The sequence below is a fragment of the Pseudomonas sp. MEJ086 genome, assembly GCF_030209025.1.
GTDB classification, from domain to species: Bacteria; Pseudomonadota; Gammaproteobacteria; order Pseudomonadales; family Pseudomonadaceae; genus Aquipseudomonas; species Aquipseudomonas fulva_A.
Genome location: NZ_JARVSV010000032.1, coordinates 1 through 48,819 on the forward strand (window position 1 = coordinate 1; position 48,819 = coordinate 48,819).

General features: G+C 63.1%; 39 protein-coding genes and 1 other RNA gene. 17 read left to right on the forward strand and 23 right to left on the reverse strand.

Going from position 1 to position 48,819, the window contains the following annotated elements; genetic code table 11:
- Nucleotides 1–206 precede the first annotated feature (206 nt).
- Both aroQ and QRN22_RS20495 read left to right on the forward strand, forming a co-directional pair.
- Nucleotides 207–647, forward strand: a complete 441-nt coding sequence (aroQ, locus tag QRN22_RS20490) for a type II 3-dehydroquinate dehydratase (RefSeq protein ID WP_042553232.1) — start codon at nucleotides 207–209, stop codon at nucleotides 645–647.
- Nucleotides 648–654: 7 nt separating this feature from the next.
- On the forward strand, nucleotides 655–1,512 hold the full coding sequence (locus QRN22_RS20495) for a shikimate dehydrogenase (protein WP_042553231.1): 858 nt from the start codon (nucleotides 655–657) through the stop codon (nucleotides 1,510–1,512).
- 38 nt (nucleotides 1,513–1,550) lie between these two features.
- On the opposite strand, the gene QRN22_RS20500 is transcribed toward QRN22_RS20495, so the two are convergent.
- Nucleotides 1,551–2,222, reverse strand: a complete 672-nt coding sequence (locus QRN22_RS20500) for a TetR/AcrR family transcriptional regulator (protein ID WP_042553230.1) — start codon at nucleotides 2,220–2,222, stop codon at nucleotides 1,551–1,553.
- Between the two features lie 88 nt (nucleotides 2,223–2,310).
- Nucleotides 2,311–4,218, reverse strand: coding sequence for a 3-dehydroshikimate dehydratase QuiC (quiC, locus tag QRN22_RS20505; protein ID WP_042553229.1), 1,908 nt, complete (start codon nucleotides 4,216–4,218; stop codon nucleotides 2,311–2,313).
- A 586-nt stretch (nucleotides 4,219–4,804) separates the two neighbouring features.
- On the opposite strand from quiC, the gene QRN22_RS20510 reads away from it, so the two are divergent.
- Nucleotides 4,805–6,181, forward strand: a complete 1,377-nt coding sequence (locus QRN22_RS20510) for an MFS transporter (protein WP_042553228.1) — start codon at nucleotides 4,805–4,807, stop codon at nucleotides 6,179–6,181.
- An 84-nt stretch (nucleotides 6,182–6,265) separates the two neighbouring features.
- Here the strand turns inward: QRN22_RS20510 and QRN22_RS20515 are convergent, their stop codons facing one another.
- From QRN22_RS20515 to QRN22_RS20530, 4 genes are all read right to left on the reverse strand, one after another.
- Nucleotides 6,266–7,147: a DMT family transporter gene (locus QRN22_RS20515; RefSeq protein WP_042553227.1), complete on the reverse strand. Its 882-nt coding sequence runs from the start codon at nucleotides 7,145–7,147 to the stop codon at nucleotides 6,266–6,268.
- Between the two features lie 106 nt (nucleotides 7,148–7,253).
- On the reverse strand, nucleotides 7,254–8,087 hold the full coding sequence (locus tag QRN22_RS20520; protein WP_042553226.1) for a sugar phosphate isomerase/epimerase family protein: 834 nt from the start codon (nucleotides 8,085–8,087) through the stop codon (nucleotides 7,254–7,256).
- A gap of 41 nt (nucleotides 8,088–8,128) precedes the next feature.
- Nucleotides 8,129–9,178: a Gfo/Idh/MocA family protein gene (locus tag QRN22_RS20525; protein WP_082045753.1), complete on the reverse strand. Its 1,050-nt coding sequence runs from the start codon at nucleotides 9,176–9,178 to the stop codon at nucleotides 8,129–8,131.
- Between the two features lie 128 nt (nucleotides 9,179–9,306).
- Nucleotides 9,307–10,080 (reverse strand): IclR family transcriptional regulator, encoded by a 774-nt coding sequence (locus QRN22_RS20530; RefSeq protein ID WP_042553225.1) that lies wholly within the window; start codon nucleotides 10,078–10,080, stop codon nucleotides 9,307–9,309.
- Between the two features lie 331 nt (nucleotides 10,081–10,411).
- On the opposite strand from QRN22_RS20530, the gene QRN22_RS20535 reads away from it, so the two are divergent.
- The 5 genes from QRN22_RS20535 (at nucleotide 10,412) to QRN22_RS20555 (ending at nucleotide 15,125) form a co-directional block, all read left to right on the forward strand.
- Nucleotides 10,412–10,597, forward strand: coding sequence for a hypothetical protein (locus QRN22_RS20535; protein WP_156152682.1), 186 nt, complete (start codon nucleotides 10,412–10,414; stop codon nucleotides 10,595–10,597).
- Nucleotides 10,598–10,647: 50 nt separating this feature from the next.
- Nucleotides 10,648–11,115: a tripartite tricarboxylate transporter TctB family protein gene (locus tag QRN22_RS20540; protein WP_042553223.1), complete on the forward strand. Its 468-nt coding sequence runs from the start codon at nucleotides 10,648–10,650 to the stop codon at nucleotides 11,113–11,115.
- 12 nt (nucleotides 11,116–11,127) lie between these two features.
- Nucleotides 11,128–12,642, forward strand: coding sequence for a tripartite tricarboxylate transporter permease (locus QRN22_RS20545; RefSeq protein WP_042553222.1), 1,515 nt, complete (start codon nucleotides 11,128–11,130; stop codon nucleotides 12,640–12,642).
- A 62-nt stretch (nucleotides 12,643–12,704) separates the two neighbouring features.
- Nucleotides 12,705–13,706: a tripartite tricarboxylate transporter substrate binding protein gene (locus tag QRN22_RS20550; RefSeq protein WP_042553221.1), complete on the forward strand. Its 1,002-nt coding sequence runs from the start codon at nucleotides 12,705–12,707 to the stop codon at nucleotides 13,704–13,706.
- Between the two features lie 138 nt (nucleotides 13,707–13,844).
- A complete protein-coding gene (locus QRN22_RS20555; RefSeq protein WP_042553220.1) occupies nucleotides 13,845–15,125 on the forward strand; it encodes an OprD family porin in 1,281 nt (426 codons plus the stop codon).
- A gap of 184 nt (nucleotides 15,126–15,309) precedes the next feature.
- Here QRN22_RS20555 and ffs read toward each other — a convergent pair.
- Nucleotides 15,310–15,406, reverse strand: an RNA gene (gene ffs / locus QRN22_RS20560) — signal recognition particle sRNA small type.
- 101 nt (nucleotides 15,407–15,507) lie between these two features.
- Nucleotides 15,508–17,142 carry a methyl-accepting chemotaxis protein gene (locus QRN22_RS20565; protein ID WP_042553219.1) on the reverse strand — a complete coding sequence of 545 codons (1,635 nt, stop codon included), beginning with the start codon at nucleotides 17,140–17,142 and terminating at the stop codon, nucleotides 15,508–15,510.
- A gap of 290 nt (nucleotides 17,143–17,432) precedes the next feature.
- Here QRN22_RS20565 and QRN22_RS20570 point away from each other — a divergent pair, with 290 nt between their 5' ends.
- A complete protein-coding gene (locus QRN22_RS20570; protein WP_013791713.1) occupies nucleotides 17,433–17,711 on the forward strand; it encodes an HU family DNA-binding protein in 279 nt (92 codons plus the stop codon).
- Between the two features lie 121 nt (nucleotides 17,712–17,832).
- Nucleotides 17,833–19,542, forward strand: coding sequence for an OPT family oligopeptide transporter (locus QRN22_RS20575; protein ID WP_042553218.1), 1,710 nt, complete (start codon nucleotides 17,833–17,835; stop codon nucleotides 19,540–19,542).
- A 258-nt stretch (nucleotides 19,543–19,800) separates the two neighbouring features.
- Here the strand turns inward: QRN22_RS20575 and ligA are convergent, their stop codons facing one another.
- From ligA to smc, 3 genes are all read right to left on the reverse strand, one after another.
- On the reverse strand, nucleotides 19,801–22,167 hold the full coding sequence (gene ligA, locus QRN22_RS20580; protein WP_042553217.1) for an NAD-dependent DNA ligase LigA: 2,367 nt from the start codon (nucleotides 22,165–22,167) through the stop codon (nucleotides 19,801–19,803).
- A gap of 99 nt (nucleotides 22,168–22,266) precedes the next feature.
- Nucleotides 22,267–23,094, reverse strand: coding sequence for a cell division protein ZipA (gene zipA / locus QRN22_RS20585; RefSeq protein WP_042553216.1), 828 nt, complete (start codon nucleotides 23,092–23,094; stop codon nucleotides 22,267–22,269).
- A gap of 225 nt (nucleotides 23,095–23,319) precedes the next feature.
- On the reverse strand, nucleotides 23,320–26,808 hold the full coding sequence (smc, locus tag QRN22_RS20590) for a chromosome segregation protein SMC (RefSeq protein WP_042553215.1): 3,489 nt from the start codon (nucleotides 26,806–26,808) through the stop codon (nucleotides 23,320–23,322).
- A 283-nt stretch (nucleotides 26,809–27,091) separates the two neighbouring features.
- Here smc and QRN22_RS20595 point away from each other — a divergent pair, with 283 nt between their 5' ends.
- Nucleotides 27,092–28,321, forward strand: a complete 1,230-nt coding sequence (locus tag QRN22_RS20595; protein ID WP_042553213.1) for an MFS transporter — start codon at nucleotides 27,092–27,094, stop codon at nucleotides 28,319–28,321.
- A gap of 159 nt (nucleotides 28,322–28,480) precedes the next feature.
- On the forward strand, nucleotides 28,481–29,788 hold the full coding sequence (guaD, locus tag QRN22_RS20600; protein WP_042553212.1) for a guanine deaminase: 1,308 nt from the start codon (nucleotides 28,481–28,483) through the stop codon (nucleotides 29,786–29,788).
- 282 nt (nucleotides 29,789–30,070) lie between these two features.
- Here the strand turns inward: guaD and QRN22_RS20605 are convergent, their stop codons facing one another.
- From QRN22_RS20605 to moaA, 5 genes are all read right to left on the reverse strand, one after another.
- A complete protein-coding gene (locus QRN22_RS20605; protein ID WP_042553211.1) occupies nucleotides 30,071–30,853 on the reverse strand; it encodes an ABC transporter ATP-binding protein in 783 nt (260 codons plus the stop codon).
- Nucleotides 30,850–31,932: a FecCD family ABC transporter permease gene (locus tag QRN22_RS20610; RefSeq protein WP_052493770.1), complete on the reverse strand. Its 1,083-nt coding sequence runs from the start codon at nucleotides 31,930–31,932 to the stop codon at nucleotides 30,850–30,852. The genes QRN22_RS20605 and QRN22_RS20610 overlap by 4 nt, the downstream gene beginning before the upstream one ends.
- Nucleotides 31,925–33,070, reverse strand: a complete 1,146-nt coding sequence (locus QRN22_RS20615; RefSeq protein WP_042553210.1) for an ABC transporter substrate-binding protein — start codon at nucleotides 33,068–33,070, stop codon at nucleotides 31,925–31,927. The genes QRN22_RS20610 and QRN22_RS20615 overlap by 8 nt, the downstream gene beginning before the upstream one ends.
- 204 nt (nucleotides 33,071–33,274) lie before the next feature.
- Entirely contained in the window at nucleotides 33,275–33,724 is a 450-nt protein-coding gene (locus QRN22_RS20620) for a PA2169 family four-helix-bundle protein (protein ID WP_042553209.1), read from the reverse strand.
- Between the two features lie 278 nt (nucleotides 33,725–34,002).
- Nucleotides 34,003–34,998 (reverse strand): GTP 3',8-cyclase MoaA, encoded by a 996-nt coding sequence (gene moaA, locus QRN22_RS20625; RefSeq protein ID WP_042553208.1) that lies wholly within the window; start codon nucleotides 34,996–34,998, stop codon nucleotides 34,003–34,005.
- 373 nt (nucleotides 34,999–35,371) lie between these two features.
- Here moaA and QRN22_RS20630 point away from each other — a divergent pair, with 373 nt between their 5' ends.
- Entirely contained in the window at nucleotides 35,372–35,785 is a 414-nt protein-coding gene (locus QRN22_RS20630) for a CopD family protein (protein WP_042553207.1), read from the forward strand.
- A 45-nt stretch (nucleotides 35,786–35,830) separates the two neighbouring features.
- Here QRN22_RS20630 and QRN22_RS20635 read toward each other — a convergent pair whose 3' ends face one another.
- Nucleotides 35,831–36,289, reverse strand: coding sequence for a DUF2231 domain-containing protein (locus QRN22_RS20635; protein WP_042553206.1), 459 nt, complete (start codon nucleotides 36,287–36,289; stop codon nucleotides 35,831–35,833).
- Between the two features lie 132 nt (nucleotides 36,290–36,421).
- On the opposite strand from QRN22_RS20635, the gene coxB reads away from it, so the two are divergent.
- From coxB to QRN22_RS20650, 3 genes are read left to right on the forward strand one after another with little or no spacing between them, the layout of a single operon-like run.
- Entirely contained in the window at nucleotides 36,422–37,312 is an 891-nt protein-coding gene (gene coxB, locus QRN22_RS20640) for a cytochrome c oxidase subunit II (RefSeq protein ID WP_042553233.1), read from the forward strand.
- The gene (ctaD, locus tag QRN22_RS20645; protein WP_042553205.1) at nucleotides 37,309–39,837 is read left to right on the forward strand and encodes a cytochrome c oxidase subunit I; all 2,529 of its coding nucleotides are present in this window, start codon (nucleotides 37,309–37,311) and stop codon (nucleotides 39,835–39,837) included. The genes coxB and ctaD overlap by 4 nt, the downstream gene beginning before the upstream one ends.
- Complete coding sequence (locus tag QRN22_RS20650; protein WP_042553204.1) at nucleotides 39,837–40,190, forward strand: hypothetical protein; 354 nt, start codon at nucleotides 39,837–39,839, stop codon at nucleotides 40,188–40,190. The genes ctaD and QRN22_RS20650 overlap by 1 nt, the downstream gene beginning before the upstream one ends.
- A 153-nt stretch (nucleotides 40,191–40,343) precedes the next feature.
- On the opposite strand, the gene argR is transcribed toward QRN22_RS20650, so the two are convergent.
- The 6 genes from argR to acs all read right to left on the reverse strand — a co-directional run bounded on the left by argR (nucleotide 40,344) and on the right by acs (nucleotide 46,886).
- A complete protein-coding gene (gene argR / locus QRN22_RS20655) occupies nucleotides 40,344–41,324 on the reverse strand; it encodes a transcriptional regulator ArgR (RefSeq protein WP_042553203.1) in 981 nt (326 codons plus the stop codon).
- A 59-nt stretch (nucleotides 41,325–41,383) separates the two neighbouring features.
- On the reverse strand, nucleotides 41,384–42,148 hold the full coding sequence (locus tag QRN22_RS20660) for an ABC transporter ATP-binding protein (protein ID WP_042553202.1): 765 nt from the start codon (nucleotides 42,146–42,148) through the stop codon (nucleotides 41,384–41,386).
- Nucleotides 42,149–42,202: 54 nt separating this feature from the next.
- Nucleotides 42,203–42,901, reverse strand: a complete 699-nt coding sequence (locus QRN22_RS20665; RefSeq protein WP_042553201.1) for an ABC transporter permease — start codon at nucleotides 42,899–42,901, stop codon at nucleotides 42,203–42,205.
- A gap of 10 nt (nucleotides 42,902–42,911) precedes the next feature.
- Nucleotides 42,912–43,601, reverse strand: coding sequence for an ABC transporter permease (locus QRN22_RS20670; protein WP_179538003.1), 690 nt, complete (start codon nucleotides 43,599–43,601; stop codon nucleotides 42,912–42,914).
- Between the two features lie 169 nt (nucleotides 43,602–43,770).
- Nucleotides 43,771–44,550 (reverse strand): L-arginine-binding protein AotJ, encoded by a 780-nt coding sequence (gene aotJ, locus QRN22_RS20675; protein WP_042556019.1) that lies wholly within the window; start codon nucleotides 44,548–44,550, stop codon nucleotides 43,771–43,773.
- Nucleotides 44,551–44,924: 374 nt separating this feature from the next.
- Nucleotides 44,925–46,886: an acetate--CoA ligase gene (gene acs, locus QRN22_RS20680; RefSeq protein WP_042556018.1), complete on the reverse strand. Its 1,962-nt coding sequence runs from the start codon at nucleotides 46,884–46,886 to the stop codon at nucleotides 44,925–44,927.
- 243 nt (nucleotides 46,887–47,129) lie between these two features.
- Here acs and QRN22_RS20685 point away from each other — a divergent pair, with 243 nt between their 5' ends.
- Complete coding sequence (locus QRN22_RS20685; protein WP_042556017.1) at nucleotides 47,130–48,677, forward strand: EAL domain-containing protein; 1,548 nt, start codon at nucleotides 47,130–47,132, stop codon at nucleotides 48,675–48,677.
- Nucleotides 48,678–48,819: the final 142 nt, after the last annotated feature.

Consider the following 48,819-nt stretch of genomic DNA (forward strand, 5'->3'; position numbering starts at 1 on the left):
CAGGCCGCGCCGGAAGTGGTGCGCATTATAGGCCCCCACGAAATCAGGTCAAGGGGTTATTTGCGCTTTTCTACGCTTTTGTCCAAGGCGCGATAATCGAACGCTTTGTCCTGGTCCTTTTCGCCGCACGATTGACCAAATTAACTGGTTGGTACATTTTGAATGCAGCTTTATTCAGCTATCCGACAATAACAACAGGAAGCAGCATGGCTCCCATCGTCCTTATCCTCAACGGCCCGAACCTGAACATGCTCGGCACCCGTGAACCCGAAACCTATGGGCACGAAACTCTGGCCGACATATCCCGCCTTTGCGCCGAGACAGCCGAACCCCTCGGCCTGGCCACAGAGTTCCGCCAAACCAACCACGAAGCCGAACTCATCGACTGGATTCACAAGGCGCGCGGACGCTGCGCAGGTATCGTGATCAATCCTGCAGCCTGGACCCACACGTCGGTTGCCATCCGCGATGCATTGGTCGCCAGCGAGCTGCCGGTAATAGAGGTGCATCTCTCCAACGTGCACAAACGTGAAGCCTTCCGCCATCACTCCTTCGTATCACCGATCGCGCTCGGTGTGATCTGCGGACTGGGTAGCGGCGGCTATCGCGCAGCGCTGCAACACTTCAGCCAACTCATTAAAGGATGATGCACCCATGACCACCCATACACCGAGCATCCTCGCCGGCCTCATCGGTGCAGGCATCCAGGCATCCCGTACACCCGCCATGCATGAACACGAAGGTGATGCGCAGGGCATTCGCTACTTATATAGGCTGATCGATCTGGATCAATTGCGCCTCGACAGCAGCGCCCTCCCCGATCTGCTGAGCGCAGCCGAGCACATGAGTTTTACCGGGCTCAACATCACCTTCCCGTGCAAGCAGGCGATCATTCCCCTGCTCGACGAACTGTCCGACGAGGCCCGGGGAATTGGCGCGGTGAATACCGTTGTCTTCAAAGATGGCAAACGAATCGGCCACAACACTGACTGCCTTGGTTTTTCGGAAGGTTTCCGACGCGGCCTCGGAGACGTGGAACGCGCCCAGGTCGTACAGATGGGCGCTGGCGGCGCTGGCGCGGCAGTGGCTCACGCTCTATTGAGCGAAGGCGTCGGGCAACTGACCATTTTCGACGTGGAGCTCGAACGGGCGCAGGCGCTGGCCGACAATCTCAACAAGCACTTCGGCTCATCACGCGCTCAGGCTGGCAGCGATCTGGCCGCGGCAGTGGCAAACGCCGACGGCCTGGTCAACACCACCCCCATGGGCATGGCCAAGCTACCGGGCATGCCGATTCCCAAGGCGCTGTTGCGCCCGGCGCTGTGGGTCGCGGAGATCGTCTACTTCCCGTTGGAAACGGAGCTGCTCCGTGAAGCCAGGGCCATTGGCTGCAGGACGCTGGACGGCGGCAACATGGCAGTATTCCAGGCGGTGAAAGCATTCGAGCTGTTCAGTGGCGTTGAGGCGGACGCGCAACGCATGCTCGATCACTTCCACAGCATGAACAGTTGATGGTTGCAGGCCGGCCATCGGTGGTGGTCGGCCTGAGCTCAGCGAGTGACGTAGCGCAGCACCGCTTCGCAAATCATGCGCTTGTGGCGAAGCTTGACCTGCTCGTCCGGCAGATCGATCTGGAAGATTTCCCCGAACGTATGCCGGTTGGATACCCGATAGAAGCAGAACGAGCTGATCAGCATGTGCACGTCCAGGGTATCCAGCCCTTCGCGAAACACGCCCTCCTTCTCTCCACGCTTGAGCGTTTCGCCCAGCGTCAACAGCACCACGTTGCTCATCCGGCGGATTTCCGGTGACTGCTTGACGTACTCGCCGTAGTGGATGTTCTCGATGCTGACGATGCGTACGAAGTCCGAATTGCGATCATGGTGATCGAAGGTGAACTCGACCAACCGGCGAATCGCATCCGGTGGCGACAGCTCATCGAGATGCAGGCGTCGTTCCGTGCTGCGGATATCGCCATACAGCTTGCAGAGCACTTCGACGTATAGCTGCTCCTTGCTGCCAAAGTAGTAGTAGATCATGCGTTTGGACGTTGCGGTGCGTTCGGCGATGGCGTCGACGCGCGCACCTGACAGGCCCTGCTGTACGAACTCGGTGATGGCGGCCTGCAGGATGTTCTCCCGGGTCTTTTCCGGGTTGTTCTTGCGCGGCTTGCGGGTCGCCGTGGCCAGTTCTTCGGCCGCAGGCTCAAGGGTAACGGTCATAGAGGTACTCATCATGGCCTTTCTTATTGTTCATCCTGCACCCTGAGGGCGGGTATGGCTATAGCCGATACCCGCTGGAACATGCAGGTCAGAGCTTCGCCTGACGCACGGCACCGCTGCGCGATTTGGCCATCGCCGCTAGGCGGACGGCGACGTTGGCGGCTCCATAGCCGACATAGCCATTCTTGCGCTGAATGATTTCGAAGAAGAAGCGCTCCTCGAATGCCTCGGTGTACACGTGGAACAACTCACCACCCTGAGCGTCACGATCGTAGAGCACGTTGTAGTAGGCCAGTTCACTGAGGAACTCGTCGTCGAAATCGAAACGTGCGGCCAGATCGTCGTAGTAATTGAGCGGTATGTCCAGCAGGGGAACGCCGGCCTCCTTGGCCCGCGCCACCTCCTTGAAGATGTCTTCGCAGGAGAACGCGATGTGATGCACGCCCGAACCGCGATAGCTGGAAAGTGCATGAGCGATGGCCGTGTTGCGGTTCTCGGAAATGTTCAGCGGCAGGCGCACCGAGCTGCAACGGCTACGCAGTGCACGACTTTTCACCAGGCCGTAAGGATCGGGCAAGACCACTTCGTCATCGGCTTCGAAGTCCAGCAGACTCTTGTAGAACAGCACCCAGCTGTCCAGGTTGTCGGCTGGCAGTGCCAGTGCCATATGGTCGATGCGCTGCAGGCTACCGGTTTGCACCGCACTCGGGTCGAGCTTGAAATCGGTGTCGTAGATGCTCTGCCCCGCCTCGGCTTCGTCGACCAGATAGATCAGACTGCCATCGGGAGCACGCATCGCCGGAATTTCCCGCTCGTTCGGCCCGACCAACCCGCGATAAGGATGCCCGCGGTAATCCCGAGCGCGCTGCAGCGCCGAAGCACCATCCTTGACCTTCAGGGCCGTGGCACACAGCGATGGGCCATGAGCTTCGAAGAACCCGTGGGCGAAGGAATACGGTTCGGCATTGAGGACGATGTTGATGTCGCCCTGGCGCAGCAGACTGACGTCCTTGGAACGGTGTTCACCGGCCCTGGCGAAGCCCAGTCGCTCGAGCCACCCCGACAGCTTGGCACCCGCCGCTTCGTCGACCGCGAACTCCAGGAACTCGACGCCGTGATAGCGACTGGCTGGCGGCGTGGAGAACAGCATGTCGAGATTCGGTGCCTGTGCGTCGGCTGCCAGAAGCTGACGGGTTTTCTCCTCCAGATACAGCAGCGAGCGCAGCCCATCCACCGCGTTGGCACGCGGCGGCGCCGCGCGGAAACCGTCGTTGAAGATTTCCAGAGACAGCGGCCCGTTGTAGCCGGTGCGAATGATCGGCGCGAGAAAGCCCGGCAGGTCGAATTCACCCTGGCCGGGGAAGCAACGGAAATGGCGACTCCACTCCAGCACGTCCATCGCCAGGATCGGCGCATCGGCCATCTGCACGAAGAAGATCTTGTCGCCGGGGATATCGGCGATCGCCGCAGGGTCACCTTTCAGCGACAGGGTGTGGAAGCTGTCGAGAATGACGCCGACCGCAGGGTGGTCCGCCTGGCGCACCAGATTCCACACCTGCTGGTAGGTATTGACGTGGCGCCCCCAGGCCAGTGCCTCGTAACCGATACGCAGGCCCCGTGCACCAGCACGCTCGCCCAGCAGACGCAGATCGTCGACCAGAATGTCTTCATCGCCGAGCGAGTCGGCCGCAACGTTGCTGCAGACCAGCACCAGATCGGTACCGAGCTCCTGCATCAGATCGAACTTGCGCTCGGCGCGGTCGAGGTTGCGCTGCAGGCGATCCCGACGGCAGCCTTCGAAATCGCGAAATGGCTGGAACAGCGTAATGGCGATGCCCAGATCGGCGCACATCTTGCGAATGTCGCGCGGGCTACCCGCGTAGTACAGCAGGTCGTTCTCGAATATCTCCACACCATCGAAACCCGCGGCCGCCACGGCTTCGAGTTTTTCCGGCAGGGTTCCGCTCAGGGAGACGGTGGCAATCGAGCGATGCATACTTCAGCTCCTTGTAGATAACGATCTCTGCGGATCGCATGATGACCTCGGCCAAGCTCCAGCAAGCGTAGTCGACAAGGTCTTCGGACCATTGCCTGACAGCCGTTCAATCAGCCAGCAGCTCGATTTCTCGGGGGCTGCGGCGATTATTCGCGCGCACGCGGGAGGCGGCAATTCAAAGTGTACGAACCGGTTAGTATTCTGTGCGTTTATCGAACATAAGGCCGTTTATCGAATTGACCAAGCTCTCATTTCTCCCTGACCATGGTCCCCACTGCGGACAACTGATGCCTCGAAGGTCAGACCCACAGACGGCCTAGCACGGTCCATAACAATTTCAAGAAAACGAGTACATACCATGCTCACTTCCCAGTCCCCGAATACCCGCATACCATTCGCACGCTTTCTGACCCCAACCCGGTCAGTTGCGACTCCGCGCGCCCTACCCTGACTCGCGAAGCTCCGCTCGATCAAACCCGACAGTGATTGACCTGACGCCCCAAAAGGGCCGGTCCGCGCATGCCGGCGCTCGACTCGAACACATGCTGCTGACTCGTTCAGGGCTCTAAAAATAACGGAGACAATGATGGCTAACCCCTCACGTTCACAAGCCAAGAAAGCTACTGCCAGCGGCTGGGTCGGCTCCGCTCTGGAGTATTACGACTTTTTCATCTACGCCCAGGCAGCGGCACTGATCTTCCCGCAGATCTTCTTCCCCAACACCGACCCGAAAATGGCCATCGTCGCCTCACTGGCCACTTATGGCGTGGGTTACCTGGCGCGCCCGGTCGGTGCCTTCGTCCTGGGTCACTGGGGTGATACCCGTGGCCGCAAGAACGTGCTGCTGCTGTGCATGTTCCTGATGGGCATTTCGACCATGGCCGTAGGCCTGCTGCCGACCTACCACGACATCGGCTTCCTGGCTCCGGCCATGCTGGTGGTACTGCGTCTGATCCAGGGGTTTGCCGTTGCCGGTGAAATCTCGGGGGCCAGTTCGATGATCCTCGAACATGCGCCTTTCGGGCGACGAGGTTTCTATGCCAGCTTCACCCTGCAGGGTGTACAGGCTGGCCAGGTACTTGCCGCTGCCGTCTTCCTGCCGCTGGCTTACTTCATGCCGACCGAGGCCTTCAACGACTGGGGCTGGCGTATCCCGTTCCTGCTCAGCGCCTTTGTACTGCTGGCAGGCTTCATCATCCGCCGCGAAGTCCATGAAACCCCGGCCTTCGTCAACGAAGAGAACAAGCAGAAGATTGCCAAGTCGCCGATCTCCGAAGCGTTCAGCACCAGCTGGAGAACCATGTTCCTGGTCATGGTCATGTCGCTGATGAACGTCATCCCTGTAGTGGCTACCATTTTTGGCGCGGCTTACGCAGTGCAACCTGCCTATGGGATCGGCTTCGACAAGAGCGTGTATCTGTGGATCCCGGTGGTAGGCAACATCGTCGCGGTGCTGGTCATCCCCTTCGTCGGCAACCTCTCCGACAAGATCGGCCGCCGTCCGACCATCATGACTGGCGCACTGGGCTCGGGTCTGCTGGCCTTCGGCTACCTGTACGCCATCAGCATCAGCAACGTGCCGCTGGCATTCGTCATGTCGCTGCTCATGTGGGGCGTGGTGTATCAGGGCTACAACGCGGTATTCCCAAGCTTCTACCCGGAGCTGTTCCAGACTCGCTACCGCGTGTCGGCCATGGCCATCGCCCAGAACATCGGCACCATGCTGACCGCCATGCTGCCAGCGGTGTTCGCCCTGCTCGCACCGCCCGGTTCGGACAACATTCCGCTGCTGATCGGTAGCCTGGCATTCGGCATCACCTGCCTGTGCGCCATCGCCGCCTTCATCGCCCCGGAAACCCATCGGATCCCGATGGCCGATCTGGGCAAGCCGGGTGCCAAGCCGATGGACAAGGACGAGTACGAAGCTGCACGCAAGAACAGCTTCAACGACAACAACCACTGAGTCGACTGACCCGTGCAAAACAAGAAGGCCCGTAAGGGCCTTCTTTCATTTCATGGGTACCCGAATACCAGCGGCACCGTCCGATCAGCGCTTGCGGCGCTGTTGGTAGGCGGCGGCCAGGCCGCTCAGGCAAATGATGGCGATCCCGACCTTGGCGCTGGTCTCCGGATCATGACCAAAAATCACCAGGCCCAGCAGACCCGCGAAGACGATCTGACAGTAGCCGAACGGCGCGAGCAGTGCCGGGGCTGCGTGACGAAAGGCCTTGGTCAGCATGAGATGAGCGAACATGCCACAGGCCCCGAGCGCCAGCATCAGTGGTAAATGCCGCCATTCCGGCAATTGCCAGAAGAACGGCACCAGGCAGCTCATTATCAGGGTGTTGAGCAGACCGGTGAAAAAGTTGCTGGTGGTCGGTGTGTCGTACTGGCTGACCATGCGCGTCAGCAACTGATAGGCCGCGAAACAGGTCGCCGAACAGAGCGGCAGCAAAATCGCCGGCGTGAACAGTTCGCCCCCCGGGTGGACGATGATCAGCACGCCACAGAAGCCGACCAGCACCGCAGCCCACTGTCCACGAGTGACCCGTTCATTGAGCAGCGGCACCGAAAGCGCGGTGACCAACAGCGGAGCGAGAAAGTTGACCGCCGTCGCCTCGGCCAACGGGATGTACAGCAACCCGGTGGTGAAGAACAGGCTGCAGCCCAATAGACAGATTGCCCGCAGCGCCTGCAGGCCAGGACGCTTGCTGCGCAGCACACGCAGGCCGGATTGCGGCAGGAAGATGCCGGCCATCAGCAGTGTGTGCACGACATAGCGCGCCCAGACCACCATGATCACCGGATAGATGCCGGACATGTATTTCGACAGCGCGTCATGGCTGGCGAACAGAAAGGTCGCCAACACCACCAGGCCGATGCCCTTGAGCGGATGGTTGACGCCTGACAGCGAACTCGGGGTACTCATGCGAACTCTCGTGATTCAGCAGACATCATCATATTCGGTAGCTGACTAACTATTAGCTCAGCCTGATCTCGATCAACAGCCTGTAGCGGCGCCGCTCCAGTATGGACTACGGGTTGCCGTGCAGCCGTGCCAGCAACGCCCGCGTCTTGTCGATAGCAGCCCTGGCCCGCTGCTCGGCACTGACACCCTGCTCCAGCAAATGCCGGGTAGGAATTTCCAGACTCAAGGGAACAGTGGCCGGTAGACAGCGCAACAGCCCTGCCAAGTCACAATCACCTTCACCGGGAAAGCGTCGCTCATGGCGTGCCTGGCGCAGAATTTCCGCCATGTCATCGGGCCGCGGGCCGGCTACATCGCACAGTTGGGCATAACGCAGGCGCGATGGTTCCACTCGCTGCAGATCGTCCAGGCGCGAGGCCGAACGGTCGAAATGAAAGGCGTCTACCAGCACGCAGCCATTGGCACGCCCGGCGTGCTGCATGATGCGCACTGCCTGCTGCAGATTGGCGACGTCCGTCCAGGGCATGAACTCCAGATGGGGGTGCAGGCCGTAGGGCGCTGCACGGTCGCACAGCTCGGCGAAGTTGTCGGTCAACCGTGCTTCGTCTGGGTCGTTGCCCGCCACCAGAACCTCGCTCGCGCCGAACTCGCCACCAGCTTCGAGCACCGCCTCGAAATCGCTGCAACGAGTTTGCGGCTTCAAGCGCAGAATCTCGATATCCAGCACCCGCATATCGGTATCACGCAGGCGCTTGAGGGTCTGCCTGCGCAGCTCGAGGTCGGCGATCAGCGGGAAGTGATGTTCCTCCTCGGTCGCCGGGATCAAGCGCAGCCCGACATGGCTGTATCCGGTGCGCGCGGCCACCTCGACCATCTTCGGCGGAGACAGCTCCAGGACGGTTAGGCTGGCCAGGGAAAGGATGCGTTCGTTGCTGTTCATGGACGTTCTCTCGGCGGCGCACCGCATGATCTGAAAAGCGCTCAGAAGCGTTCGGGCGTGCAAGCACTGGCATCGCAAGCGGCCCGGCAGATGGCTTCGTAAAGCGCCAGGGTGCGACCGGCATCGGCAGCGCTCACCAACGGTGGCTCCTCACGGCGGGCAACGGCAATGAAATGCGCCAGTTGTCGACGTAGCGCCTCGTCGACGTCGAAAAGCTGATTCCGAACCTCCAACGGTTCGTGCCAGCCCGCGCCGGGAGTGGCATATGACCAATGCTTGAGCTGCGGGATGCTCAGTGCTCCAGCAGTCCCTGCGAGCAGATAGCACGGCTGATCAGGCTGCCGCGGGTAAACCGGATTTTCGCCTGCGGTGAGCTCCCAGCTCCACGGCGCAGCCACTGCATCGGAGCCGGTCAGGCTACCCAGCGCGCCATTGGCGAAGCGCAGGATCACCGCCGCGCTGTCTTCATTGGCGAAACCACGCACCGCGCTGCTGGTAATGGCCTGCACCTGCTCCACCTCACCACAGAGATGGCGCAACAGATCGAGGTCGTGGATCAGGTTGGTCAGCAGCATTCCCGCACCGGGCTCGCGGCGCCAGGCGACCTCGTAGTAGCTGTCCGGTTTCTGCAACTGCCACAGTGCCGTCACCGTGGTCAGACGCCCCAGCGCACCGTCCTGCAACAACTGGCGGGCTTTGCTGATCAACGGATTGTGGCGGCGATGATGGCCGACCAGAACCGGTACGCCGCTACGCTCGACGGCCGCCACCAACTCACGCACCTCGTCCAGATGGACGCCGACCGGTTTTTCCAGCAGCACTGGCAAACCGGCGTCAATGCAGCGCAAGGCGGTCGGCACGTGGGCCGCGTTGGGATTGGCGACGATCACCGCCTGGGCCAGACGCCTGTCGAACAGGGTTTGCAGGTCGCTGAAACAAGGTACCTCGAATTCCTCCGCCAACTGCGCCGCCTGGGGCCCAGGGTCGACGATCGCGCAGAGAACCGCCTCGGGCAGTTGGCGCAGATGATGGAGATGTTGCCGGCCCATGATACCGGCGCCGATCAGAGCAATGCGCAATGGCGGTTTCAATACGCGAGTCCTTTTCTGATTATTTTGGGCAAGCCTGACGCCCACCGAAATAATTTAGAACTCGGTTCCACAATTAATCAATCACGGTCTCATTCACCGGGCGTTAATCGAACGCTATCGCTGAATGCTCAAACGAACAGGCCTGACGCCTGGCTGGCGGCGGAAAGCTCCGCAGCGGATTCGATCAGGCAAGGGGCCAGTTCCTCCATACGCTCGGCCGGCATGCGCGCGCTCGGTCCGGCAATGCTCAGCACACCGATGACACCGCCGTGGCGAGGATGGGTGATCACCGCGGCCAAGGCACAGGTGCCGACCGAGGATGTCTCTACCACAGCGGCATAACCCCTGGCCCTGGCCTGGCGAAGGTAGGCGCGCAACTGCTGATCATCGTGGGGGGCATTGGGCCCGAACTCATCGCTCTCGGCTATCTGCTGGCTTGCCACCAGCGCCAGCGCCTCCTGGTCGCTCAAGCTCGCCAGCCAGGCGTGGCCAGAGGCCGTATAGCGCAGCGGTGCATCACGCCCCATGTCCGGGTCATAGCGCAGACCGGAGCGAGCGCCCTGAGATTTGGCGATCCAGGTCTGCCGTTCGCCCTCGATCACGCCCAGGCGCACCAGCTCGCCACTTTCCCGAGCCAGGCGGTCGAGAACCGGCTGCACGATGTCCGCGCCGTTGCTGGCCAGGTAGCGGAAACCCACGGCAACCAGCTTGGTCGACAACCGATAGCGGCTGCTGTGCGCGTCCTGGCGCACGTAGCCCAGACGGACCAGTTCGCTGAGCATGCGGTGAGTGGCGCTCTTGGGAATCTGCAACTGCTCGGCCAGCGTCTGCATCGGCACGTCACCGGCGCCCGCCAGGCTCTCCAGCAGGTTCAACGCCCTTTCTATCTGGCTACCGGCCATGGTCCTGCCTCTCGATAATTGTTGCGCGATTCTAAAAGACAATCTCGTGCATGCGGAACCACCGCAAATTCGCCTCGGGGGCTGGTAATGCCCTCATACAGGTTCAGGGGTTGGCCGAGCCGCGCAACACGGGCCATAATCGAAGCGCCGAATTTGTACTAACTGGTTCGTTCTTGTTCGGTTACCGAACGAGAACACGTCTGACGAATTGAATTACTCGGGATCACCGCACAGTATTCGATCCATGTTCATCGAGGTTCCGCACTTCAAGCCTGCGAACTTCGGAAAAAGCTCTGCAGCTGAACCTATAAATATAAAAAGGTCGCCATCCATGCCACAGCTCTACATTGCCTTTGCCCGCGCAAAGCAGATGACCCTCCGGGCCATCCGCGCCCTCGCCACTTCCGCCAACGAAGACTGGTCATCGCTCTCTCCCGCCGCTATCTGCCTGCTCGCGCCCGCCATGCCTTCACGGGCAGACGCCGTGCGGCACCGTCATGACGACGCGCGTACCTGATCGAGGTACGTCCCCAACGTGGGCAGCATGGACTGCTTCTGGAGTGACCTATGACTACATCGAAAAAAATACCGGTGGGTGAGCGCACATTCTGCGTGCTGCTGGTGATTTTCAGTATCGCCGTGCTCTATCAGGCCTACCTGATTTCCGGCTTCTCCTCGATCAGCTCGCCAGGCGCATTTCCCCTTGGCGCCAGCACGGTACTGCTGATCGCCGCCTTGCGCGTGCTCTACGAAATGCGCGGCAAACCCACCCACGGAGAAGGCTGGGTAGCGTCGGCGAAACGTTTCAGTCACGCGCATTTCCCCCGCCACATCGTCGTTTTCACCCTGCTTTGCGTGGCTTATCTGGCAGTGATCCAGTGGGCAAGCTTCTACGTCAGCACCTTCGTGTTCCTGATGCTCTCCATCGTCTACCTGCGGCGCGGCAAGGTGCTCTCGGCACTGCTCGCCAGCGGCATCTCGGTGCTGGCCATCTATCTTCTGTTCACCCTGGCGTTCAGCGTCTACCTGCCCTGAGACGAGACTTCCATGAGCGATACCTTTTCTTACCTGCTGATGGCCTGGATGGATCCCAACCTCCTGATGCTCACGGCGCTCGGCACCTTCGCCGGCATCTACATCGGCGCCATTCCCGGTCTTTCGGTGACCATGGCGGTATCCATCCTGGTGTCCTTCACCTTCTCCTGGGATGTGAACGACGCCCTGGCGCTGATCGTCGGCATCTTCATCGGTGGCGTTTACGGCGGCGCACGCAGCGCGATCCTGCTGAACATTCCCGGTGGGCCATCCTCCGTGGCCACCTCGTTCGACGGCTACCCGCTGGCGAAGCTGGGCGAGGCGGGCCGGGCGATTGGCCTGAGCACGGTGATGTCGGTAATCGGTGGGCTGGTCGGCACCGTGGTCCTGGCCTGCGCCGCGCCGATTCTGGGTGACCTGGCGCTGAAATTCGCCCCACGCGATTACTTCCTGATCGCCGCCATCGGCCTGATGCTGGTCGGCAGCCTGGCCGACGGCAGCCTCGCCAAGGGCATCTTCGCGGTCGCGCTGGGTGCGGTCATCGGCATGGTCGGCATGGACCCGGTCACCGCCGAAGGACGCTTCACCATGGGCCAGATGGAGTTGATGGGCGGCATCCACTACGTGGTGGTGATGATCGGCCTGTTCGGCGTGGCGGAGGCCCTCTTCCAGCTTCACAACCTCAGCACCCAGGCGGTGAAACAGAAGGTCGACAAGATCATCCCGTCGCTGGCGATGGTGATCAAGTTCCTGCCGCTGTCGCTGCGCACCTCGGTGATCGGCGTACTGGTTGGCGTGCTGCCGGGGGTCGGCGGCGAGATCGCTGCCCTGCTCGCCTACGACCATGCCAAGCGTACGGTCAAGAACCCGACCCGACCCTTCGGCGAGGGCGCCTACGAGGGCCTGGTGGCACCGGAAACCGCCAACAGCGCCGCGGTGGGTAGCGCCTACGTGCCGATGCTGACACTGGGCATGCCAGGCGACGCGGTCACTGCGGTGATCATCGGCGCGCTGGTCATCCACGGTCTCAACCCCGGCCCGATGCTGATGGTGGAGAACCCGCACATCTTCTGGTTCACCGTCGGCAACCTGGCACTGGCCAACATCTTCCTGCTGATCTTCGGTCTGATGGGCATCAAGTTGTTCGCCAAGGTCGTGGAACTGCCCAAGGCCGTGCTGATCCCCCTGATCCTCGTGCTTTGCACCGTCGGTTCCTACTCGCTGAACAGCAGCATGACCGAGGTGTACTGGATGCTTGGCTTCGGCCTGCTCGGCTATTTCCTCAAGGCCTTCGGTTTCCAGATGGGGCCGATCATTCTCGGCGTCATTCTCGGCCCGCTGATGGACAGCTCCTACCGCCAGGCCATGGCGTCGGTCGGCGACAACCCCGTCGAGCTGCTGGGCGAAATGGTCAGCAGTCCGCTGTCGCTGATTCTTTCCAGCGCCCTGGTGCTGGTACTACTGAGCAACACCCCACTGTTCGGCTGGCTCAAGCGCAAGCGCAAGGCCGCATCGGTTCAACCTTGATACACCGCGTCACGCATGCCCGGAAACGGATATATAAAAACAACCAATGGAGAGTCTCCCACATGCTCAAGCAACTACTTACCGGCGTCGCATTTTCCCTTAGTGCCCTGACGCTCGCCCTGCCCGCCCACGCCGATTATCCGGAACGCAGCATTCAGGCGGTGATTCCCTGGGGTGCCGGCGGCGCCACCGACAACGTGATGCGCAGCCTGGCGCCCTATGTCGAGAAGGAACTGGGCACCAAGCTGATCCTCAACAACCGTCCCGGTGGCACAGCGGTGATCGGCAGCAGCTACGTGCTGCAGCAGAAACCCACCGGCTACACCCTGCTGCTGGGCGCCGAAAACCCGCAGCTGTACCCGGTACTGGGCCTGGCCAAGTTCGACTACAGCGACTTCTACCCAGTCAACATCATTGGCCAGAACGTCGTGGTGATCGCCACCAACGCCGACAGCCCGTTCAACTCCATGGCCGACCTGCTGGCTGCGGCCAAGGAAAAACCGGACACCCTGCGCATGGGTTCCACCGGCGCCGGCGGCCTGCCAAGCACCGTACATGCCATGGTCAACGCCGTTGGTGAATTGAAGGTCCGTGAAGTGACCTTCGGTGGCGACGGCCCCGGCATCACCGCGCTGATGGGCAAGCACATCGACTTCATGCCACTGAGCCTGGCCGCCGCCCAGGAACTGGTGCGCTCCGGCAAACTCAAGGCGCTGGCCGTACTGGCTGCCGAAGAGGTGCCCGAACTGCCCGGCGTTGAACCGATCACCAAAGCCCTGCCGGACATTGGCGAGTACCTGCCGTGGGGCCCGTTCTGGGGCGCCTTCGTGCACAAGGACACGCCGGACGACATCAAGCAGAAACTGGTCGAAGCCTATGCCAAGGCCGTTGCCAATGAAGAGTTCCAGGGCTTCCTGAAGAACTACGGTGCGCAGAGCCTGAACCTCAACGGCGCCGAGGCCGAGCAGTTCCTCAAGCGCTGGCAGTCGGTTACCGCCTGGTCGATGTACAAGGCCAAGGCCATCGAAATCTCGCCTGACAGCGTCGGTATTGCGCAACCTTGATGGATTGGCTGGGCAGGCAACCTGCCCAGCCTTGCAGCACCGGAGCGCCTGCACAGGCGATCTCCAAACAATCGATGACAGAAAACAATTCCGCCCAGGCGGCAGGACAAGTGCGTCCTGATAACAGGAAAAACAGTCATGACTCTGATCGCAACCGCTGTGCGCAGCCCCTTGTTGCTGGCCCCCTCGCTGCTGGCGCTGGGTGTTTCCCTGGCCCTGCCAATGAGCGCCCACGCCGAAGGCTTCGTTGAAGATGCCAAGGTCAGCCTCGGCCTGCGCAACTACTACTTCAACCGCAACTACCTCAACGGCACCGACCCGGTAATCCGCGGCGAGCGTCAGGGTCAGGCCGAAGGCTGGACCCAGAGCTTCATTCTCGATGCCCGCTCCGGCTACACCGCCGGCACCATCGGCGTAGGTCTCGACGTACTGGGCCTGTACAGCATCAAGCTGGACGGTAATCGCGGTGCCGCCAACACCCAGCTGATGCCGATCCATGGTGACGGCCAGGCCGCTGACGACTTCGGCCGCACCGCCGTGGCTGCCAAGGCCCGCCTGTCGAAGACCGAGCTGAAGGTCGGTGAATGGTTCGCCGTGTTGCCGATCCTACGTGCGGACGACGGTCGCTCCCTGCCGCAAACCTTCCAGGGTGCGCAGCTGACCTCCAGCGAAATCGATGGCCTGACCCTTTACGGCGGTCAGTTCTGGAAGAACAGCCAGCGTAACGACGCCAGCCGCGAAGACCTCACCTACAACAACATCAAAGGCGATGATTTCAACTTCGGTGGCGGTGAATTCAAGTTCAACGGCAACAACACCATGGTCGGTGTCTGGCACGCGCGTCTGGAAGACATCTACCAACAGAGCTACCTGCAACTGACCCATAGCCAGCCGGTAGGTGACTGGGTTCTCGGTGCCAACCTCGGCTACATCGACGGCAAGGACGAAGGTGCGGCCAAAGCCGGCCGCCTGGACAACAAGGTCTATCAGGGCAGTTTCTCCGCGAAGACCGGCAGCAACACCTTTACCGTGGCGTACCAGAAGCTCAACGGTTCCACCAAGTTCATGCGCGTCGACGGCACCAGCGGCGGCACCCTGGTCAACGACGGTTTCACCAACAGCTATGACGCCCCGAACGAGCGCTCCTGGCAGGTACGCCATGACTTCAACTTCGCGGGTGTTGGCATCCCGGGCCTGACCCTGATGAACCGCTATGTCAGCGGTGACAGCATCCACACCGCCGACGGCCGCAAGGATGGCGAAGAGTGGGGCCGCGAATCCGAGCTGGCCTATACCATTCAGGACGGCACCCTGAAGAACCTCAGCGTGCGCTGGCGTAACTCCGACGTACGCCGTGACGTCGGCCAGGATCTCCACGAGAACCGCCTGATCTTCAACTATCCGCTGTCGATCCTGTAACGCTTACACCACTCATCCAGTGTCACCCTTCAGCCCGTCTTCGTGACGGGCTTTTTTTGGCTGCCGCGGCTGCTGGTGCATGGAGATCGAAGTGACGGACACACGAAAACGCCGCTGCGGCATGTGCCGAGCGTCGAGAAAACAGGCGAAGATACGACCCGAGTGGGCCTTGGAATGGAGGCGACCCTACCAGCCACACCCCGGCACACAATGTTCCCGCTGTGGCTGCTTCCTTCCGGATCTGACCAGGTTCACGGGTAATCGTTGCGGGGGGACCGGCAGGGCCACCATAACGCTGCTCACCTTGCAGTGAGCCGGCGCCATTGTACCGGCTTGCGCCGAACTTACAACTGCTTCAAGCACTTAGCGTGCACCTTAGCCATCAGACTCGAAAGCGTCCCACCAGCCGGGCGAGGTCGGTGGACAGCTCCGACAGGCGCTGGCTGGCCGCGGTGCTCTGTTGCGAGGTGTGCGCCGCCTCGTTGGAAAGCTCGCGAATATCGCTGATGTTGCGGGCGATTTCTTCGGTAACGCTGCTCTGCTCCTCGCAGGCCGTGGCGATCTGTGCGGCCATGTCGTTGATGCGCTGCAGCGAATCGCCGGTATCGCTCAGTGCCTGATCGACACCGGCAGCCTGTTCAACGCTTTCGCGCGCCTTGACGCTGCCTGCGTGGGTGGCTTTGACGGCATTCTGCACACCGCCCTGCAAACGCTGAATCATGTCCTGAATGTCCTTGGTGGACTCCTGGGTACGAGCGGCCAGGGCCCGAACCTCGTCAGCAACCACCGCGAAGCCGCGACCCTGCTCGCCGGCACGCGCCGCTTCGATGGCGGCATTGAGGGCCAGCAGGTTGGTCTGTTCGGCGATGCCACGGATCACCGCCAACACCTCACCGATCTTGCCTGCGTCCTGCTCGAGCGACTGGATGCTGTCCGAGGCACTTTCCACCTCGAGCGCCAGCTGCCGAATCGACTGGATGGTCGCCCCGACCACCCGCGCGCCGTCACGGGACTGGGTTTCTGCATTGCGTACCGCGTCAGCGGCCCCCTGAGCACTGCGCGCCACCTCATGGACCGCTGCGCTCATCTCGGTAGCTGCCGTGCTGACCTGATCCACCGCCGCATGTTCGCTGTTGATCAGCCGGTCATTGGCACTCGCCATTCCAGCCAGGCTCTGCGCGGAGCTCGCGACTTCACCGGTAACACGGCCCACCTCGCTGATCAGCGGCTGCAGTTTGTCGAGAAAGCGGTTGAACGCCTGACTCAGGCGCCCCAGTTCATCACGTGAGGTCACCTCCAGGCGCACCCGAAGATCACCATCACCATCGGCCAGTTGCTCGATACGGGTAAGCAGCCGATGCAGCGGTCGGGTCACCAGCGCAGGAAATCCGAGGATCAGCAACAGGCAGACCAGCAGGCCACAAACCACCACCGCACCCTGCTGCCAGGCCAGGCGCTCACCATGGGCAATGGCGGCAACGCCCAGCCCGTTGGCGGCCTTATCCTCCAGCTCACCGAGCTTGTCGATCACATCACGCATGGCATCGAACTGCGCCTCGCCGTCACCGAAACTGAGGCGCGACGCGGCAGCGGGATCGGTAGCAGCCAGTTGCACGACTTGCGCGGCGGTGCGCTCCCAGCTGGAGAAGGCGCGCTCGAAGTCCGAGACCAATCGCAGCGCCTCGTCGCCTGGCTGCATCTGCGCATAGGCCTTGACCCGGTCGGCGGCCTGCTTGACGTTGTCCACCTGTGACTTGCGAAGGTCAGCGACATGCTCCACGGAGACCTCGCCCAGCAGACTGCGTTCGGCGACCAGCGCCTGGTAGAGGTCACGATCGGCGTTGAGCAGTAGGCTGACACCCGGCAGGTAGCGGTGCGTCAGGCGATTGCTGGAGTCGACCACCTGAGCAATGCCCCACATGCCCAGTGCGCCCATCAGCAACAGCAACAGAGCCAGAAAGACGATCGGCAGAGCGATCTTCGAACGAAACCCGAGATCAGCGAGCAAGCGCGGCATGGCAACCCCCGAACACCTGTGAATGGTTCTGGCACCTCGTTTCCAGCAGCATAGCCGCAATCCGTCATCATGCGCAGGCACACAGCCATCATCGTCCTCGCTCTTCGGGAAAGGCCGGATAAATGGAAAAACTGCGGCCGATGCCCGTAATTGAGCACTGCCACGGGAATTTACCGAGAGCAGGTGGGTCACAATGAGGCCTGATCGGCCAGGCCCACGGGCTGGTCGATTACCTATGTTTCACGGGCATCAATCGATGCCACACCTTTTCATCCCCAAGGAGCAACCACATGGCCATTACCAAAGACCAATTGATCGGTGACATCGCAGAAGCCATCGACACGCCGAAGACCACCGTCCGTGCGGCGCTCGACCAACTCAGCGAGATCGTCAGCGACGCCTTGGAAAATGGTGGTGAAATCACCCTGCCAGGTATCGGCAAACTGAAGGTCAGCGAGCGCCCGGCCCGCACCGGTCGCAACCCGCAGACTGGCAAAGCCATCGAAATCGCAGCCAAGAAAGTAGTGAAATTCGTACCGGCCAAGGCCCTGACCGACGCGGTCAACTGATCCATCGGCGGGGCGTCGCCAGGCGCCCCGCTGCATCCCCGCTGCACGCCCCTCTCGATAAGACTGAACCCAAGCCGACCTGTCGCCTCAAACGACGACATCCGTCAGATGCAGGTTCGCCATGCCCGCCGACCGCGAACTCACCTTCCGCGCACTGTTTTCAGGTGTGCTGCTCGGCGCCTTGCTGACGCCATCGAATATCTATTCCGGCCTGAAGATCGGCTGGTCGTTCAACATGTCGATCATCGCCCTGCTGGTCAGTTACGGGATCTGGCAGAGCCTGGTGCGCTGGCGCCTGGGCACCGCCTGGAGCATGCGCGAAAGCAACATCAATCAGACCACGGCATCGGCTGCCGCCTCGATCATCTCCGGTGGCTTGGTCGCTCCGATACCGGCCTATACCCTGCTGACCGGCCAGCAACTGCCGACCCTGCCGTTGGTGGCCTGGGTGTTCTCGGTGAGCTTTCTGGGTATCTGGGTGGCCTGGTACCTGCGCCGCAGCATGGTCGAGGACACGCGGTTGCGCTTTCCCGAGGCGGTCGCCACGCTGGAAACCATGCAGCAGGTCTACAACCACGGCCGTGACGCACTGCAGCGTCTCTACGTGCTGGGCGCGGCAGCCCTGCTCGGCGGCCTGGTCAAGTGGACCGATACCCTCCTGGCACTGCCGCGCTGGTCGCCCTCGGCGAGTCTCGAGCGGCTCACCTTCAGTCTCGACCCCTCTCCTCTGCTGATCGGTTTTGGCGGGATCATCGGTATTCGCGTCGGCCTTTCCCTGCTACTCGGGGCACTGATCGCCTGGGGAGGGCTGGCACCCTGGCTGCTCGGCAGCGGCCTGGTGCCGATTGCAGCAGACGCCAGCGGCCCGCAATTCGGCCCGTTGGTGGAGTGGCTGCTGTGGCCCGGCGTGACATTGCTGGTGTGCGCCACGCTCACTTCCCTGGCGGTGCGTTACCGGGTCAGCCGCCGCCTGGCCAAGGCGACGCCCGATCGCAACAGGCACGCACCGGCAACGCTGCCTTTGGCCATGCTCGGGCTGGCATCGCTACTGGTGGTCATCCTGCAGGTGCTGCTGTTCGATATCGACCCGCTGATGGCTCTGCTCAGCGTCCCGCTGGCGGTCGCGCTCGCCTGCATGGCGGCGCGGGTGGTAGGCGCCACGGGTATTCCACCGATTGGCGCCACGGGCCAGTTGTCCCAGCTGACCTTCGGCCTCATCGCTCCCGGGCAGGTTGGGGTCAACCTGATGGCCGCCAACACCGCGGGAGGGGCTGCCGGGCAATGCACCGATCTGCTCAATGACTTCCGGGTCGGCCATGCCATCGGTGCCAAGCCCTACAACCAGTTGGTCGCCCAGTGCCTGGGCATCTTCGTCGGCAGCATCGTCGGCGTGCTGGTCTATCAGATTCTGATTCCCGACCCCCAGGCCATGCTGATTACCGAGCAATGGCCCGCCCCGGCCGTGGCCACCTGGAAAGCGGTGGCCGAAGTGCTGGGCTATGGCCTGGATTCGATCGACAGTAGCGTCCGCTGGGCCATGCTGGTCGGCGCACTCAGCGGCGTGCTGTTCGGCATCCTGGAAGCCAGCCTGCCCGTGCAATCGACCTTCGCCCGCCTGCTGCCGAGCTCGGCGGCATTCGGTCTGGCGTTCATCATCCCCGCCTCCATCTCGCTGATGATGGCGCTGGGCGCCCTGCTCGCCTGGGTAATCCAGTCCCGCTGGCGGAGCTTGGGCGAGCGCTTCACCATCGCCGCAGCGGCAGGCTTGGTGGCCGGGGAAAGCGTCGTCGGTGTTGGCACATCGTTCTGGATGATGTTCGCGGGCGGCTGAGGCTCGATACCGGGCGAGCCGGCTCGCAAACAAGCCATACACCGTAGGAGCCCGCTGCGGGCCAGAACGATTGCGCTCATCACGCAGAACCGAGGCATGCCCGCCATTCGCCGGCACGCCGGCTCCTACACGGTCGCGGCGCCATGCAGCGCGTTTGCAGGAGCTCCGCCCCCGGGGCGAATGGCGGATATATCTCGCTATCGAGATTGCCCGAGTCATTCGCCGCGGGGGTCGTGGCTCCTACGGGGCATGAAGCCCTTACTCGGTGCCGATGCCGTAATCCGCCAACCTGGCGATGAAGGTCTGCTCATCGAGCACGGCAACGTTCAGCTCGTTAGCCTTGGCCAGCTTCGAGCCGGCGCCGGGGCCGGCGACCACGCAGGTGGTCTTCGCCGATACCGAGCCGGCGACCTTGGCGCCCAGGGCTTCGAGCTTGTCCTTGGCGATATCGCGGCTCATCACTTCCAGGCTGCCGGTGAGCACCCAGGTCTGACCGGCCAGCGGCAGGCCTTCGACCACCTTTTTCTCGCATTCCCAGTGCATGCCAAAATCACGCAGTTGCGCTTCGATGGCCCGTGCCCGCTCGACATTTTCAGCGTTGGAGAAGAACTCCCGCACCGATTGCTTGGCCTTTTCGTTGAGCCCTTTCATGGCACTCAGGTCGAGCCAGTCGGCAGCGATCACGCCGTCGAGGCTCTTGAAGCGCTCCGCCAGGTTCTTCGCGCCGGTCACTGCAACGAAGGGGATGTTCAGCTTGTCGAGCAGCCCGCCCAGTGTCGTGCTGGCCGCGAACTCGGCGGACAGCTCGCCCTGATCCTGCAGTTCCAGGCCACGCTCGAGAAGGTGCTCGATGACGGTCTGGTTGTGCGCGTCCTCGAAGAAGCTGTGAATCTCGTGGGCGACCTCCAGACCGACATCAGGCAGGTAGGTCAGCACCTCGGGTAGCGCCTGGGTAACCCGCTCCAGAGAGCCCAGGGAACGCGCCAGCACCTTGGCCGTCTCCTCGCCGACATCGGGAATGCCCAGCGCATAGATGAAGCGTGCCAGGGCGGGTCGCTTACTGTCGGCAATGGCATCGAGCAGCTTGCGGCTGGAGACCTCCGCGAAGCCTTCGAGGCCGACGATCTGTTCGAACTGCAGGGTGTAGAGATCGGCGGGCGAGCCTACCAGGCCTTCGTCCACCAATTGCTCGACGCTTTTCTCGCCCAGGCCTTCGATGTCCATGGCGCGACGCGAAACGAAATGAATGATCGCCTGCTTGAGCTGAGCCGCGCAGGCCAGGCGCCCGACGCAGCGATACACCGCGCCCTCGCTGACCGTTTCGCGGCCCTTGCTGCGCTTGATCAACTGGGTACGCTCCACCGCCGAGCCACACACGGGGCATTGCTCAGGCACGGCGACCGGGCGGGCGTCCTCGGGACGACGATCAGTGACGACCTGCATGACCTGCGGGATCACGTCCCCCGCGCGGCGGATGATCACGGTGTCGCCGATCATCACGCCGAGGCGCGCTACCTCATCCATGTTGTGCAGCGTCGCGTTGGACACCGTCACCCCGGCCACCTTGACCGGCTTGAGACGGGCGACGGGCGTCACGGCACCGGTGCGGCCAACCTGGAATTCCACGTCGAGCAACTCGGTCAGCTCTTCCATGGCGGGAAACTTGTGAGCGATGGCCCAGTGCGGCGTGCGTGCGCGAAAGCCCAGTTGCTGCTGGTCCTCGATGTTGTTGACCTTGAACACCACGCCGTCGATGTCATAGGCCAGGCCCATGCGCCGCTCGCCGATATCGCGGTAATAGGCCAGGCAGTCTTCGACACCTTTGGCCAGTTTCAACTCGGGGCTGATGGGAATGCCCCAGCTCTTCAGACGTTGCAGCATGCCGACCTGGGTGGTAGCCGGTTCGGCGCTGTGCTGGCCGAGCCCATAGCAGCAGAACTCCAGCGGACGGCTGGCGGTGATCTTCGAGTCCAGCTGACGCAGGCTGCCAGCCGCCGCGTTGCGAGGGTTGGCGAAGGTCTTGCCACCGATCTCGGCCTGGCTGGCATTGAGCCGCTCGAAACCGGCGCGGGACATGAACACTTCCCCCCGCACTTCCAACACATCCGGCCAGCCGCTGCCCTGCAACTTGAGCGGAACATTGCGGATGGTGCGCACGTTGACGCTGATGTCTTCACCGGTGGTGCCGTCCCCCCGGGTAGCACCACGCACCAGCTTGCCATCGCGATACAGCAGGCTCACCGCCAGGCCGTCGAGCTTGGGCTCGCAGCTGTATTCGACGTCCACACCACCACCGAACAGATCGCCGCCCTGCAAACCGAGACCGCTCTGCACACTGCGGTCGAACGCGCGCAGGTCATCTTCTTCGAAGGCGTTGCCAAGGCTGAGCATCGGCACCTCATGACGCACTTCACCGAAGGCGCTGAGCGCCTCGCCACCCACCCGCTGGGTTGGCGAATCGGGTGTCACCAGCTCCGGGTGCTCGGTTTCGAGCGCTTGCAGCTCGCGGAACAGTCGATCGTACTCGGCATCCGGCACGCTCGGCTCGTCGAGCACGTAATAGCGGTAGTTGTGCACATCCAGTTCGGTGCGCAGTTCGAGGATGCGTTGGGCGGAGTCTTTCATGGGGTAGTTCTCGACAAGGTACGACGGCAACACAGAAATGAAAAACCCCAAGCCAAGCGCGCGGCTTGTAGCTTGGGGCTCGCAGCTTGCAGTGGCTGCTTAGCGCTTCTGGGTCAACAGTCGGCGTTCATATTCGACGATACGCTGACGGTAGTGTTCGATGGTTTGTGCAGTGAGTACGCTGCGCTGATCGTCTTTCAGCTCACCGTTGAGCTCGTGAGCCAGCTTGCGCGCCGCGGCGACCATCACGTCGAAGGCCTGCTTGGGGTGGCGCGGGCCTGGCAGGCCAAGGAAGAAGCTCACCGCTCGGGTGCTGAAACCTTCGATGTCGTCCAGATCGAACGTACCGGGTTTCAGTGCGTTGGCCATGGAGAACAGCACCTCGCCGTTGCCAGCCATGCTTTCGTGACGGTGGAAGATATCCATTTCGCCGAAACGCAGGCCACTTTCCAGAATGTTCTGCAGCAATGCTGGCCCTTTGAAGCCCTGCTCGTCGCGGGCGATGACATTGATCACCAGCACTTCGTCTACCGGCGCCTGATCCTTGTTGACGGACTTGGCGGACAGGCTGTCGCGGCCCGTGTCTTCGTCTTCGACTGGAGTCAGCAGCATGGGCACCGGCTCGTCGGCGACCAGGTCCAGGTCACCCTGACGCGGCTCGCCGCGACGACGGCTGTTGACGTCCCGCGCGCTCAGCGACGGCAGATCGTCCTCGTCCAGCGATGGCTCGTGATTGCGCTCGATCACCCGTGGCGGGCTGAGCACGTCGGGATCCCCTTCGTCATCCGGCAGGTTCGACACGCTGCGATCCAGCCGGAACTTGAGCTTGCCCTTGCCACCGCGCATCCGCCGCCACCCGTCGAAGAGGATGCCGGCGATGACGATGATGCCGATGATGATCAGCCACTCGCGTAGACCGAATTCCATGAAATGTCCTGACCCCTAAAGCAAAAATTGATTAAAAAAGGCGTCCTGGCCCGTATCGATGACCTTGAAACGTGGCGCCAACTCCATGTTCTGAATGGCGTTTTCCCACGTGCAACAAAAGTGGGCGTTAAGCTAGCACGACGAAAGGCAACTTTACACCGGCAAAACGCTGTAAAACCGCCACTCCAGCCAGTTTTTACGCAACAGAATCTGTGTAACCACGCATCAGCTGTCCACCATCGCCAATGCCTCCTCGACATCCACCGCCACCAATCGCGAACAACCAGGCTCGTGCATGGTCACCCCCATCAGCTGATCGGCCATTTCCATGGCGATCTTGTTGTGGGTGATGTAGATGAACTGCACGGTCGCCGACATCTCCTTGACCAGCCGCGCGTACCGTCCGACGTTGGCATCGTCGAGCGGCGCGTCCACCTCGTCGAGCATGCAGAACGGGGCCGGATTGAGCTGAAAGATCGAAAATACCAGCGCCAGCGCCGTCAGTGCCTTCTCGCCGCCGGACAGCAAATGGATGGTGCTGTTCTTCTTGCCCGGCGGACGCGCCATGATGGTCACCCCGGTATCGAGTAGATCTTCGCCGGTGAGTTCCAAATATGCGCTGCCGCCGCCGAAAACTTTCGGGAACAACGCCTGCAACCCGGCGTTGATCTGGTCGAAGGTTTCCTTGAAACGGTTGCGGGTTTCCCGGTCGATCTTGCGGATGACATTTTCCAGGGTATCCAGCGCTTCGACCAGGTCGGCGTCCTGGGCGTCCAGATAGCGCTTGCGCTCGGATTGCTGCTGGTACTCCTCGATGGCCGCCAGGTTGATCGCGCCAAGACGCTGGATGCGTGCCGCCATCTGCTCCAGCGTCTGCTCCCAGGCGTTCTCGCTCGCACCCTCGGGCAGCGTGGCGAGCACCCCATGCAGGTCGTAGCCGTCTTCCTGCAACTGATCCTGCAGGGCCTTGCGGCGCACGTTCAGCGATTGCCACTCCAGACGCTGCTGCTCCAGTTGGCCGCGCAGCAACTGCGCTTGCTGCTCGGCCTGGGTGCGGCGCTTCTCGGCATCACGCAGTTCGCGGTCGGCATCCTCCAGAGCCAGGCGCGCCAGGCGCAACTCCTCTTCGACCCCCATGCGTCGCTCGAGCAACTCTTCGAGCTTCAGGCGCAACTCTTCCAGCGGAGCGGCACCCTCTTCCAGATTCAGATCCAGCTGCTCGCGTTTTTCATGCAGGCGCTCGGACTGCAGCTCGAGGCGCTCCAGCGCCTGGCGCGTGGAATCGTGCTGGGCGCGCAGCGAGCCCAGGCGTACCGCCAACTGGTGGGCATGGTCCTTGTGCTGGCGGGCGTCCTGACGCACCCGATCGAGCCGCTCGCGCAAGGCGTCGCGACTGGCCAGCAGGCTTTCCCGCTGCTCGTTGTCGAGGGCCATGCTATCCAGCGCATCCTGCAAATACAGGCGCGATTCGCCGAGCTGTTCGGTTTCCAGCGCACGCTGCTCGCCCAACTCCTGCTGCTCGGCCTCGATACGCTGACGACGTAGCAGCAACTGCTCGGCCTTGGCCTGGCCAGCGGACAGACGTGCCTTCAGCTCGCCGAGGCGCCGCGCCTGATCCTGCAACTGACGACGCTGCTGCTCGCGCAATTCTTCTTCATGGCGCTGACGCTCACGCAAGCCCTGCAGGCGCTCGTCGAGCAGCGCCAGTGCGGCCTCACGCTCTTCGCGTTCCAGGCCCAGGCTTTCCAGCTCCTGGCCACGGGCGAGCACGCCGCTCTGCGCCTCGCTGGCACGCCGTACGCGCAGAAAATGCCGGCCGACCCAGTAACCGTCGCGGCTGACCAGGCTTTCACCAGAGGCCAGCCCGGCGCGCTCGGCCAAGGCCTGCTCGAGACTCTCGACCGGGCGCACACGCCCCAGCCAGGGAGCCAGGTCGACCGGTGATTCGATCTTGTCGAGCAGGCTGCCGGCGATGCGCTGGCCATCGCTTCCGGTCGACACCAGGCGCAGCTCGCCCTGTTCGAGGGAGGAAAAGTCCAGGCCGCTGAAATCATCTTGCAGCACGGCCTGCAGGTCGGCGCCGAGTACGGTTTCCACCGCCAATTCCCAGCCGGTCTCCACACGCAGCCCTTCGGCCAGACGCGGGCGCTTGTCCAGGCCGTGCTCGCGCAACCATTCTGCCGCGCCAGTGCCGGGATCGAGCGCAGCCTGTTGCAGGGCCTCCAGAGAAGCCAGACGGCCACTCAGGCGCTGCAGTTCACCCTGCGCCTGCTGCTGAGCCTGGCCGGCCTGCTGAAGGTCCTCGCGCAGTTGTTGCAGCCGCTCTGCCTGCTCGGCTTCCTGCTCCTGCAGCTGCTCCAGATCCAGCTCACCAACGGCGATCTGCTCGCCCAGTTCGATGATCGCGGCATCCTCGGGATCAGCTGCCAACTGCTGCAGCTCGTCGACCAGGCGGCGCTGGCGCTCGCTGAGGCGCTCCAGGCTGTGCTCCAGCTGCTGAATGCGCAACTGCTGCACTTCCGCCTGGCGGCGCGGCTCGGCGCTGCGCTGATTGAAGCCGTCCCACTGCTCCTGCCAACCGTGCATGCCGGTTTCGGCCTCTTCCAGAGCTGCAGCCGACTCCTCGGCTGCAGCGGCGGTGAGTTCCTGCTCCGGCTCGAGCATGGCCAGCTCTTCGCCCAGGGTCGCCAGCAAGGTGCGGTCATGGCCCAGGTGCGATTCGGTTTCCAGGCGCGCCCGCTCGGCCTCGCGCAGATCGTCCTGCAACTGGCGCAGGCGCTGCTGGCCGTGCTGAATGCTCTGCTCGACGCGGGCGATGTCACCGCCCACCGAATAGAAGCGCCCTTGCACCAGGTTGAAACGTTCGGACAGCTCATGGTGACCGTCGCGTAGGCGCTCGATGCTGGCATCGGCGTTGCGCTGTTCGGCAACCAGCGCCTCGAAACCGATTTCCTGGTTGCCGATCACCGCTTCGCGCTGGCCAACCTGCTCGTTCAGCGCCTGCCAGCGCAATGCGGTCAGCTGTGCCTTGAGCTGGCGCTCCTCGGCCTTGTATTCCTGATACTTCTCGGCGGCCTGGGCCTGGCGGTGCAGGCGCTCGAGTTGCCGTTCCAGTTCCTCGCGCAGGTCAGCGAGACGCGCGAGGTTTTCCTGGGTGCGGCGGATGCGGCTTTCGGTTTCCCGCCGGCGCTCCTTGTACTTGGAGATACCTGCCGCTTCTTCGATGAAATTGCGCAGTTCCTCCGGCTTGGCCTCGATCAGCTTGCTGATCATGCCCTGCTCGATGATCGAGTAGCTGCGCGGGCCCAGGCCGGTCCCGAGGAAAATATCGGTGATATCACGACGACGGCATTTCACGCCGTTGAGGAAATAGGTGTTCTGGCTGTCGCGCGTTACCCGACGGCGGATGGAGATTTCCGCGAAGGCCGCGTACTCGCCGGTCAGGGTGTTGTCGGAATTGTCGAAGATCAGCTCGATGCTGGCCTGAGTCACCGGCTTGCGGGTATTGGAGCCGTTGAAGATGACGTCGGTCATCGACTCGCCGCGCAGGTTCTTCGCCGAGCTCTCGCCCATCACCCAGCGCACGGCATCGATGATGTTGGATTTGCCGCAGCCATTGGGCCCGACCACCGCCGCCATGTTGCTCGGAAAGTTCACCGTGGTGGGGTCGACGAAGGACTTGAAGCCCGCCAGCTTGATGGACTTCAGGCGCATGCAGGGGAGCTCGCCGACACGGCAACGAATCGAGTGGATGGGTTAATGGCGCACAGCGTCATATATGTCCTTGAAGGCGCAATGCTTTGTAGGCGACAGGACCTGGCCGATCACCAGAAAGGCCGGGGAGTTTAGCACAGCAGCGTGTTTTGACTGTGCCCCGATCTGAAGATCGATGGAACGCCGTTCGATCGGCCGCATCAAAACGCCAGGCCGGCGAATCCTCCTCGCCATTGCCGCTCGCGGATCAGCACTCCCCCTACATTGTTCGAGGTTCATCAACATGCCGACACGCGCATGGGCAGCCCATCTGGATCGCCTGAATTTTTTCCTGGCCGATGTCCGCGATGGTCTGGGACCTTACCTGGCGATCTACCTGCTGTCGGTGCATCAGTGGCAGGCAGGCGATATCGGTCTGGTCATGGCGCTCGGCGGGCTCGCCGGCCTGCTCTCGCAGGTACCGGCTGGCGCGCTGGTCGACCGGGTGGGCGACAAACGCCTGCTGATCGTCGTCGCAGCCGTACTGGTCACTGCGGCATGCCTGGCCATGCTGTGGCGTGCCGACTTTGCCTGGGTCACCATCAGCCAGGTAGCGGCGGGCATGGCGTCCTCGGTATTCGCGCCCGCGCTGGCAGGCATCACCCTGGGTATCGTGGGGCCCAAGGCCTTCACCCGGCGCATCGCCCGCAACGAATCCTTCAACCATGCGGGCAATGCCTGCGCGGCTCTGTTGGCCGGCGCTTGCGCCTACCTGTGGGGCCCCGTGGCGGTGTTCTATCTGATGACCGGCATGGCGCTGCTGAGCATGATCTCGGCCCTTGGCATCCCCGCGCGGGCCATTGATGCCGACCAGGCCCGGGGACGGGAAACCGGTGGAGCGCTGACCCCATTGCGCCACCTGCTGACCCAGCCACCGCTGGTTCTTCTGGCGTTGTGCTGCGCCCTGTTTCACCTGGCGAACGCCGCCATGCTGCCACTGGTCGGTCAGAAGCTGGCGCTGGCCAATCCCGAACTGGCGACCACGCTGATCTCGGCCTGTATCGTCGCGGCCCAATTGGTGATGATCCCCGCGGCGATGCTGGTCGGTGCCCGCGCCGACAGCTGGGGTCGCAAGCCGCTGCTGATGTTCGGCTTTCTCATCCTGCCGATACGCGGGGTGCTGTACACCCTCAGCGATGACCCGGTCTGGCTGGTCTCGGTGCAACTGCTCGATGGCATTGGTGCCGGGCTGTTCGGTGCCCTGATCCCACTGATGGTGCGCGATCTGACCCAGGGCAGCGGTCACTTCAACATCAGCTTGGCTGCAGTGACGCTGGTGTTCGGCATCGGTGCGGCGCTTAGCAATGGCCTGGCTGGCTACGTGGCCGAAGCTGGCGGCTACGACAGTGCCTTTCTGGTGCTCTCGGCGGTCGCCGGCTGCGCGGCTCTGCTGCTGATGTTCCTGCCGGAAACCCTGGGCACCGCCAAGCCGGTGTCGCAACCGATCGATCTGCCCGCGCGCACGGCGTCCTGATCCGACCTGCCCCTGGGACGACTTTCTTGTCGGCAGGGGCGTTGTCCAGCAAAATCCCCGTTCCATCCCGGCGAATGCCTGCGCTCGACGCGCTCGCCCCTGCTGGTTTCTCCCTGCGCGAAGCCAAGCCCCGCTCCACCGAATTGCAATCGAGGCCCCATGTCCAACGTCACCCACGCCTACCGCGGCGCCATTCTGCACAGCCTGGCCGACCCGGCCGAAGTCGGTATCGAAGCGTCCTACGCCTATTTCGAGGACGGCATTCTGCTGGTGGAGGATGGCAAGGTCCGCGAGGTTGGCCATGCGGCCGATCTGTTGCCGCGCCTGCCTGGCATCGCGCTGACCCATTACGAAAACGCGCTGATCACCCCCGGTTTCATCGATACCCATATCCACTACCCGCAGACCGGCATGATCGGTGCCTACGGCGAGCAGTTGCTCGACTGGCTGAACACCTACACCTTTCCTACCGAAATGCGCTTCGCCGACAAGGCCCACGCCAGCGAAGTGGCAGCTGTCTTCCTCAAGGAACTGTTGCGCAACGGCACCACCACGGCGCTGGTATTCGGCAGCGTGCACAAGCAGTCGGTAGATGCGCTGTTCGAAGCGGCCGAAACGCTGAACCTGCGCATGATCGCCGGCAAGGTGCTGATGGATCGCAATGCCCCCGCAGCACTGACCGACACCGTCGAAACCGGCTATGCCGACAGCCGTGAGCTGATCGAACGCTGGCACGGCAAGGGTCGCCTGCACTACGCGGTGACCCCGCGCTTCGCGCCGACCAGCACGCCGGAGCAGCTGGCCATGGCCGGGCGCCTGCTGCAGGAGTATCCGGATCTGTACCTGCATACCCACCTCTCGGAGAATCGCCAGGAGATCGAGTGGGTCAAGGAGCTGTTCCCGGAAAACAGCGGCTACCTGGACGTTTACGACAAGCACCAGTTGACCGGCCCGCGCTCGGTATTCGCCCACTCGGTGCATCTGTGCGATGCGGAATGCGAACGCCTGGCGCAAACCGGCTCGGCAGTCGCCTTCTGCCCCACCTCCAACCTGTTTCTCGGCAGCGGCCTGTTCGATCTGCGACGCATGGAACAGCACAAGGTACGCGTCGGCCTGGGTACAGATATCGGCGCGGGCACCAGCTTCTCGCAGCTGCGCTCGTTGAGCGAGGCGTACAAGATCATGCAGTTGCAGGGGCAGAAGCTGGACCCGTTCAAGTCGCTGTACTTGGCCACTCTAGGCAGCGCCCGGGCGCTGTATCTGGACGAGCGCATCGGCAACTTCGGCGCGGGCAAGGATGCCGATTTCGTGGTGCTCGATTACCAGGCCACGCCGTTGATCGACTATCGCCTCAAGCAAAGCAACACCTTGGCCGAACGGTTGTTCGCCCTGATTACCTTGGGTGACGACCGGGTGATCAAGGAAACCTTCGCCGCCGGGCAGAGCGTGCACCGCCGCGATAGCTGATACTGGAGAAACCCGGTTTGCAGGCGAAAAGCATCGCCGGCAAGCCGGCTCCTACGCGATCGTATGGACTGTAGGAGCCCGCTTGCGGGCGATATGAGCGCAGGAATCCAGCCAGCTCGGCAGCATGGCTACCAATCGCCGGCAAGCCGACTCCTACATGATTGTGGATACCCGTAGGAGCCCGCTTGCGGGCGATGCGACCGCAGGTATTCCGCCAGCCCAGCAGCATGGGCCACCAATCGCCGGCAAGCCGGCTCCTACGGGCAGTGGGTCTTGGGGGAGCTACGCGCCGATCACCGACACTGGGTAGATAGCGGTGTAAGCGCCGTCGTCCACGCTCAGGGTTCGGCAATCGACGCCATACACGGCCGCCAGATGCGCCGGTGTGAGCATCGCTTCGGTGGTGCCGCAGCCGTGCACCTGGCCGTCGCGGATCATCAGCGCGTCGTCGGCGTAGCGGCTGGCCAGGTTCATGTCGTGGAAGATCGCCAGGGTGACGATGCCTTCACGGCGGGTGTAGGCGCTCACCGCCTCGAGCATGTGCAACTGGTTGGCCAGATCCAGCGCCGAGGTGGGTTCGTCGAGCAGCAGCAGGCGCGGGCTGCGCACCAGTGCCAGGGCCAACGAGATCATCTGCCGCTCGCCACCGGACAACTGCCCCGGCTGCTGTTCGGCGAAACGCTGCAGGCCCAGCAGTTCGAGTACTTCACTGGCCCGTCGCTGGCTGTCCCGCTGGGTGGCCCAGCCGCGCGCGCCGCCGTGTTGAGCCAGGAGCAGCAGCTCGTAGGTCGACAGGCGTACATCGAGGTGGGTCAGGTCCTGAGCCACGTAACCGATCAGCCGCGCCCGCCATGCCGGCTCCAGGCCGATCAGTTGCGTGCCGTCGATGGTCGCCGAGCCCTCGGCACGCAGTAGCCCGCACAGGCCTTTCATGAACGTCGACTTGCCTGCACCGTTGGCGCCGAGCAGCGCGAGGGTACGGCCCGCTTCGGCACGTACCGCGAAGTCGCGGATGATCGGCCGACCGCCAAGGGAAACACGGTAATCCTGACAGACAAAACTCATCGGGACGTCAGCCTCCGGTCACGCAGGATCAGAATGATGAAAAACGGCAGACCGATCAGCGAGGTGACCATACCGATGGGCAGCACGGCACCCGGCACGATCAGCTTGCTCGCCAGGGACGCCAGCGTGACGAAGATGATGCCGCAGGCAAGCGTCACGCCAATGGTGAAGCGCTGATCCTCGCCGACCAGTAAGCGCGCTACATGCGGCGCGACCAGGCCGACGAAACCGATGATGCCGACCACCGAAGTCACCGCACCGGCCAGCAGTGCCGCCAGCACCAGCATCAGGGTGCGCACGCGCTTGACGCGAATCCCGAACACCACCGCCTGCTCGCCGAAGCTGCGCAAGGCGGTCAGTGCCCAGGCTTGCATCAGCACCAGCGGCACGGCCACCAGCGCAATGGCGGCACACAGCGCGACCTTGCTCCAGGTCACGTGCAGCAAGGAGCCCATCAGCCAGAACACGATGCTCTGCAACTGATCGACGCTGGAAACGTACTGCACCAGGCCGAGCAGCGAGCTGAACACGAAATGCACCGCGATCCCCAGCAGGGTGATGGCCTGCAGGCCGATCTGCCCACGGGTCAGCAGCAGGATCACGCCAACGGTGAGCAGCGAGAACAGAAAGGCGTTGGCCGTCACCACCATCTCGGCACCAAAACCCGGCAGCCACTGCGCCAGGGACAGGTTGAAGGTCAGCGCCAGCGCTGCACCGAATCCGGCTGCCGAAGAAATGCCGAGGGTGAAGGGTTCGGCCAGCGGGTTGTCGAGCACCGTCTGCATGATCAGCCCGGCCAGTGCCAGGCAGGTACCGGCCAGCACCGCCATCAGCGTCATCGGCATGCGCAGCTCCCAGAGGATAACCCGCGTGGAGGCGTCCACCCGATCCGGGGTGAACAGGCCTTGCACCGCATCGGCGAAACTCAGCGTACCCGAGCCCACCACCAGATCCGCGATGAAGGCGATCAGCGCCACCAGCAAAAGGCCGACTAGCAGCAGGCTGCGCTGCCACACCGCCCTGGCGTAACGCTGCTGGTAACCGTCGGCGGGCAGCGCGCCCACTGCAGAATCACTCACTGGCAGGCGCCTGACCGAAGAGGATCGCCGGTACCTCACCAAGGCCGGTCATGCCCAGCAAGGTGCGGGTGCTCGCCGCCGGGTCAAGACGTTCGGCAGCTTTCGGGTAGAAGGCCTGGGCCAGGTACTCGACCGCCAGGATATTCCAGCTGCTGGCGTAGAACTGGTGGTAAACGCCATACACGCGGTTTTGCTGGGTGGCCTGCAGCTGCGCCATGCCAGGGCGTTTGAGCAACTGAGCCATGGATTTGTCGATAGCTGCCTGCGACACCGTCGGACCGAAGCCGAAGGGTGGCGAAATCGAGGTGTTGCCCGGGAACTGAGTACCACTCATCACGTAAACCTCGGGCTTCTTGCTGATTACCGTTTCCAGGGTCACGTCACCGGTGGCGCCCGGCAGCAACTGGCTACCCAGGTTGTCGCCACCAGCAGCCTGCACGAGCTTGCCCCAGTACACATCGCCATGGGTGAAGCAGCAACTGGTGGCGCCGCCCTGCCCGGCCTTGGCCTCGACGAATACCAGCGGGCGCTTACCCTGCTCGGTGATTAACTGATCAACCTGCGCCAGACGCGCCGTGTAGAAATCCAGGTACTCGGTGGCGCGGGCTTCGCGGTCGAGCACCTTGCCGAGCAGGGCCACGCTCTTCTGGCTGTTAGTGACGGGATCCAGGTCGCTGTCGATGTAGATCACCGGAATCTTAAGGGCCGCGAGCTTGCGTTCGACACCCGCGCCCTCCAAGGATTTGCGTGCGCGCAGCTGGAATACCAGCAGGTCGGGCTTGCCAGCGACAACGGCCTCCAGGTTCATGTCGCCGTCGTCGCCGAACTGCATGTCGACGGCCTGCCCGGAACTCTTCGGCCACTGCTTCTGGAACACCTGCCAGGTGTTTGGATCGGATCGCTTGATGATGTTGTTCCACACCGCGATGCGCTTGAAGGGGTCTTCCCGGTCGAGCAACGCCAGGCTGAACAGGTCACGGCCGTCTTGCAGGACGATGCGCTGGGGCTCGTGTTCGATGGTCACCTGGCGGCCGGCCAGGTCGGTCACGCTGAGTGGGTAGTCGGTGGCATGCGCGACAGCGCTGAGCAACAGGCAGAGAGCGGCCGCGAGGCGGACGAGAGGCGCGGAGACATTCATGAAGGGAGAAACCTTTTACTGCGCGATGGAGCAGGCGGCGAACGCCAGCAGCGGAAAAAACGGAAATATAGCGTAACAAAGGCTCGCGCCAGCGTCATTAAGAACTATTCTCGATGAATGAAACCCAGACCTCGCCGCTGCTGGCAAGAAATCGCGGCCACAAAAAAGGACGCCCTGAGGCGTCCCCTTTTCAACGAATCCAGATCAGCTGGCGCGTGCGGTATCACGCAGCGACTTGACCTGATCGTGGTTGCGCTGCACACCTTGCAGCTGCTTTTCCAGAACGCTGCGCACGTTGGCTGGCAGGTCTTTCTGCAGCGCTTCGCGGTAGTTTTTCAGTGCCACGTCTTCGCCACGCTCGCACTCGTTGAGGATGGCCTCTTCGCTCTTGCCGGTCACCAGCGACTTCAGGTCGACCCAGCCACGGTGCAGAGCACCCGCCACGCTCGAACTGGTTTCCGGATCACCGCCAAGGCCACGCACCAGCTGCTGCAGTTCGGCAGCCGCACTGGCGCAGTCTTGCGAACGCTGGGTGAAGAAGCTCTTGAGTCGCGGCTCTTTCACGTCCTCGGCACACTCGCTGAAGCCCTTCTCGCCATCTTTGCTGGTTTCGATCAGGTCGTTCAGTACCGAAATAACGTCTTTGTTATCCACTTTGAATCTCCTCGTAGCTTCAGAAATTAGCCCTGTATGGGCCGCTCCCTTAAGTGGAGTGAGCGCTCGTCGAGGAGGTTCAGGGCAATTTCCAGCGCCGTGCACCGAGCGGCATCAAGCGGCTGCAGGCAAAGCCGCGCGCGGCCTGGGCGCGAACCGCTCGTCTGGAGAGCTTTTGTCTCGCAAGCCGCTCGAGGCATCGCGGGCAACACGCCGCTGGCAAAACAGGCGGGGCTGGTCGCGGTGGCAGACGAACGCAGCAAGCGTTGGCCAGGTTCTCAGCCGCCGGTCATGCTCATGAAACGGATGACCTGCACCTGTTCATCCGTTTCGAAGTGGTGGCGTTCGGGCTTGAGCTGCAGGGCCTCGAGCAGCGCGTCGCGCAGTCGCTCGCTGTTGCCGGGGTGAGCGCGCATCAGGGTGCGCAAATCCAGGGCATTGTCGTGCCCCAGGCAAAGCACCAGCTTGCCCTCGGCGGTCACCCGTACGCGGTTGCAGTCGCCGCAGAAATTATTGCTGTGCGGCGAGATGAAACCGACCCGGGTATCGCTACCGCTGACCTGCCAGTAACGTGACGGGCCGCCTGTGACATGGCTGCTGCGGACCAGCGAGTAACGCTCTTCGATGCGCTCGCGCACCACCTCGCTGGAGCAGAAGGTCTGCTCACGCTGATGGCTGACCACACTGCCCAGGGGCATCTCTTCGATGAAACTGATATCCAGGCCGCGGGCCATGGCGTACTCGACCAGGCCAAGGACTTCGTCATCGTTGCGCCCGGTCTGCACCACGCTGTTCAGCTTGATGCGCTTGAAGCCTGCGGCCACTGCGGCGTCGATGCCAGCCAGTACCTGATCGAGCATGTCGCGGCGAGTGAAACCAGCGAATCGTTCGCGCTGCAACGAGTCGAGGCTGACGTTCAGGCGGGTGACGCCGGCTGCACGCAGGTCGCCCGCCATGTGCGAGAGCTGCGAACCATTGGTGGTGATCGACAGGTCCTCGAGCTCCGGACGCTCGCCGAGACGACGCAGCAGGCTGAGCAGATTCTTGCGCACCAGCGGTTCGCCACCGGTGATGCGGATGCGCTTGACACCCAGCCCGATGAACGCATCGGCCACGGTGTACAGCTCCTCCAGCGTGAGGATCTGCGCACGCGGGGCGAAGACCATGTCTTCGCTCATGCAGTAGGTGCAGCGAAAATCGCAGCGATCGGTCACCGAGAGTCGCAGGTAGGTAATGCGCCGGCCGAAGGGATCGACCAACTGCGTCGTGTTCATGGAGCCCAACTCCCGGCCCTGGGGCCAGCTATTCATGGCTGCCACGTGAGCGGCAGTGCGTAGCCGTCATGGCCTACGAAGAGGTCGCCAGTTTACCACGCCTACCTTGCTGGCGCGCCGGTCCGCGGGTCAGATCGTGTGGCCCCGCCCGCCAATAACCACACATTCAGTGACACAACCAAGGCCGCTCGACATGCCTGCAGAGACCGTTCCCCTGCCCGGCCGCTGGGCTACAGGCCAGTCATGCCGGGGCTCACAGCGCGAGACAAGAAGAGCCAGCCTGCCCGGATGCGCTCGGCGGAAAGGTCGAACCGGGTTTCGCAACGGGGAGTCACACGGACTGACCCGGGACGACTGGCTATGGAGGGCACCGATGCCACTGCTGAAACTGCTGCATTTCACCGCGCTGATCGCCTGGTGCGGCGCCCTGCTCTATCTGCCAGCGCTGATCGCGGCCAGCTGCCGCACGGCGCACACGATCGAGCGCCCGGGCCACCCCGAACTCAACCGCAGCCTCTTCAATCTGGTCGCCACCCCGGCAGCGCTCATCGCCATCGGCAGCGGTACGGCGCTGTTCCTGCGTGACGGCACCTTCGGTATCTGGCTGGTGGCCAAGCTCTCGGCCGTGGCGGTGCTGGTCATCTGCCACGCGCTGTGCGGAATGCTCATCCTGCTCTGCGAGCGCCACCCAAGACCAGGCCTGACGGTCGCCTGCGCGGCAATCGGTGGCGTCACGCTGAGCATGATCGCCTTCACCCTGTGGCTGGTACTGGCCAAACCCTTCTGAATGAGGAGTCATCCCCCCATGAATGCAGGCGGGCTAAAGCCGGATTCAATCGACATCGACACCCACGGCCTGCTCGTAGACCAGGCGCCCGCCGAGGTAAGCGGCGATCGCGATCAGCCCTGCGGTGAACAGCGACAGGTAGAACGCCCACATTTCGAAGCCCTCGTCACCGTGGCGGTAGCGCAGCATCCAGTTCAGCGAGGCCAGGGACAGCATCATCACGGCGATGATCGCGTGACACCAGGCGCTGATCTTCTGGCGAATACGTTTCACGGTCAGCAGGTCGATCATTCCGGCGATGCTGGCGATCCAGCCACCGGCGGCACCGACGCCCGCCAGCCACAGGCTGGCCCGCGCCCAGAACGGGTCGGTGGTCCAGAAGTAGGCGAAATCGGTGGCCACCAGGCCCAGCAAGGCGGCGACCGGGAAGTGGATCATCATCGGGTGCAAAGGGTGGCCGGCGATGGCCGCGCGACTGATGATGGACTCTTGTTGCTCAGCCATGGCGGCCTCCCTGTCGATTCGAAAGATGGCCGCATTTACCCGGCTCTACTCAAGTTGACCGCGCTGACCTCAGCAGTTCCGATTATCTCCGCCTGCAGTGGTGACCAATCAATTCTGGCCCCAGCCGGTCCGGTGGCGCGCGACATCGCCTTGTTGTGGTGGGCCATGTGCGGCTTCTTCGGCCTGGTCCTGGTGGTAGTCAGCGCGCTGTGGGTCTACGCCATGTGGCGCAAGCCGCGCGAGTATTCGGCTGAGGATGCCAAGCGTATCCAGCGTCGCTGGCTGATCGGCGGCGGCATCGTGCTGCCGACGGTCACCGTTACCGTGCTACTGGCATTCGGCATTCCCGTGGGGCAGCGCATGATGCAGCTGTCGATTCTCGGCGAGCAGCCGGTGCAGATCCATGTGATCGGCCACCAATGGTGGTGGGAGGTGCGCTACCCGGACAGCGGCGTGGTGACCGCCAACCAGCTGCATCTGCCCGCAGGCCGCCCGGTGGACATCACCGTCAGCAGCGCCGACGTGATCCACTCCTTCTGGGTGCCGCGCCTGGGCGGCAAGATCGACATGATTCCCGGCCGCGAGAACCGCATCCGCTTGCAGGCCGATGCACCTGGCACCTTTCGTGGCCAGTGCACGGAGTTCTGCGGCACTCAGCACAGCCACATGATTCTCGACGTGCAGGCCCACAGCGAAGAGGACTTCGCTGCCTGGATCGACGCTCGTCGCGAGCCCAGGGTCAAGGCGCTGCAAGGCCCGGCTGCGGACACCTTCCTCGCTCACTGCGGCATGTGCCACAGCGTGGCGGGCGTCAGCGCAGGCAACCGCGCGCCGGATCTCACCGACCTGGCCAGCCGCCGCAACCTGGGTGGCGGCGTAATGCCCAACGAACCCGGTGCCATCCTGACCTGGTTGCAGGAGCACGGGCGCCTGAAGCCGGGCACCGGCATGCCACTGACCGACGACCTCGATGCCAAGCACCTGCAGGCCATCGCCACCTGGCTGGAGGGCCTCGAACCATGAGTGAAACGCGCGAAACACAACGCGGCGAAGACACCGACGCCCTGCACGACCAGTTCAACGAGGTGTGGGGCAACCCGAGGGGCTGGCGTGCGCTGACCATCGTCAACCACACCACCCTGGGCCTGCGCTTTATGGTCACCGGCCTGGGCTTCTTCATTTTCGGCATCCTGCTGGCGATGCTGATCCGCACCCAGCTGGCACTGCCGGGCAACGCCTTCATGGGCGCGGAAATGTACAACCAGGTGTTCACCATGCACGGCACGGTGATGATGTTCCTGTTCGCCGTGCCCATGATGGAAGGCCTGGCGGTGTACCTGATTCCGAAGATGCTCGGTGCCCGCGACCTGGTCTTTCCACGGCTCTCGGCACTGGGCTACTGGTGCTACCTGTTCGGCGGTCTGATCATCTGTTCCAGCCTGCTCCTGGGCGTGGCACCCAACGCTGGCTGGTTCATGTACACGCCGCTGTCCAGCGCCGCGCATTCACCGGGAATCAACGCCGACTTCTGGCTGCTGGGCATCACCTTCGTGGAGATCTCCGCGGTGTCGGCCGGTGTCGAGCTGGTGGTGTCGATCCTGCGCACCCGTGCCGAAGGCATGGCGCTGAACAGAATGCCGATCTACGCCTGGTACATCCTGACCATGGCGATGATGATCGTCATCGGCTTTCCGCCGCTGATTCTCGGCAGCATCCTGCTGGAGCTTGAACGGGCCGCGGGCCTGCCCTTCTTCGAAGTGGCGCGCGGCGGAGATCCGCTGCTCTGGCAGCACCTGTTCTGGCTGTTCGGCCACCCCGAGGTGTACATCATTTTCCTGCCGGCCGCCGGCATCGTCTCCACCCTGCTGCCGGTGTTCTGCGGCCGCCCGCTGGTGGGCTATCGCGCCGTGGTGCTGGGTGTACTGACCACCGGCTTCATCAGCTTCGGCCTGTGGGTGCACCACATGTTCACGGTGGGCATCCCGCAGCTGGCCCAGGCGTTTTTCTCCGCGGCGAGCATGCTGGTGGCGATACCCACGGCGATTCAGGTATTCGCCTGGATCGCCACGCTGTGGCTCGGCAAACCGCGCTACAACGTCCCGATGCTCTGGCTCGTGGGTTTTCTGATCACCTTCGTGTGCGGCGGGCTGACCGGGGTGATGCTGGCTCTGGTGCCCTTCGACTGGCAGGTGCACGACACCCACTTCGTGGTCGCGCATTTCCACTACGTGCTGATCGGCGGCATGCTCTTTCCGTTGATCGCCGGGCTGTATTACTGGTTGCCGCACTTCTCCGGGCGCATGGCTTCCGAACGCCTGGGCAAGTGGGGGTTCTGGCTGGTGTTCATCGGTTTCAACATGACCTTCCTGATCATGCACTGGACCGGCCTGCTGGGCATGCCGAGACGCATCTACACCTACGACACGGGCCTGGGCTGGGACATGCCCAACCTGATCTCGTCGATCGGCAGCTTCATCATGGTGATTGGTATCGCCACCCTGCTGCTGGATCTGATCCTGCACTACCGCTACGGCAAACCCGCCGGCAAGAATCCCTGGCAGGCCGATACCATGGAGTGGGCCACCAGCCTGCCACCCAACCCCTACAACTTCGTCAGCCTGGCCAAGATCACCGACCGCCATCCGCTGTGGCGTGACCCGGATCTGGGCGACAGCATGGCCCGCGGTGAACATGCCCTGACGGTGATCGACCACGGCCGTCGGGAAACCTGGGGCGTCGACCCGCTGACCGGCGAAGTCAGGGAAATCATCCACCTGCCCGGCAACAGCTGGCTGCCGTTCATTGCCGCCTGCTGCATCGCCGTGGTGTGCCTGAGCCTGCTGACCAAGACCTACACCCTGGCGCTGGTGGGCTGTTTCGCCTCGATCGTGGTGCTGCTGCGCTGGAGCTGGGAGAACGGCGCCCACCCCAAGGCGGCCCCGGACGCCAAGACCCAGCCCGGCGAACCGCCGCTGCATTCGCGAACCTGCGACGGCCCGGGGCTGTGGGGCATGGGCGTGACCCTGCTGTCCAATGGCGCACTGTACCTGGCGTTGCTGTTCGGCTGGTTCTACCTATGGACGGTGGCGCCGAACTGGCAGGTGCCGGATGCGCCGGTATTCAACCATTGGCTGCTGTTCGCCAGCGCCCTGCTGTTGACCCTGGCCACGCCCTGGCACCGGCGGGTGCTCGCCCGCCTGCGCCAGAGAGACGACCGAGGCCTGCTGACCTGCCAGATGGGCCTTGCCGTGATCGGCCTGATACAGGCCGCGCTGCTGCTCTGGGCGCTGCTCAGCGAGGCACTGCAGCCCACCGTTCGTGCCCATGATGCGGTGATCTTCGTGATGCTCGCCTACAGCTTTGGCCACGCCCTGCTCGCTGGCACGCTCAGCGCCTTGCAGGCACTGCGCGTGCGCATCGGCTACGTCAGCGCCGAGTCGCCCTACGAACCGCTGGTGGTGGCGCAGTTCTGGAACTACAGCCTCGGTGTGCTGTGGACGAGCTACTTCGCCATCGCTCTTTTCCCCCCCGCATTCGGAGGCGCGTGATGCAAAGCCTGCGCTCGGCCTACAACCCGATCCACATGGTCACCGGCCTGAGTATCTGGAGCCTCTGGTTCGTCGCGCTGTACGGCGGCCAGGGCGTTGGCTGCTCGGTCGCGCCACCGCCGCTGGATGACGGGCCCTGGACCTGGCTGAATCTGACCCTGGCGGCTCTGTCGCTGTTCACCACGCTCATGCTGTTGGCCCTGGCGCGTCTGTTCCACAACGCGGCACGGCAGCCCGACCGCAGTGACCGCGAGCGGTTCGTGGCGAATGTGTCGGCCGGTGGCAATCTGATCGCCGCCATCGCCGTGGTGTTCATCGCCCTGCCGATCATGGCGCTGCCGCCCTGCGCCTGAAAACGCCCGGAGAAACCTGCTGAAACAGCGGCGCCTGACTTTCACGAACACCGGTTGGTCGTCAGCCTGCAGTGGTGGGCGGGAAAAGCGCCGTACACCACTGCAGGCTGACCGATGCTGGTGGACGAGGAGCGCCTCGTCCACCGGTAATCATCAGCCGCGCTCGACGGGCGCCGAGGTCAGTTCGAAGGGGTTGTTGCTGCGCCGCTGGTTGCGGTCTTCCCGCGGTGTGGCGCCGAAGAAGTTGCGGTAGGCGCTGGAGAAATGCGGGCCCGAGGAGAAGCCGCAGGACAGGCCGATCTGGATGATCGACTTGCTGGTCTGCATCAGCAGTTGCCTGGCCTTGTTCAGGCGCAGTTCCAGGTAGTACTGGCTGGGCACGCGATTGAGGTACTGCTTGAAGATGCGTTCCAGTTGCCGACGCGACACGCAGACATGCTGGGCGATCTCGTCGGTGGTCAGCGGCTCCTCGATGTTGGCCTCCATCAGCAGCACCGCCTGGGTGAGCTTGGGATGGCTGGAGCCGAGGCGATTCTGCAACGGAATGCGCTGACGCTCGCCACCTTCGCGAATGCGCTCGACCACCAGCTCCTCGGATACCGCGCCGGCCAGTTCGGCCCCATGATCACGGGCCAGCAGGGCCAGCAGCATGTCCATTACCGCCATGCCGCCGCAGGCCGTGAGGCGATCGCGATCCCAGTCGAACAGGTGGCTGGTGGCGATCACCTTGGGGAAGCGCTCGGCGAAATCATCCTGCCAGCGCCAGTGCACGGCCGCCCGATAGCCATCGAGCAGGCCGAGCTGGGCCAGGGGATAGACGCCAGCGGCGACCGCTCCCACGCAGCAGCCGCTGCGCGCCACCTGCTTGAGCGCCGCGGCCAATGCCGGGGCTACGGTGGCTGGTGGCTCATCGGCGAGCAGGAACAGCTTGCGGTAGCCCTCCAGCCCACCGGCCCAAGGGCTGCCCGGCAGGCGCCAGGCCCCCTCGACAGGCTCTTCGGCCTGCAGGAACGACACCTCGTAAACCACTTCCGGATGAACGCGCTGAGCGACGCTCAGGGCCTCTTCCGCCAGCGCCAGTGTCAGGGGCTTGGTGGAAGGCCAAAGCAGGAAGCCGATTCGGTGAGCAGTCATGATGGGCAGGTCGGGCTCTGAGGGCAGTGGAAAGGAGCGTGCAGGGATGATAACGCCAACTACTTGAGACTACCGCTGAGGAACTGTTGCAGACGTTGAGATTGCGGGTTGGCCAACACCTCGCGTGGGTCGCCCTGCTCCTCCACCAGGCCCTGATGCAGGAACAGCAACTGGTTGGAGACTTCGCGGGCAAAGCCCATTTCGTGGGTCACCACCACCATGGTACGCCCCTCGCCAGCCAGATCGCGCATCACCTTCAACACATCGCCGACCAGTTCCGGATCCAGCGCCGAGGTTGGCTCGTCGAACAGCATGACTTCCGGCTCCATCGCCAGCGCCCGGGCAATCGCCACGCGCTGCTGCTCGCCGCCGGACATGTGCGCCGGATAGGCCTCCTTGCGGTGCGCCACGCCAACCTTCTGCAGGTAGTGTTCGGCCTTCTCGCGGGCCTCGGCCTTGCTCATGCCCAGCACGTGCACTGGCGCTTCCATGACGTTTTCCAGCACGTTCATGTGCGACCACAGGTTGAAGTGCTGGAACACCATGGCCAGGCGCGAACGCAGGCGCTGCAGTTGCTTGTCATCGGCAGCGCGCAGGGCGCCATCCTTGCCGGGCACCAGCTTGAGCGCCTCGCCATTGAGCAGGATCTGCCCGGCGTGGGGCTGTTCGAGCAGGTTGATGCAACGCAGGAAGGTGCTCTTGCCGGAACCGCTGGAGCCGATGATGCTGATCACGTCGCCGGCCTTGGCAGCCAGCGATACGCCCTTGAGCACCTCGTGGCTGCCGTAGCGCTTGTGCAGATCCTTCACTTCGAGCTTGTACATGCTTTCCACTCTCTTGAACCCGATGTCATGCCGCTACTTCGTAATAATGGCCGGTCAGCTGCGCCGCGGCGCCAGGTAGGCCAGCCAGCGACGCTCGGCCAGTTTGAACAGGCGCACCAGAATGAAGGTCAGGCACAGGTAGAACAGGCCGGCGGTGATGAACGCCTCGAACGGCAGGTAATACTGGGAACTGACCGTACGCGCTGCACCGGTGATGTCGATCAGCGTGACGATGGACGCCAGGCTGGTGGTGTGCAGCATCATGATCACTTCGTTGCTGTACTGCGGCAGCGCGCGGCGCAGCGCCGAAGGCAGCAGAATGCGACGGTACAGCTTGGCCCGCGACATGCCCATCGCCTTGGCCGCCTCGATCTCGCCATGGGGCGTGGCCTTGAGGCTGCCGGCGAGGATTTCGGCGCTGTAGGCGCTGGTATTGATGGCGAACGCCAGGCAGGCGCAGAAGGTGGCATTGGACAGGTACGGCCACAGCACGCTCTCACGCACCGCCTCGAACTGGGCCAGGCCGTAGTAGATCAGGAACAGTTGCACCAGCATCGGCGTGCCGCGAATCACGTAGGTGTACAGCCAGGCCGGGCCGTTGACCCACGGCGAGCGCGAGGTGCGCATCAGCGCCAGAGGCACGGCGAGCAGCAGGCCGAAGAACAGCGCGATGGCCAGCAGCTTGAGGGTGACCAGTACGCCGCCGAAATACAGCGGCAGGCTGTCCCAGATGACGGTGTAATCGAAGATCATCGTTCGCCCCTCACAGTTCGGCGGCCTTGGTGCCGACCGAGTAGCGCTTTTCCAGATAACGCAGGGCCAGCAGGGAGACACTGGTGATCAGCAGATACAGGCCGGCCACCGCCAGGTAGAAGGTGAAGGGCTCACGCGTGGCATCGGCGGCGCTCTTGGCCTTGAACATCATGTCCTGCAGACCGACCACCGAGATCAGCGCCGTGGCCTTGGTCAGCACCAGCCAGTTGTTGGTGAACCCGGGAATGGCGAAACGGATCATCTGCGGCACCAGAATGCGCAGGAACACCTGCAGGCTGCTCATGCCATAGGCCGCCCCCGCCTCCGCCTGCCCCTTGGGAATGGCCATGAAGGCACCGCGGAAGGTTTCCGACAGGTAGGCGCCGAAAATGAAGCCCATGGTGAACACGCCGGCGACGAAAGGATTGATATCGATGTACTCGTCATAGCCGAGCATCGGCATCACCCGGTTCACCAGATCCTGTCCGCCATAGAAGATCAGCAGGATCAGCACCAGATCGGGAATGCCGCGGATCACTGTCGAATAGGTCTCACCGAGTACCGCCAGCCAGCGCACTGGCGACAGCCGAAACGCAGCGCCAACCAGGCCGAGCACGATGGCCACCGCCATCGACGTCAGCGCCAGGATCAGGGTGAGCCAGGCGCCATCGAGAATGGACGAGCCGTAGCCGTTGAGCATCCGCTTACCTCATGGGTGCGCCATCGGGCGCCGGAAATGCAACGCAAAAGTGGCACACGCCAAGAACAGTCGGCGTGTGCCACCCTTCGACAAGAAGCCACGATCTGCGAACTACGACCGTGCGCGCGTGTTTCAACGCCGCATGGCCCAAGCGCAGCAGATCGAGGCCTTACTTGCCGTAGACGTCGAAGCTGAAGTACTTGTCCTGGACGGCCTTGTACTTGCCGTTTTCGCGGATGGCCAGGATCGCGGCGCTGATCTTCTCGGCCAGCGCCTTGTCACCCTTGCGCACGGCGATGCCCTGGCCTTCGCCGAAGTATTTCTCTTCGGTGAAATCCGGGCCCACGAAGGCGAAGCCCTTGCCAGCGTCGGTCTTGAGGAAGCCGTCTTCGATGTTCACCGAGTCGGCGATGGTGCCATCCAGGCGGCCAGCGCTGAGGTCCAGGAACACTTCGTTCTGCGAGCTGTAACGCACGATCTCGGCACCGGCCGGGCCGAAAACGTCGGTGGCGTAACGGTCATACACGGAGGAACGCTGTACGCCGATCTTCTTGCCCTTGAGGTCGGTGGCCACGTCGTTCATCACCGCACCGCTCTTCATCGCCAGCTTGGCCGGCGTGGCGTAGTACTTGCCAGTGAAGTCCACGGCACGCTTGCGCTCTTCGGTGATGGACATCGACGACAGCACCGCGTCGAACTTGCGGACCTTGAGTGCCGGGATCAGGCCGTCGAACTCCTGCTCGATCCACTTGCACTCGACTTTCATCTCTTCGCACAGGGCGACACCGATGTCGTAGTCGAAGCCGGTGATGTTGCCGTCGGGAGTCTTGTAGGCGAACGGCGGGTAAGCCGCTTCGATACCGATACGCAGCGCCTTGGCCTCCTGGGCCATGGTCAGCGGCGACAGCAGGGATAGTGCCAGCGCGCCGAGCAGTGCGATCTTTTTCATGAAGGAAACTCCTGACAGGGATAGGGTTTCGCTGGCCCTGGGCGGGTTACCCGGGCCATGGAGTAGTGACGTCGCCAGCGTAGCGCAGGGCTGCGGGCGTCGCACGGAAGTGCGGCATTCTAGCGATAGCGCGGCAGGCGATATTTCCCAGATGCGACAACTAATTACAGATGAGAGAGAGCACCGACAAGAGCATCTTGACAGAATGAAAATAGGCGAGATCGGATTCCTGGCGACAGTGGCCCGAGAGCAGGCCTGCAATCCCGCTGTGGAAGCAACTCGCACGTCGCCATCGACAGTGAACGGCAGCCCCACGCAAAACGCCCCACGCGGCAGTGCCAGCGCGGGGCGTTTGCGTTCAGCGCGGGATCAGATCAGGCGCAGGCGGTCTGCATCGACTTGTGGGTGTCGATCAGGTGTTGCACCACGCCCGGATCGGCCAGCGTGGAGATGTCGCCGAGAGCGTCGTATTCGGCCGTGGCGATCTTGCGCAGGATGCGCCGCATGATCTTGCCCGAGCGGGTCTTCGGCAGCCCCGGCGCCCACTGGATCACGTCCGGGGTGGCGATCGGACCGATTTCCTTGCGCACCCAGGCCTTGAGCTCCTGGCGCAACTGCTCGGACGGCTCCTGCCCCTGATTCAGGGTCACGTAGACATAGATACCCTGTCCCTTGATGTCGTGCGGCACGCCAACCACGGCAGCCTCGGCGACTTTCGGGTGGGCGACCATGGCGCTTTCCACTTCCGCGGTGCCCATGCGGTGGCCGGACACGTTGAGCACATCGTCGACGCGACCGGTGATCCACCAGTAGCCGTCTTCGTCGCGGCGTGCGCCGTCACCGGTGAAGTACATGCCCTTGAAGGTCTTGAAGTAGGTATCGACGAAACGGTCGTGGTCACCGTACAGGCTGCGCGACTGGCCCGGCCAGGAATCGAGGATCACCAGGTTGCCTTCGGCAGCGCCCTCGATGATGTTGCCCAGATTGTCCACCAGTGCCGGTACCACGCCGAAGAACGGACGGGTTGCCGAGCCCGGCTTGAGTGCCGTCGCGCCCGGCAGCGGGGTGATCATGAAACCACCGGTTTCGGTCTGCCACCAGGTGTCGACGATCGGGCAGCGCGACTGGCCGACCTTCTCGTAGTACCAGTTCCAGGCTTCCGGGTTGATCGGCTCGCCCACCGAACCGAGCAGACGCAGGCTGGAGCCATCGGCACCTTCGACGGCGGCGGTGCCCTGGGCCATCATGGCGCGGATCGCGGTCGGCGCGGTGTAGAGGATGTTGACCTTGTGCTTGTCGATGATCTTCGACACGCGGGTCACGTCCGGGTAATTGGGGATGCCTTCGAACAGCAGCGTGGTCGCGCCGTTGGCCAGCGGCCCATAGACGATGTAGCTGTGGCCGGTGACCCAGCCCACGTCGGCGGTGCACCAGTAGATCTCGCCCGGCTTGTAATCGAACACGCGCTCGTGGGTCAGCGCGGCATACAGCAGGTAACCGCCGGTGGTGTGCAACACGCCCTTGGGCTTGCCGGTGGAGCCGGAGGTGTAAAGGATGAACAGCGCTTCTTCGGCGCCCATTTCCTTCGGCGCACAAACGCTGCCGGCCACCTTCATCAGGTCCTCGAACCAGATGTCGCGGTGCTGGTTCCACTTGATCTCGGAACCCGTGCGCTTGACCACGATGACCTTCTGGATGCTGCGCGTTTCAGGGTTGGTCAGGGCGTCGTCGACGTTGGCTTTCAGCGGAATCTTCTTGCCGCCGCGCAGGCCTTCGTCAGCGGTGATCACCACCTTGGAGGAGCAGTCGATGATGCGCCCGGCCAGGGCCTCCGGCGAGAAGCCACCGAACACCACGGAGTGGATGGCACCAATGCGGGCGCACGCCAGCATGGCGACCACGGCTTCCGGGATCATCGGCATGTAGATGGTCACCACGTCACCGCGGTGCACGTCCTGGCCGCGCAGGGCGTTGGCGAACTTGCACACCTGCTCGTGCAGTTGGCGGTAGGTGATTTCCTTGTGCTCGGACGGGTCGTCGCCTTCCCAGATGATCGCGATCTGATCGCCGCGCTCCGCCAGGTGGCGATCAAGGCAGTTGTAGGAAACGTTGAGCGTGCCGTCGGCGAACCATTTGATATCGACGTGGTGGTCGTCGAACGAGGTCTGCTTGACCTTGGTGAAAGGCTTGATCCAGTCGAGGCGCTGAGCCTGCTCGCGCCAGAAGCCATCCGGGTTGACCACGGACTGCTGGTACATGGCTTTGTAGGTGGCTTCGTCGGTCAACGAATTGGCCGCCACCTCGGGGCTCACGGGATACAGGGACGCAGCACTCATTGAATCACCTCGGTTATTGATGTTGTTCTTCTATGAGTACATTTGTAACCATCCCCCCTGCTTACAACCATTCGACCATGGTCTTACCGCCGCTAGACCTTGGTCGCAGCCGCTCCGCCCGGCCAGCGAAAGATCCTCGGCACGCCGTTCGGCCGCGCGCTGCAGACGATTCGAGACGCAGCGGACATTCTTGCCGTACAGCTTTCGCTAAGCTGATTACAGCCATCCGGACCAAGGACCCTCATGCCCTTCTCCACTCTTCGCTCCCGCGGACGCGCTCGGCGCCTGAGCACCTCATTGGGTGTCGCGGCACTGCCGCTGCTGCTGGGCATACCGCTGATGTACTGGCAGGCCGCGACGCTGCTGACCAATCGCGCGGAAAAGAGCGCGCTGGATGCCCAGGCCCAGCTGGAAGTGGTACTCGACAATGCCGCTCAGGCTGCCGATGCAGTGATCGAGCTATCGGGCCGCGCCTGTGCGGAAGTGGAGCCACAACTTCGTCGCCAGGCTACCGCCAGCCCCTTCGCGCGCTCGGTCAATCTGGTGCATGACGGCATCATCTATTGCACATCGCTGATGGGGCCGTACAGCATCGCCGAAGAACCTGCCGCCTACAGCGAGGGTCGCCTGCGCCTGATGGCCGGCAACCCGGTCACGCCGGAACGTGCACTGCTGGTGTACCGCCAGAGCGACACCAATGGAAGCGTGCTCATCGGCATCGACGGCCAGCACCTCAACAACCTGCTGCAGGTCAATGGCCAGGAGGTTCCCCTGCAACTGACGGTGGGAGAGAACTGGATGACCGCCGATGGCATCGTCAGTCAGAGCGCAGCCACGCAATACACCGACTATCCCTACAGCACCGCATCGTCGCGCTATCCGTTCAGGGTCCTGGCCAGCTACCCGAGCGGCGTCTCGCTGCAGTACATGCGTGAACACTATCTGCCGCAGCTCCTGCTGTTCCTGATGCTCGGTGCACTGGCTGGCACCGTGACCTATCGCTTCAGCCTGCGCTCGGCCTCGCCCAGCGGCGAGCTGCAGCGCGCCCTGGAGGCGGGTGAGTTCATCCCCTACTACCAACCTCTGGTGGACGCTCGCAATGGCACTTGGGATGGTGTGGAGGTGCTGATGCGCTGGCAGCATCCCCGAGAAGGCCTGGTGCCCCCCGATCAGTTCATCCCGCTGGCCGAACGTGGCGGCCTGATCGTGCCCATGACCAGCGCCCTGATGAACCAGGTACGCGAAGATTTCGCCAGCCGAGCGCACGATCTGCCGCCGGGTTTTCATATCGGCATCAACGTCACGGCAGCGCACTGTCAGAACCTGCACCTGCTGGAAGAGTGCCGCGACTTTCTGGCGGCCTTCCCTGCCCGGCGCATCAACCTCGTGCTGGAGCTCACCGAGCGCCAGATGATCACGCCCACCGCGGTGACTGACCGGTTGTTCACCGAACTGCGCGAGCTGGGTGTGCGCATCGCCATCGACGACTTCGGCACCGGCCACTCGAGCCTCGCCTACCTGCGTGAATTTCGCGTCGACTACCTGAAGATCGATCGCAGCTTCGTCTCCATGATCGGCTCCGACGCCCTGTCCCGGCATATCCTCGACAACATCCTCGACCTGGCGGTGCGCCTGGAGCTCGGTCTGGTCGCCGAAGGCGTGGAAACCGCTGAGCAGAGTGAGTACCTCAGCCAGCGCGGCGTGCAGTTCCTGCAGGGCTACCTGTTCGCCAGGCCGATGCCTGCACCCGCGTTGTTCAAGGCTCTGGAAACGCCACCGCAGGTTGTCTGAGCCATAAAAAACCCGGCGCAGAGGCCGGGACGAGGAAAGTGGCCAGGCGCCTCCTGCCGAGCAGGAAGCGCCTTGCTCAGTCGGTGATCAGTTCATGCCCAGCCAGTTCGGCAGCCCCAGCGAGATGAACGGCACGTAGGTC

Excerpts from the sequence above, each read along its gene's own strand:
- argR (WP_042553203.1), bottom strand. The coding sequence starts at position 41,324 with ATGACTGCTCACCGAATCGGCTTCCTGCTTTGGCCTTCCACCAAGCCC.
- QRN22_RS20540 (WP_042553223.1), top strand. The coding sequence starts at position 10,648 with ATGACTACATCGAAAAAAATACCGGTGGGTGAGCGCACATTCTGCGTG.
- QRN22_RS20670 (WP_179538003.1), bottom strand. The coding sequence starts at position 43,601 with ATGCTCAACGGCTACGGCTCGTCCATTCTCGATGGCGCCTGGCTCACC.
- QRN22_RS20530 (WP_042553225.1), bottom strand. The coding sequence starts at position 10,080 with ATGGCCGGTAGCCAGATAGAAAGGGCGTTGAACCTGCTGGAGAGCCTG.
- ctaD (WP_042553205.1), top strand. The coding sequence starts at position 37,309 with ATGAGTGAAACGCGCGAAACACAACGCGGCGAAGACACCGACGCCCTG.
- QRN22_RS20515 (WP_042553227.1), bottom strand. The coding sequence starts at position 7,147 with ATGAGTACCCCGAGTTCGCTGTCAGGCGTCAACCATCCGCTCAAGGGC.
- QRN22_RS20635 (WP_042553206.1), bottom strand. The coding sequence starts at position 36,289 with ATGGCTGAGCAACAAGAGTCCATCATCAGTCGCGCGGCCATCGCCGGC.
- QRN22_RS20500 (WP_042553230.1), bottom strand. The coding sequence starts at position 2,222 with ATGACCGTTACCCTTGAGCCTGCGGCCGAAGAACTGGCCACGGCGACC.
- QRN22_RS20550 (WP_042553221.1), top strand. The coding sequence starts at position 12,705 with ATGCTCAAGCAACTACTTACCGGCGTCGCATTTTCCCTTAGTGCCCTG.
- QRN22_RS20520 (WP_042553226.1), bottom strand. The coding sequence starts at position 8,087 with ATGAACAGCAACGAACGCATCCTTTCCCTGGCCAGCCTAACCGTCCTG.
- QRN22_RS20570 (WP_013791713.1), top strand. The coding sequence starts at position 17,433 with ATGGCCATTACCAAAGACCAATTGATCGGTGACATCGCAGAAGCCATC.
- ligA (WP_042553217.1), bottom strand. The coding sequence starts at position 22,167 with ATGAAAGACTCCGCCCAACGCATCCTCGAACTGCGCACCGAACTGGAT.
- QRN22_RS20545 (WP_042553222.1), top strand. The coding sequence starts at position 11,128 with ATGAGCGATACCTTTTCTTACCTGCTGATGGCCTGGATGGATCCCAAC.
- aotJ (WP_042556019.1), bottom strand. The coding sequence starts at position 44,550 with ATGAAAAAGATCGCACTGCTCGGCGCGCTGGCACTATCCCTGCTGTCG.
- QRN22_RS20605 (WP_042553211.1), bottom strand. The coding sequence starts at position 30,853 with ATGAGTTTTGTCTGTCAGGATTACCGTGTTTCCCTTGGCGGTCGGCCG.
- QRN22_RS20575 (WP_042553218.1), top strand. The coding sequence starts at position 17,833 with ATGCCCGCCGACCGCGAACTCACCTTCCGCGCACTGTTTTCAGGTGTG.
- QRN22_RS20665 (WP_042553201.1), bottom strand. The coding sequence starts at position 42,901 with ATGATCTTCGATTACACCGTCATCTGGGACAGCCTGCCGCTGTATTTC.
- acs (WP_042556018.1), bottom strand. The coding sequence starts at position 46,886 with ATGAGTGCTGCGTCCCTGTATCCCGTGAGCCCCGAGGTGGCGGCCAAT.
- QRN22_RS20650 (WP_042553204.1), top strand. The coding sequence starts at position 39,837 with ATGCAAAGCCTGCGCTCGGCCTACAACCCGATCCACATGGTCACCGGC.
- QRN22_RS20510 (WP_042553228.1), top strand. The coding sequence starts at position 4,805 with ATGGCTAACCCCTCACGTTCACAAGCCAAGAAAGCTACTGCCAGCGGC.
- QRN22_RS20555 (WP_042553220.1), top strand. The coding sequence starts at position 13,845 with ATGACTCTGATCGCAACCGCTGTGCGCAGCCCCTTGTTGCTGGCCCCC.
- QRN22_RS20495 (WP_042553231.1), top strand. The coding sequence starts at position 655 with ATGACCACCCATACACCGAGCATCCTCGCCGGCCTCATCGGTGCAGGC.
- QRN22_RS20595 (WP_042553213.1), top strand. The coding sequence starts at position 27,092 with ATGCCGACACGCGCATGGGCAGCCCATCTGGATCGCCTGAATTTTTTC.
- QRN22_RS20615 (WP_042553210.1), bottom strand. The coding sequence starts at position 33,070 with ATGAATGTCTCCGCGCCTCTCGTCCGCCTCGCGGCCGCTCTCTGCCTG.
- QRN22_RS20565 (WP_042553219.1), bottom strand. The coding sequence starts at position 17,142 with ATGCCGCGCTTGCTCGCTGATCTCGGGTTTCGTTCGAAGATCGCTCTG.
- QRN22_RS20535 (WP_156152682.1), top strand. The coding sequence starts at position 10,412 with ATGCCACAGCTCTACATTGCCTTTGCCCGCGCAAAGCAGATGACCCTC.
- quiC (WP_042553229.1), bottom strand. The coding sequence starts at position 4,218 with ATGCATCGCTCGATTGCCACCGTCTCCCTGAGCGGAACCCTGCCGGAA.
- QRN22_RS20685 (WP_042556017.1), top strand. The coding sequence starts at position 47,130 with ATGCCCTTCTCCACTCTTCGCTCCCGCGGACGCGCTCGGCGCCTGAGC.
- zipA (WP_042553216.1), bottom strand. The coding sequence starts at position 23,094 with ATGGAATTCGGTCTACGCGAGTGGCTGATCATCATCGGCATCATCGTC.
- QRN22_RS20660 (WP_042553202.1), bottom strand. The coding sequence starts at position 42,148 with ATGTACAAGCTCGAAGTGAAGGATCTGCACAAGCGCTACGGCAGCCAC.
- guaD (WP_042553212.1), top strand. The coding sequence starts at position 28,481 with ATGTCCAACGTCACCCACGCCTACCGCGGCGCCATTCTGCACAGCCTG.
- smc (WP_042553215.1), bottom strand. The coding sequence starts at position 26,808 with ATGCGCCTGAAGTCCATCAAGCTGGCGGGCTTCAAGTCCTTCGTCGAC.
- aroQ (WP_042553232.1), top strand. The coding sequence starts at position 207 with ATGGCTCCCATCGTCCTTATCCTCAACGGCCCGAACCTGAACATGCTC.
- moaA (WP_042553208.1), bottom strand. The coding sequence starts at position 34,998 with ATGAACACGACGCAGTTGGTCGATCCCTTCGGCCGGCGCATTACCTAC.
- QRN22_RS20630 (WP_042553207.1), top strand. The coding sequence starts at position 35,372 with ATGCCACTGCTGAAACTGCTGCATTTCACCGCGCTGATCGCCTGGTGC.